The organism is Mesorhizobium sp. B2-1-3 (assembly GCF_006442495.1).
GTDB lineage: Bacteria > Pseudomonadota > Alphaproteobacteria > Rhizobiales > Rhizobiaceae > Mesorhizobium.
Genome location: NZ_VFWL01000011.1, coordinates 1 through 55,172 on the forward strand (window position 1 = coordinate 1; position 55,172 = coordinate 55,172).

Sequence of the window (55,172 nt, forward strand, 5' to 3'; positions counted from 1 at the left end):
CCCAGCCTCCATCCGCTGGCGATAAAACCGGACAACTCACGTGCTACCTAATCCGGACAACTCATCTGCTTACGACACAATGCGTCGTTGCGCTTGCGTTTGGAGCACTTCCCCTCTATATGCGCGCTCATTCCACACACGGACTTTGGTGTCTGCCCGGGAGAAATCCGGCTGAAACCTCCGGTGGCATCGAGGACTTCGTCCGAAAATGCCTGTGTCCGTGGAGGCTAACCGGAAAGGAAAATGAGAATGGCTCTGCCTGATTTCAGCATGCGCCAGCTTTTGGAAGCTGGCATTCACTTCGGCCACCAGACCCACCGCTGGAACCCGAAGATGGCGCCCTATATCTACGGCGCCCGCAACAACATCCACATCATCGACCTCAGCCAAACGGTGCCGTTGCTGCACCAGGCGCTGAAGCAGGTTTCCGACACCGTCGCCAAGGGCGGCCGCGTGCTGTTCGTCGGCACCAAGCGCCAGGCGTCCGACATCGTCGCCGATGCCGCGCAGCGTTCGGCCCAGTACTATGTCAATTCGCGTTGGCTGGGCGGCATGCTGACCAACTGGAAGACGATCTCGAACTCGATCCAGCGCCTGCGCAAGCTCGACGAGATGCTGGCCGGCGAGGCGCAAGGGTTGACCAAGAAGGAGCGTCTCAATCTCGACCGCGAGCGCGAGAAGCTCGACAAGGCTCTCGGCGGCATCAAGGACATGGGCTCGACGCCCGACCTGATGTTCGTGATCGACACCAACAAGGAAGCGATCGCCATCCTCGAGGCCAAGCGCCTTGGCATTCCGGTCGTCGCCATCATCGATTCGAACTGCGATCCGGACAAGATCGACTTCCCGATCCCCGGCAATGACGACGCCGCGCGCGCCATCCAGCTCTATTGCGACCTCATCGCGAAGGCTGCCATCGACGGCATCGCCCGCCAGCAGGGCGCGCTGGGTGTCGACATCGGCGCTTCGGTGGAAGCTCCGGTCGAGCCGGTGCTCGGCGAAACTCCGGCGGCGGAAACTCCGGAAGCGTGATAGCGAGGGCCGGTCACGGCCTTCATCTTTCTAATATTTTGACGCGTTAAACGGACGCACCGTCGAGATTCGATGGTGCGTCGGCGCATTTGAACAAAGAGGCGACAATGAGCATTTCGGCTGCACAGGTCAAAGAACTCCGCGACTTGACCGGCGCGGGCATGATGGACTGCAAGGCGGCGTTAAACGAGACCAACGGCAACATGGAAGAAGCCGTCGACTGGCTGCGCAAGAAGGGTATCTCCAAGGCCGACAAGAAGGCAGGCCGCACCGCGGCCGAGGGCCTGATCGGCGTCGATTCCGGCGTGCGCGAGGCCGCGGTCGTCGAGGTCAATTCCGAGACCGACTTCGTCGCCCGCAACGCCGCCTTCCAGGAGATCGTCGCCAACGTCGCCAAGGTGGCACTGGCCTATGGCACGAGCGAGGCCGTGGCTGCCGCGAAGTACCCGGGTTCGGACAAGTCGGTCACCGACACCATCAAGGACGCCGTCGGTACCATCGGCGAGAACATGGGCTTCCGCCGTTCGGCCAAGCTCACCGTTCCGCACGGCGCCGTCGCGACCTATGTTCACAACGCGGTTGCCGACGGCCTTGGCAAGCTCGGCGTCCTGGTCGCTATCGAGACCACGGGCAACGAGCACGCGGCCAATGCATTCGCCCGCCAGGTCGCCATGCATGTCGCCGCCACCAACCCGATGGCACTGACCACCGAGGAACTCGATCCCGCGGCAGTCGAGCGCGAGAAGGCGATCTTCGCCGACCAGGCACGCCAGTCCGGCAAGCCGGAGGCGATCATCGAGAAGATGGTCGAGGGCCGCCTGCGCAAGTTCTACGAGGAAGTCGTGCTTCTGAAGCAGGCCTTCGTGCTCAATCCCGACATCACCGTCGAGAAGGCGCTGAAGGATGCCGAGAAAGAGATCGGCGCTCCGGCCAAGATCTCGGCCTATCTGCGTTTCGCGCTCGGCGAAGGCATCGAGAAGGAAGCGACCGATTTCGCGGCGGAAGTCGCGGCGGCGGTCAAGAAATAGCCCGAAGAACAAGTAAGGCTAAACGGCTCAGGCAACTCGGCCGGGTGTCCGCATGGATGCCCGGCCGATTTCTTGTGCGGTGTCGATGAAGGCCCTCAGCTTCGGCGCCATCGATGCCCGGCGCGGAAAATAAAGGAAAAGGCCAGGCTCCTCGATTGCGGTCTTTGGCAGGATCTGGACGAGGCGTCCGGCGGCAAGATCGGCGCGCACCAGCGGCTCGAACACGTAGGCGAGCCCGACCCCTGCAAGTGCAAGATCGATCGCCGCCAGCGAATCGGTCACGACGGCCGTGCCACGCGTCTCGACCACGCCCTCCTTGCCATTGTCGTTCAGGTCCCAGCGATAGAACGCGCCAGAGCGGACAAGCCTGTAGCCTATGCAATTATGGTTCGCGAGGTCGGCCACGTCGCAGGGACGGCCGTGCTTTCCGATATAGTCCGGCGAGGCGACGAGCACGGCCTTGAAGGGCTGCGTCAGCCGTATGGCGGTCATGTCCTGCGCGATCATCTCGCCCAGCCTAATGCCGGCGTCAAAACCTTCCCCGACAATATCGACCAGGGCTTGGTCGGCGAAGACCTCGACCGTCACATCCGGATAGCGTTCGGCCATGGCCGCGATCACGGCGTCACCGCCAAAGGGATCGCGATGTTGGACGCATTGATCCTGAGCAGGCCGGAGGGCCGCCCCTTGACGCCGCGGATGCGGTCCATCCGCTCCGCGACGTCCTGGAGGGCAGGGCCCGTTGTCTCCACCAGTGCCTTGCCGGCTTCGGTCAGCGAGACGCTACGTGTCGTGCGCGCAAACAGCGGCTGGCCGATGCGCTCTTCCACCAGCCGCACAGCATGGCTGACCGCCGACGGGCTCATGCCGAGCTCGGCCGCGGCAAGCGCGAAGCCGCCGCGTCGCGCCACGGCAACGATGACGGGCAGGTGGGTGAGCAGGTCCCGGTCCATTCATGAATGATATCCCATAGTCTTTGCGAACAATGCAATCTTATCGATGGCGGAGCATTGATCCACATTGTCCTCGGTACATCGGCGGCGGGCTGACTTCCAGGAGACGAACCATGAGTGCTTTGAGACATATGACCCTCGCTGCAGGATTGGCGCTGGCGCCGATCGATGCCGGCGGAGCCGAACCGGCGGAGTGGCAGGCGCTTGCCGACGAGCGCGCGGTCATCCGCATCGCCGATGCCATCGACCGCGCCGTCGATGCACAGGACTGGAAACTTGCCCGCAGCTATTTCGCGGATCGGGTTACCGCGGATTTCAGCAGCCTGTCCGGACAGCCGGCGGCCAACATTGCCTCCGATGAGCTGATCGGCGCCTGGGCCGGCAACCTCAAGGGCAGCAAGACCAGCCTGCATCTGCGCACCAATCACCAAGTCGTTCTCGAAGCGGACACGGCGACCGTCCTGTCGAACGGCTATGCCTGGAACCGGATGGAAGGCAATGGCGAGCCGCTTTGGGAAGTATGGGGCACATATGAGCACCACCTGACCCGCTCCGGCGCGGGTTGGAAGGTCGACGGCTTCACCTTCCGCGTGACCCATGAGCGCGGCAATCCCTGGGTCAAGACGACACCCGGCCAATAACCCAACATCAAACTCGATCGGAGAATATCATGACCATGAACTACTACACGCTTGGCAACAGCGGCTTGCGCGTCAGCCGGTTGGCGCTGGGCACCATGACCTTCGGCACCGAATTGGGCTGGGGCACTGACAGGGATACAGCCCACGCAATCTTCGACGAATATGTCGAGGCGGGCGGCAATTTCTTCGACACGGCCGATCTCTATACCGGCGGCACCGCCGAGACTTGGCTCGGCGAATTCGTCGCCGAGCGCGGATTGCGCGACAAGGCGGTGATCGCCACTAAATTCACCTTCAATTCAGAACCGGGCAATCCGAACGCCGGCGGCAATGGCCGCAAGAACATAATGCGCGCCGTGGACGCCTCTCTGAAGCGGCTCGGAACCGACTATATCGACCTCTATCTCATGCATGTGTGGGACAGGCTGACGCCGGCCGAGGAGGTGCTGCGCACGCTGGACGACCTGGTGCGCGCGGGCAAGGTGCGCCACGTCGGCCTTTCCGATGTGCCGGCCTGGTATGCGGGGCGGGCGCAGGCGATCGCAGAATTGCGCTGCTATGAGCCGATCTCGGCCCTGCAGCTCGAATATTCGCTGGCCGAACGCTCGATCGAGCATGAGTTCGTGCCTTTCGCCACGCATCATGGCGCCGGCGTCATGGTTTGGAGCCCGCTGGCCAGCGGCTTGCTCAGCGGCAAATATCGCCCGACGCAAGCCGGCAATGCCGGCCGGCTCGACGGTTTCCGCAACACCACGCATCCGAGCTTCCGGAAATTCAGCGACCGCAATTGGGCGATCGTGGCCGAGCTCGAAAAGGTGGCCGCCGAACTCGGCCGCAGCATGGCCCAGGTGGCACTCAACTGGGTGGCGACGCAGCCCGGCGTCGCAACCGCCATCCTGGGCGCGACCAAGCTCGCGCAACTGCAGGACAACCTCGCGGCGCTGGATTTTTCGATTGCCCCCGAACTCCGCAAGCGGCTGGATTCGGTGAGCAGCATGCCGGCGCCGTTCCCGCATTCCTATTTCGGGCCCGAGATCCAGGTCAGGGTGGCCGGCGGTGTCGTGACCGGCGACAAGCCCTCCGGCTATTCGCCGCAGGTTCTGGTGGAAGGCGAGGCGGTCAGCATCAGCAGCAACTGATCGAAAAAGCCTGGGATTTTGCGCAAGGGCGCGGCGTGACATCGCCGCGCCCTTCGTGTATCGGGTCGAACCATCATGCCAGCGCCGCCAGGCGAAGCGGGGCAGTTTCGCCTCCTGATTTGCCGCGCCGAGATTTTCGAGGACCAGATGACGGTGAAGCCCCTCTACCGACGTGTCTTGCTGAAAGCGTCTGGTGAAGCGTTGATGGGCGAACAGCATTTCGGCATCGACGTCTCGGTCGTCGACCGCATCGCCGGCGACATCGCCGAAGCCCGCGCGCTCGGCATCGAGGTTGGCGTCGTCATCGGCGGCGGCAATATCTTTCGCGGTGTGGCGGTTGCCTCCAAGGGTGGCGACCGCGTCACCGGCGACCATATGGGTATGCTCGCCACCGTCATCAATTCGCTGGCGCTGCGCACCTCGCTGAACAAGATCGGCGTCGATGCGGTGGTTCTTTCCGCGATCGCCATGCCTGAGCTTTGCGAGAGCTTTTCGCAGCGCCAGGCAACCGCCTACATGAACCAGGGCAAGGTGGTGATCTTTGCCGGCGGCACCGGCAATCCGTTCTTCACCACTGATTCGGCCGCGGCACTTCGCGCCGCTGAAATCGGCGCCGACGCGCTGTTCAAGGGCACACAGGTCGACGGCGTCTATTCTGCCGACCCGAAGAAGGACCCGAACGCGACGCGTTTCGAGCGCATCAGCCATGCCGAAGTGATAAATCGCGGCCTTTCCATCATGGATACGGCAGCGATTGCACTTGCGCGCGAAAACAACATTCCGATAATCGTCTATTCGATCCACGAAAAAGGTGGTTTCGGCGATATTCTAAGGGGCGGCGGCCGCTGCACGGTCGTCGCGGACGATTGATCCGGGGCCTGATCGCGGAAAAAGGCGAAAACCGGTTTCGAAATCAGGCTCGAACACGGGGCCTTGCCCCGAAAGCAGTGAACCCGCGTCAGACGGGTCGAGGAGACTAAGATGAGTGGTGAGTACGACGATCTCAAGCGGCGCATGGATGGGGCAATCGCCGCGTTCAAGCATGACCTGGCTTCGCTGCGGACCGGTCGCGCTTCCAGCAACCTGCTCGACGCTATCCAGGTGCAGGCCTATGGCACCAGCATGCCGATCAACCAAGTGGCCAATGTCACGGTGCCTGAGCCGCGCATGATTTCGGTGTCGGTCTGGGACAAGTCGATGGTGGGCGCGGTCGATCGCGCCATCCGCGAATCCAATCTGGGCTTCAATCCTATCGTGGACGGCACCAATCTCAGGATTCCGCTTCCGGAACTCAACGAGCAGCGCCGCAAGGAACTCGTCAAGATCTCGCATGGCTACGCCGAGAACGCCCGTGTCGCAGCGCGCCATGTGCGCCGCGACGGCATGGACTTCCTGAAGAAGGCGGAGAAGGACGGCGTTATCAGCGAGGACGATCAGCGCAAGCGCTCCGACCAGGTCCAGAAGCTTACCGACGAAACGATCAGCACCATCGACCACCTGCTTTCCGACAAGGAAGCTGAAATCATGCAGGTTTAGGGTCTGGCCGGCGGCTGGCCCGAAAGCGAGATCATGGCAACGCCCGCGCATGTCGCGATCATCATGGATGGAAACGGACGCTGGGCCAAGGCGCGCGGCATGCCGCGGCTCGCCGGCCATCGCGCGGGCGTAGAAGCACTGCGCAAGACGGTGCGCGCCGCGCCCGATCTCGGCATTTCCTATCTGACTGTCTATGCCTTCTCTTCGGAAAACTGGTCGCGGCCGAAATCCGAAGTCAGCGACCTGATGGGTCTGTTGAAGCTGTTCATCCGCCGCGATCTCGCCGAACTGCACCGCAGCGGCGTGCGCGTGAGGATCATCGGTGACAGGGCTGGGCTGCAGCCCGATATCAGGCTCCTGCTGGACGAAGCCGAAGCGCTGACCTCGGCCAACGAGGCGCTGACGCTGATCATCGCCTTCAACTACGGCGGACGCGACGAGATCGTGCGCACGGCGCGCAAGCTTGCCTCGGCCGTCGCGCGCGGCGAGCTCGACAGCGAGGCGATCACCGCCGAATCCTTTGCCGGCTGCCTCGACACACAAGGCATTCCCGATCCCGAACTGGTCATACGCACCAGCGGTGAGCTTCGCCTTTCCAACTTTCTTCTGTGGCAGGCTGCCTATAGCGAGCTTGTTTTCCTGCCCTGCTATTGGCCCGATTTCAGCCGAGAGCATCTCGCCGAGGCCTTGCGCGAGTTCGCCGGGCGCGAACGCCGTTTTGGCGGGCTGGATCCGCAAGATATCGCTTCGCGGCCGGCCGCGGGATGAGCAATCTTCAGCTTCGCGTTCTTTCGGCGGTCGTGCTTGCCATCGCGACGCTTGGCCTGACCTGGCTCGGCGGCCTGCCGTTCCGGCTGCTTTCAGCCGCGATTTCGGCGGTGATCTTCTACGAATGGACGCGCATGTCCCGCCCCTCCGGGACGACCAGGCTGGGTTTTTTGCCGGAAGCGCTGCTGCTGGTGTTCCTCGGTGCCATGATCGCCGGCCTACCAGCCTTGTGGCTGCTGCTTCTGGTGGCTGCACTGGTCGCCGTCACGGCCATCGCCGCCCAACTGCGCGGGGCCGGGCAGTGGGATGCCTCCGGCCTTGCCTATGCAGCCGTCTCGGGTCTTTCCCTTGCGCTTCTGCGTGACGGCGACCATTCCGGCCTCGTCGCCATCCTGTTCCTGTTCGCGGTGGTCTGGGCGACCGACATCTTTGCCTATTTCGTCGGCCGGGCCGTCGGTGGCCCGAGGCTGGCGCCGTCCATCTCTCCCGGCAAGACGCGAAGTGGCGCGCTCGGCGGCGCCGTGGGCGGGGTCGTTGCGGGGCTCATCCTGGCCGTCGCCGCCGGTGCGGGCAACCTGCCAATGCTCGGTCTCGTCGCGCTCGCGCTTTCAATCGTCTCCCAGGCTGGCGACCTCCTGGAATCCTGGGTCAAGCGCCGCCACGGCCGCAAGGATTCGGGCGCGCTCATTCCGGGCCATGGCGGCGTCATGGACCGCGTCGACGGGCTTGTCGCGGCGGCTTTCGCCCTATACGTCATCGGCTGGATTTCGGCGGGCGCCGATCAGCCGGCACAGGGGCTGTTTCCCATTTGAGCGGCATCGTTCCACGATCGATGCGGGCGCGCCTTGGATTCGCCTGGATTGATGTCACAGTCGCGGCGCAACGGTGTCGCGGAAGAACTGAGGATTTGAGTTGAACGAGATTCTTCACGCGATCTTCGGCATGGAAGGCTTCCTTCTCGGCACGCTCGTGCCCTTCCTGTTCGTGCTGACCGTGGTCGTGTTCGTCCACGAGATGGGCCACTATCTCGTTGGCCGCTGGTGCGGCATCGGCGTCAGGGCCTTTTCGATCGGTTTCGGCCCGGAACTCTTCGGCTTCAACGACAGGCACGGCACGCGCTGGAAGCTCTGCGCCATACCGCTTGGCGGCTATGTCAAATTCGTCGGCGACATGAACGCCACCTCCAGCCAGCCGTCGACGGAAGAGATCGAAACGCTGACCGACGAGGAACGCAAGGTCGCCTTTCACACCCAGCCGATCTGGAAGCGGGCGGCGACGGTGGTGGCCGGGCCGCTGTTCAATTTCCTGCTGACGATCGTCGTCTTTTCGGTGCTGTTTTCAGCCTATGGCCGCTATGTCGCGGAACCCATGGTGGCCGAGGTGACCGCCGGCAGCCCGGCGGCGAAAGCCGGCATCCTGCCCGGCGACCGATTCGTCAGCGTCGACGGCAGCAAGATCGAAACCTTCGGTGACGTCCAACGCCTGGTTTCGGGCCGGGCCGGCGACAGCATCACCTTCGTCATGCTGCGCGACGGCAAGGAAGTGACCGTGACCGCCACGCCGCAGCTGATGGAGCAGCAGGACGCGCTCGGCAACAAGGTCAAGGTGGCCGTGATCGGCGTCGTCAACAACCAGGAACTCGGCCAGCCCAGGCTGATCACCTACAGCCCCGCCGGCGCGTTGGCCGCGGCGGTGGAGGAAACCGGGCACGTCATCCAGCGCACCGGCCAGTTCCTGCAGCGCTTCGTCGTTGGGCGCGAGGACAAGTGCCAGCTCGGCGGCCCTGTGAAGATCGCGGACATGGCCGGCAAGGCGGCGAAGCTCGGCTTCGAATGGCTCGTGCAGCTCGTTGCGCTTCTGTCCGTGGGCATCGGCATCCTCAATCTTTTGCCGATTCCCCCCCTCGACGGCGGCCATCTCCTGTTCTACGGCGTGGAGGCCGTCATCTGCCGGCCGGTGTCGGAACGGATGATGGAAATGGCCTATCGGGCCGGTCTGCTTCTGGTTTTGGGCTTCATGGGTTTCGTATTCTGGAACGATCTGTTTGGATGCTGAAATCATGAAGAAATTTGGCTTCGGCATGGTCGATGTTGAGACGCCGTTTACCATGCACGGGGATATGAGTGACGCGAAAGCCACGCACCAGGGTTAAGTAAATACAAATTAACCAGAAGCCTTGCGTGTAGGGAAAATCCGGTTAATACGGTACGAGAAATTACCGCACGTCCGGTTTTCTCGCCGTGGGGACTACGAGAAAAGGTTATTAAGCCCGATGAAGGCAGCATCCAAGTTTTTGAGCGCCGCTTCCGCGGCAGCCCTGTCCGCGGCTTTGGTCGTGCCAGGTGCGCTCGCAGTGCAGTTCGTTGCCACATCGGCGGCCGAAGCCGCTGTCGTCAGCAGGGTGGAGGTGAGCGGCAACCAACGTGTCGACGCCGATACCATCCGCAATTACATCACCATCAAGCCGGGCAAATCCTTCTCCAGCTCCGACATCGACAGCGCGGTCAAGGCGCTGTTCGGAACCGGGTTGTTCTCGGATGTGCAGATCAATCAGGTCGGTTCGACGTTGGTGGTCAAGGTTTCCGAGTACCAGGTCGTCAACCAGGTGCTGTTCCAGGGCAACAAGAAGCTCAAGGACAACGCGCTTGCGGCTGCCGTGCAGTTGAAGCCGCGCGGCACGTTCTCGCAGGCGGCGCTCGACGCCGATGTAGAGTCGGTCAAGGCCGCCTACAGACGTATCGGCCGTGACGATGCCGCCGTGACCACCGAGGTCATGCAGCTCGGCGACAACCGCGTGAACGTGGTCTTCCATGTCAATGAAGGTGATCGCACGCAGATCGCGGCGATCAATTTCGTCGGCAACAGCGCTTATTCGAGCCGCCGCCTGTCAGATGTGATCACGACCAAGCGCTCGTCCTGGGTTTCGTTCATCCTGCGCGACGACGTCTATGACGACGACAAGCTGCGCGCCGACCAGGAGCTGCTGCGGCGCTTCTACTACAATCACGGCTATGCCGACTTCCAGGTCGTGTCCGCCGTCGGTGAGCTCGACAACGCGACCAACAAGTACACGGTCACCATCACCGTGCAGGAAGGCGAGCGTTATACGTTCGGCGACATCAGCGTCGAAAGCACGATTCCGGAAGTCGACTCGAAGGCGCTGGAATCGGTGGTCGAGACCCACAAGGGCGACGTCTACAACGCCAAGGACGTCGAGGACACCATCATTGCCCTGACCGAGAAGGTGGCCGGCTCCGGCTACGCCTTCGCGCAGGTCACGCCGCGTGGCGACCGCAATTTCGAGAATCATACGATTTCGGTGGTCTACACCATCGACCAGGGCACCAAGGCCTATGTCGAGCGCATCGAGATCCGCGGCAATGACCGCACGCGCGACTATGTCATCCGCCGCGAGTTCGACGTCAGCGAAGGCGACGCGTTCAACCAGGTGCTGATCCAGCGCGCGAAGAAGCGGCTGGAAGATCTCAATTACTTTGACAAAGTCGAGGTTTCGACGGTCCCCGGGTCGGCGCCGGACCAGGTCGTGCTGGTGGTCGACGTGGTCGAAAAGTCGACCGGTGAGTTCTCGGTCGGCGCCGGCTATTCGACCGGTGGCGATACCGCCGGTCCGTCCGTCGAAGGATCGATCACCGAGCGCAACTTCCTCGGCCGCGGCCAGTTCATCAAGGTGTCGGCGGGTGGCGGCAAGAACTCGCGCGATTACAGCCTTTCGTTCACCGAGCCCTATTTCCTCGGGCGCCGTATCGCCGCCGGCTTCGATATCTACAAGCGGACCAGGGAATACGACGACTACGACAGCGATACGTTGGGCGCGACGGTGCGCTTCGGCCTGCCGATCACCGACAGCATCTCGACCCAGCTGGCGTATAATATTTCCCGGGAGAAGTATGAGCTGGATGACAGTTGCGACGACAACGGGGACGGTGTTCCCGACTCAGGCTGTGATGTTTCCGAGGCTATCTTGGATGGCATCGATCAAAGCCCGTGGATCAAGTCGTCGGTCAGCTTGGGACTGGTCTACAACACCATCGACGACATGAAGAACCCGCATGAGGGTATCTATGCCACCACAACCGTGGAAGTGGCAGGTCTCGGTGGCGATGCAAAGTTCGTAAAGGTGACGGGACGCGGCAGCGTCTATCAGACGCTGTCCGAGCAGTTCGATCTTGTCGGCCTCCTTTCGGGCGGTGCCGGCCATGTCGAAGGCTACGGAAACGACGGCGATCTGCGCATTTTCGATCATTTCCAGAGCACCGACCGCATGATCCGCGGTTTCGCCTATGGCGGCATCGGCCCGATTGCTTCCGGCACCAGCGGCGATCATCTCGGCGGCACCACCTATTTCAACGCCTCGGCGGAAGCGCAGTTTCCGCTGCCGGTCGTTCCGGAGAGCTTCGGCTTGCGCGGCGCGGTCTTTGCGGATGCCGCCACGCTCTACGGCAGCAAGATCGACGACCAGAGCTTGGTCGATCAATCGTCCACTGGCATGCAATGGCGCGCCTCGGTCGGTGTCGGCCTGATGTGGGCTTCGCCGTTCGGCCCGATCCGTATCGACTATGCGATCCCGGTCAAGAAAGAAGCAAGGGACGACGTGCAGGAATTCAACTTCGGCATATCGACCCGCTTCTGACCGGCGGATGACGATGCTCCCGGATCGTTGAGGTCCGGGAGAAAATGTTCCGATCTAGCTGGATATAGCTTCTGGAATGACCGATCCGGTGTTCTTCGCGCCATCACGCCGGTATACGGCGGGCGAAGTCGCGAATCTGACCGGCTCGGTGCTTGTCGATTCCGGCCAGTCCGGCGTTTTCATCGACGCGCTGGCGCCGGCCAACGAAGGCGGCGAGAATGCACTCGTTTTCGTCGATGGCAAACGCAATTCCTCGCTGATGCCGTCGCTGCGGGCGGCTGCGGTGCTGTGTCCTGCGGAGTTCGCCGGCAAGGCGCCTGCCGCCATCGCCGTCCTTGTGCATCCCCGTCCGCAACAGGCATTCGCGCTGGTCGGACGACTGCTGTTTCCGACAGCGGCGACCCCGGGGCCGATGACCGGTGAAACCGGTATCTCGCCGCATGCCCATATCGATCCGAGCGCACATGTCGAGGAAGGTGCCGTCGTCGAAGCCGGCGCGGTGATCGGTCCTGCGGTGTCCATAGGCGCCGGCACCGTCATCGCGCCTCACGCCGTCGTCGGCCGTTCCTGCCAGATCGGGCGTGACGGCTATATCGGCCCGGGCGCCAGCGTCCAGTATGCCTTGATCGGCAACCGCGTCATCATCCATGGCGGCGCCCGGATCGGCCAGGACGGCTTTGGCTTCGTTGCCGGCGCCAAGGGGCCGGAACGTGTTCCGCAGATCGGCCGCGTCATCATCCAGGACGACGTCGAGATCGGTTCCAATTCCACGGTCGACCGCGGCGCCATGTCCGACACGATCATCGGCCAGGGCACCAAGATCGACAATCTCGTGCAGATCGCGCATAACGTCCGCATCGGTCGCAACTGCATCGTGGCCGGACTTTCGGGTATCTCCGGTTCCGTCGTGGTGGGGGACAATGTCACCATGGGCGGCGGCGTCGGGCTTGCGGATCACCTGACGATCGGGTCGGGAGCGAAGCTTGCCGCGAGAAGCGGATTCATGAGCAATGTGCCCGCGGGCGAGATCTGGGGCGGCTATCCGGCACAGCCGATGGCGGAAGCCATGCGCGAGATAGCCATGCTGCGCAAGCTCGCCAGGACCCGCAAACAGGGCGAGGGGAGCAATGGCTGACATCACCGGGACGACGCTGGAAGCAGTCGACATATTGGGGCTGATGAAGCTCCTGCCGCATCGCTATCCGTTCCTGATGATCGACCGCATCGTCGACATTGATGGCGACGAATCCGCCACCGGCATCAAGAACGTGACCATAAACGAGCCGCATTTTCAGGGGCACTTCCCCGAGCAGCCGGTCATGCCGGGCGTGCTCATCGTCGAGGCGATGGCACAGACTGCCGGGGCCATCTGCATCCGCAGTCTTCGCACTGAAAAGCCGTCGCTGGTCTATTTCCTGACCATCGACAACGCCAAGTTCCGCAAACCGGTCGTTCCCGGCGATCAGTTGAAGATCCATGTCAAGAAAATCAAGAAACGCGGCAACCTGCTTAAATTCGCCTGTGAAGCCCTGGTCGACGGCAACAAGGCCGCCGAGGCCGAGATCTCAGCCATGATGGTCACCGGTGACTGACAATCGAATGCTTATGAAAATCAAGACATCCATCCATCCTTCCTCCGTCGTGGAGGAAGGCGCACAAATCGGCCAAGGCGTCCGCATAGGACCGCTCTGTTATGTCGGCGCAGATGCCGTGATTGGCGACGGCGTCGAACTGGTCAGCCATGTCTCGGTGATAGGCGCGACGACGATCGGCGCGTCGACCAAGGTCTATCCGATGGCGATACTGGGCGGGCCGCCGCAGAACACCAAGCACAAGGGCGGCCGCACCACGCTCGTCATCGGCGAGAACTGCACGATCCGCGAAGGCGTCACCATGCATGTCGGCACCGATACCAGCCGCGGCGAAACGACGGTCGGCGACAATGGCAATTTTCTCGCCTACGCCCACATCGCCCATGACTGCGTCGTCGGCAAGAACGCCACCTTCGCCAACGGCGCGACGCTGGGCGGACACTGCGAAATCGGCGACAACGTCTATATCGGCGGTCTCAGCGCCGTTCATCAATTCGTGCGGGTAGGCGACAACGCTTTTCTTGGCGGGTGCTCGGCTTTTGTGGGTGATGTCATTCCCTATGCCATGGCGGCGGGAAATCGGGCCAGCCTGCGCGGCCTCAACATCATCGGGCTCAAGCGCTCCGGTCTGCCAAGATCCGAGATCTATCTGCTGCGCAGGGTCTATAAGACAATATTCGACCGCTCGCGCACCGTTGGCGAGAACATCGAATTCGCCAAGGCGGAATTCGCCACGTCACCGACCGCCATGAAGATCATCGATTTCATCTCCAGTCGCGGCAAGCGGCACTATGCTGTGCCATCGCTCAAGGGGAGCGATGGCGATGACGGCGATGACGAAGACTGAGGCGGCGGCAGCGGATTTCGTTCTCTCGCCGGGGGCCAGGGTCGGCATCATCGCCGGTGGCGGCAGCCTGCCGGTGGAAGTCGCTCAAGGCCTGGCCGCGCATGGCTACCCGCCCTTTATCCTCTTGATGGAAGGCGAGGCCGATCGCCGGCAGGAGTTGCTGCGATACGAGCACGGCAGCCTTGCCCTCGAGCAGATCGGTTCACTGGTGGCGACGCTGAAGCGCCACGGCATCACTCATGTGATCCTTGCCGGCGAAATCAGACGCCGGCCCCGGCTGACCGACATCCGCCTGAGCCTTGGCTTGCTGGCGATCGTGCCATCGGTGATCATGGCGCTGGCGCGCGGCGATGATGGACTTTTGAAGGTGGTGACACGCGGCCTGGAGAAGCGGGGCATCAAAGTGGTCGGCGCGCATGAGGTCGTTCCCGAACTGGCCGCCGGCGAAGGCACGCTGACCGCGGCGAAACCAAAGCAATCGGACTGGCGCGACATCGAGGCGGCGAGGCTGGCCGCCAAGGCCATCGGCGCGCTTGATATCGGGCAGGCGGCGATTGCGATCGGAGGCCGGGCCATCGCGCTGGAAGGCATCGAAGGCACGAGCGGCCTGCTCGAAAGAGCGCGCGCGCTGCGCGGCCATGGCAGGCTTGCCGGAAAGACCCGCGGAGTGCTGGTCAAATGCGCCAAACCCGGCCAGGAGCTGCGGGCCGACCTGCCGTCGATAGGGCCGCAGACGGTGGAAGCAGCCCATGCGGCGGGGCTTGCCGGAATTGCCGTCGAGGCGGGGCGCTCTCTCATCCTGGAGGGGCCGGCGACGCTGTCGCGGGCGAATGCGCTCGGCCTGTTCATCGTCGGCCTGCCAGCAGGGGAGCCGGCGCATGGCTGACAAGGCGCTGAAGATCGCAATCGTGGCCGGCGAGGAATCCGGCGACCTGCTTGGCGCCGACATCGTGCGTTCGATCAAGCAGTCGACGGGCCGCGAGGTGCAGCTCGTCGGTCTCGGCGGCCGCCATCTGCAGGCGCTCGGGCTGGTCTCGCCGTTCGACGCCGGCGAGATCGCGCTCATGGGCTTCAGCGCCATTCTGCGAGACCTGCCGCGGCTGATGCGGCGGATCGGCCAACTGGCCAGGATGGTCGCGGATGAGAAACCCGACTGCCTCATCACCATCGACAGCCCCGACTTTTCGCTGCGCGTGGCCAGGAAAGTGCGCGCGGCCAACCCCACCATCCCGATCATCCACTATGTCTGTCCCAGCGTCTGGGCATGGCGGCCGGGCAGGGCGGTGGCGATGAAGCCCTATGTCGACCACATCCTCTGCATCCTGCCGTTCGAGGTGAAGGAGCTCGGCAGGCTCGGCGGACCGCCAGGGACCTATGTCGGACATCGCCTCACCCATGACGCGGGCGTGCTCTCGGCAGCCAGGACGCAGGCCCAACCGCGGGATCTTTCGCCGGATCGCCTGAAGACGCTGCTCGTCCTGCCCGGCTCGCGACGCAGCGAAGTGCGGCGGCTGCTCGAGCCATTTGGGGAGACCGTGTCGATGCTGCGGGCACGCGGGCATCGCCTGCGGCTGATGTTGCCGACCGTGCCGCATGTCGCCGATGTCGTGCGCTCGGCGGTCGCTCGCTGGGACGAGAAGCCCGAGATCATCCTCGACCCTGAGCGAAAGTGGCAGGCCTTCGGCAAGGCTGACGCGGCGCTGATCGCGTCCGGCACGGTTTCGCTTGAACTGGCGCTGTCCGATGTGCCGATGATCTCCTGCTACCGGCTTGACCCTGTTGCGCGCATCGTGGCGCCATATCTCGTTTCGGTCTGGTCGGCGCTGCTACCCAATCTGATATCGGATCGGGCGCTGATCCCGGAATTCTACAACGAGTATGTCAAGCCGAACAATCTGGCCCGCCAACTCGAAGCGCTGTTCGCCGACACAGGCATGCGCAGATGGCAGAAGGACGGGTTCGCCGAGATCGCGCGGCGCATGACAACCGCCAAGCCGTCAGGCGACATCGCCGCGCAAGTGGTGATGGGGTATATCAAGAGAGTGAGTAGTGAGTAGTGAGTAGTGAGTAGTGAGTAGTGAGTAGTGAGTAGGATTACCGCTCTTTCCCTACTGACTACTGACTACTCACTTATTCACTTCTTCCTTTTTACCGCTTCGCGATCGGCACATAGTCTCGCTCCGGCGCGCCGGTGTAGAGCTGGCGGGGGCGGCCGATCTTCTGGCGCGGATCCTCAATCATCTCCTTCCACTGCGCGATCCAGCCGACGGTGCGGGCGACGGCGAACAGCACGGTGAACATGGTGGTGGGGAAGCCCAGCGCCTTCAGCGTGATGCCGGAATAGAAGTCGACATTGGGGTAGAGCTTCTTCTCGATGAAATAGGGATCGGTGAGTGCGATCTTCTCCAGTTCCATGGCGATGTCGAGCAGCGGATCGTCCTTGATGCCGAGTTCGCCCAGCACCTCATGCGCGGTCTTCTGCATGATCTTGGCGCGCGGATCGTAGTTCTTGTAGACGCGGTGGCCAAAGCCCATCAGCCGGAACGGATCGTCCTTGTCCTTGGCGCGGGCGATGAATTCCGGAATGTGATCGACATGGCCGATCTCGCCCAGCATGTTCAGCGCCGCTTCGTTGGCGCCGCCATGCGCCGGGCCCCACAGGCAGGCGATGCCGGCGGCGATGCAGGCGAACGGATTGGCGCCAGACGAGCCGGCGAGCCGCACGGTAGAGGTCGAAGCGTTCTGCTCGTGGTCGGCGTGCAGGATGAAGATGCGCTCCATGGCGCGCGCCAGGACCGGATTGATTTTGTATTCCTCGCACGGCACGGCAAAGCACATGTGTAGGAAGTTGGCGGCGAAATTCAGTTCGTTCTTCGGGTAAATGAAGGGCTGGCCGATATGGTATTTGTAGGCCATGGCCGCGATCGTCGGCATCTTGGCGATCAACCGCATCGACGCCACCATGCGCTGGTAAGGATCCGAGATGTCGGTGGAGTCGTGATAGAAGGCCGACAGCGCGCCGACCACGCCGCACATCACCGCCATCGGATGCGCGTCGCGGCGGAAGCCGGTGAAGAAGCGCGACATCTGCTCATGCACCATGGTGTGGCGCGTCACGCGGTAGTCGAAATCGTCCTTCTGCGCCTTGGTCGGCAGTTCGCCGTAGAGCAGGAGATAGCAGACTTCGAGGAAGTCGCCATGTTCGGCCAACTGATCGATCGGATATCCGCGATGCAGGAGAATGCCGGCGTCGCCATCGATGAACGTGATCTCGGACTCGCAGCTTGCCGTCGAAGTGAAGCCGGGATCGTAGGTAAAGGCGCCGGTGGTGCTGTACAGCGTGGCGATGTCGATGACGTCAGGCCCGACCGAACCACTTCGCACCTTGAATTCGTGCGTCTTGCCGGCGAATTCCAGCTTTGCCGTGGCTTCCTGGGTCTTGCCGCCCAGTTCCCGTCTTGTCGCAGCTTCGGTCATTGCAAACTCCTTCTTGTTTCCTCATGCCGGCAAAGGCAAATTCTGCAAAGCGACACGTCGAAGTCACCGAATGCGCGTATTCGCGACCGCATTTTAGGAAGTGCGTGCCAGATTGGGCCAAGGCTCAATGTTGCACTGCGAAACGCGCCTTTCAATGCCAATCTTCTTGGGCCAGATTGCTCCTAATCGATTTGATCCGCGATGCGCGCCAGGCTCTCCTCGCGACCAAGCACGGCTAGAACGTCGAAGACGCCGGGCGAGGTGCTCTTGCCGGTCAAGGCGGCGCGCAAGGGCTGGGCGACGGCGCCGAGCTTGTAGCCGCCGGCCGTCGCATAGTCGCGGATCGCGGCTTCAGTCGAGGCCGCCGTCCAGTCGCCTGAAACCGCCTCGAGGGCGTCGTGAGCGCCACGCAGGACCTTGCGCGCATCGTCATTGAGCAGCAGGGCTGCCTTCTCGTCGATCGGCAGTGGCCGCGCGGCAAACAGGAAGGCGGCGCCATCGACAAGCTCGACCAGCGTCTTGGCGCGCTCCTTCAGCCCCGGCAACGCTGCCAGCAACTGTGCCCTGTTCCGGTCGTCGAGGCGTGCGGCCATTGCCGGGCCGCCCTCGAGATAGGGCAAGGTGGCGATGAAGATGTCGAACAGCTCGGCATCGCCCATGCGGCGCATGTGGACGCCGTTTAGCGCCTCCAGCTTGGCGAAATCGAAGCGGGCGGCGCCCTTGTTCACATCGCCGATATCGAACCAGGCGATCATGTCCTGGATCGACATGATCTCGTCGTCGCCGTGGCTCCAGCCGAGCCGAGCCAGATAGTTCAACAGCGCTTCGGGCAGGTAGCCCATGGCGCGGTAGGCCTCCACGCCCAGCGCGCCGTGCCGCTTCGACAGCTTGGCGCCGTCGGCGCCGTGGATCAGCGGTATGTGCGACATTGAAGGCACATCCCAGCCCATGGCGTTGTAGATCACGGTCTGGCGGGCGGCATTGGTCAGGTGGTCGTCGCCACGGATGATGTGGGTGACGCCCATGTCGTGGTCGTCAACGACGACGGCATGCATGTAGGTCGGATTGCCGTCCGAGCGCAGGATGATGAAGTCGTCCAGATCCTTGTTGGGAAAGCGCACGTCGCCCTGGACACGGTCATGCACCACCGTCTCGCCTTTGGTCGGCGCCTTGATGCGGATCGCGCCCTTGACGCCAGGAGGCGCCTGCGAAGGGTCGCGGTCACGCCAGCTTCCGTCATAGCGCGGCGGCAGGCCCTTGACCCGCGCCGCGTCGCGCATTGCCTCAAGCTCGGCAGGGGTCTCGTAGCTGTAGTAAGCCTTGCCCATGCGCACCAGCTCCTCGGCCACCTCGCGATGGCGCGGCGCGCGCTCGAACTGCGAGACGGCGTCGCCGTCCCAGGTGAGGCCGAGCCAAGTCAGTCCTTCGAGAATGGCTGCTGTCGCCGCATCGGTGGAGCGCTCGCGGTCGGTGTCCTCGATGCGCAGCAGCATCGTACCGCCGGTGTGCTTGGCGTAGAGCCAGTTGAAGAGCGCCGTACGCGCGCCGCCGATGTGCAGGTAGCCGGTGGGCGAGGGGGCAAAACGGGTGACAACCTTGTCGGACATACAACTCTCGGGAAACGTCTGGAGCGGGGTGCGGATCACACGCACTTTCGCGTGTCGCGCGTTCATGTAGCATAGGGTGTCGAGGGCGCAAGGGGCAGACCCGATGGCTGGAGCGGGCCGGGGCGCGGAGGAAGGCGAGGACGTCGTTGCCGGCGTCAGCGAACGCTCTCTTTTTGCCATGCCCGCGCCCGCCTCATTGCCGCTGGCGTTGCCGCCCCTACAGCAGCCGGGCAAGTCGCCGCCGGCGGATGTTTCCACGCCGCCCGGCATTCCCGCAGCCGGCGCGGCCGTGCGTCTGCGCCGTGAGTTCGGCCGTGCTTCATGGCCTCGTCTGCGCAACGGCGTGGCCAGAGCGTCCGAGCTCGAACTCGATCGGGGCATAGGCTTCCTGCTCGTCCCGGTGTTCCTGGCATGCGGATCGATTGCGTATTTTTCGTTGGCGGCGGAGCCGGGCTTTGCCAAGCCTGTCGCGGTCGCGATCCTGATGTCGCTGTGCGCGCTCGTTTCACGCTCATGGCCGAAAACGCATCTGTGCTTCATGGCGGCGCTGTTGTGCGCGCTCGGCATGCTCGCCGGCAAAGTCGAGACGTGGCGGGCGGGAACGCGGATGCTGGGCTCGGAGATCTCCACGCAAATCACCGGCCGCGTCGTTTCGGTCGACCAGATGGAGACCGGCCGCATCCGGCTGACCATCGATGTGACATCGACCGCGCGGCCGAAACTACGCTACGCGCCCGAGCGCGTTCGCCTTTCGGCACGCAAGGTGCCGGCTGAAGTGACGGCCGGTTCGCTCGTGACCGGCTATGCCAGGCTGTTGCCGCCGACCGGACCGGTGCGGCCGGACAGCTACGACTTTTCCTTCGACAGCTACTTCGCCGGCATAGGCGCCAGCGGCTTCTTTCTCGGCAACCCCAAAATCGTCTCAGCCGATGACAGGCCGCTGTGGGCCGCCCTTTCAGCCGCCATCGAGAGTGCTCGCGAAAGCATTGCCGACCATATCAGGGGCAGCATCGGCGGTGCCGAGGGCGAGATCGCCGCGGCGCTGATCGTGGGTGTGCGCGCCGGGATTCCCGACGAGATCAATGAAGCGATGCGACGCACCGGCATCTACCACATCATCTCAATTTCCGGGCTGCACATGGCGCTGGTCGCCGGCACGGTCATGGGTCTGCTGCGTGGCGGCTTCGCGCTGTTCCCGAATTTTTCCTCCCGCCGGCCGGTCAAGAAATACGCGGCCGCGGCGGCACTTTTCTCGATCGCCGCCTACCTCGTCATTTCGGGCGTCGTTGTCGCCGCCGAACGCAGCTTCATCACGCTGGCGGTGATGCTGATCGCCGTTCTGTTCGATCGGGCGGCACTCACCATGCGCAATCTGGCTATTTCGGCGATCGCCGTCATCGTGGTGTCGCCGCACGAGGTGGTAGGGCCGAGCTTCCAGATGTCGTTCGCCGCCACCGCGGCCCTGGTCGGCGCCTATGCCGGCTGGTCGGATCGCAAAGCCGACAAAGCGCGGACCCCGCCGCCGCAACGGACCTTGCCTGGCCTCCTGACGCGAAAATTGCTGCTGGCGACAGGTGGGCTGGCGATGACCTCGATTATCGCGGGAAGCGCCACGGCGCTTTTCGCCATCTGGCATTTCCAGCGCGTGTCGCCGCTCAGCCTGTTCGCCAATCTTGCCGTCATGCCGATCGTTTCGGTCGTGATGTTCCTTGCGGTTGCCAGTGCGCTGCTGATGCCGTTCGGGTTCGATGGACCATCCCTTTATCTGATGGGCAAGGGACTGACCGCGATGATCGCCATATCAGGATGGATCTCGCAACGCTCGCCGGTCGACGCGGTCGGGTTGATTTCGCAGCAATCCGTCCTTCTGGTGGCGATCGCCCTGGTCATCGCGACGATGGCCACGACATGGCTGCGGCTGGCGGCACTTCCCTTCGCGCTCGCCGGCCTGTTGACCGTCTCGGACACGCGCACGCCGGACGTGCTGATTTCGGAGGATGCCCGCCTGGTGGCACTGCCGATCGGCGGCGGTGAGCTCGCGATCAACCGGGCGCGCCCGAACGAATTCACCGTCGATAATTGGAAACGCGCGCTGAAGTCCGAAACCATCGTTGCGCCGGAACTGTTCGACAGCGGAGACCGACAGTTCGACATCTTCGATTCCGCGCAACTTCCGGCGGGAGCGCCTTTCTATTGCTTCACAGGCCTGTGCATGGCCCGGCATCCCTCGGGGGCGATCATCGCGCAGGTGGAGGATCGCAAGGACGCCTGGAGGGCCTGCTCCTATGCGGATCTGATCGTCATCAACGACCCCGCGGGCTACGATCCCTGCCACAATCCGCTGGTTCTCGTCATCACCAAGCGGCAGCTCGCTCGTAAGGGAAGTGCCGCCGTCTTCTTCGACCAGCAATCGGCGACGGCACCGGCACGGGTCAGCTTTGCCGTCGACGGGCCATATCGGCCTTGGCACGAACAGCGGAAATTCTCACGCGAGGCAAGGGGACTGCCGCCTTACCGTAAACCCGAAAAGCCCACCGCCGACCCCGCTCAGTAGCGCCTGATCAGGCCGACCAGCTTGCCTTGCACCTTGACCCTGTCCGGTCCGAAAATACGTGTTTCATAGGCCGGATTGGCAGCCTCGAGCGCAATCGAAGCACCCTTTCGGCGGAAGCGCTTCAGCGTTGCTTCCTCCTCGTCCACCAGGGCCACGATGATCTCGCCGGGACTTGCGGTGTCGGCATTGCGGATGATGACCGTGTCGCCGTCGAAAATGCCGGCCTCGATCATCGAATCGCCCTTGACCTCCAGCGCATAGTGTTCGCCGCCCATGATCATGTCAGGCGGCACTGAAATGGAATGCGTCTGATGCTGGATGGCGTCGATCGGCACACCCGCTGCGATGCGACCCATGACCGGGATCGACACCGCTGAAACCGCATCGTCGTCATTGCCGGCAGCGGGCAGACGCGAAGACGTCGCCGGCTTGATCTGCCGGCTAGGGCTGCTGCCCTGTCCGAGGCTGCCCTGGATGACGCTCGGGGAGAACTTCTTTGCCGCGTTAAGACCCGGCGCGATCGAGTCCGGCAGGCGCAGCACCTCCAGCGCGCGCGCCCGGTTGGGCAGGCGGCGAATGAAGCCGCGCTCCTCCAACGCCGTGATCAGCCGATGAATTCCCGACTTGGAGGCGAGGTCCAGCGCTTCCTTCATCTCGTCGAAGGACGGCGGAATGCCGCTTTCCTTCAGCCGTTCATGGATGAACATCAAGAGTTCATGTTGCTTGCGCGTGAGCATGGCGGCCCCCAAAGGCATTGCACGAAGGGTCTGGAACCAGAATCAGAAAACAAACCCAGAACAAACACTATCTGTTCCAGTTGTGTTCCGCAACCATTTAAAGTTTAATGAATTTGTTAAGGCGACGGAAACGAAATGCCCTCCCGCAGCCAGCATCCTGCCAGCGCGGTCCGTCGTCAATGCGCTCCCGGGCCCTTTGAAACTATTTTGGTTAATGGCCTGTGGCCCGACCGGTCTCCACTCTTGGCACAAGCCTGCAAGCTGGGTGACCGGCAGGTGCGGGGTGCGTTTGGGCGGATTAAAACCCCTGCGGCTCGTGAACGAAACGAAACCAAAATGCCAACTTCCTGCCGGAAAACGACGAGGCACCACCACTGGTCGCTATGGGCTGCGTTCGCTCGCTCCTTGCTTCCCGTTCGCTTGACGAAACCGTATAATAATGTACGGTTTTCGAAGAGGAACACCAATGATCACGCCGAAGCAGGCCGCGCGACGCGAACGGATAGAGGAGGCCGCCTATGCGGTGCTCCGGGAAACCGGCTACAAGAGCGCCTCCCTGCTTGCTATCGCCAAGCGGGCATCGGCCTCGAACGAAACCCTCTACAACTGGTACGGCAACAAGCAGACCCTGTTTCGATCCTTGATCGAAGCCAATGCGGGAGAGGCAAGGAAGCTGCTGGAGGACGCCCTTCACCAGGCGCGCGATCCGCTCGAAACCCTGAACTTGCTCGGGCCAGTCCTGCTGACCCTCGTGACGGGCGACAAGGCGGTGGCGCTCAATCGCGCCGCGGCCGGCGACGTCAACGATACAGGCACGCTTGGCCAATCGATCGCGCAATTCGGCCGCAATACCATAATGCCGCTTGTTGGCGACCTGCTTCGAACCGCAAGTCGGGCCGGCCTGATCGCCTGTGACGATCCTGCCGAAGCCGCCGACATCTACATCAGTCTTTTGATCGGCGATCTCCAGGTTCGCCGGATCGTTGGGGTGCTCGAGGAACTGCCTCGGGCGGAAATCGAGCAAAGATCGAACCGGGCGTTCACCCTGTTCTTGCGCGTCTATGCGGCCAGCCCTTGCCCGGGCGGCAAAACAGCCGGCCCGTTTCCAGGGCGCTCTTCTCACCGAGGAACATCGCGACCATGAGCAAAATTCCCGATCTCGCAGCGATCGAGGCAATGGACACCGCGGATCCGCTGCGTGCCATGCGTGACCGCTTCACCTTGCCCCAGGGGGTGATCTATCTCGACGGCAATTCGCTGGGCGCCGCTTCGCCCGCCGTGTTCGGCGAGCTGCAGAAGGCCGCCACGCAGGAGTGGGCGCAGGATCTCATCCGCGCCTGGAACACCGCCGGCTGGTTCGACATGCCGGTCGAACTCGGCGACCAACTCGGGCGCCTGATCGGGGCCGCCGCCGGCCAGACGGTGGTCTGCGATACCACCTCGATCAACATCTACAAGGTGCTGCATGCGGCACTCGGGATGCGGCCGGACAGGTCAGTCATCGTCGCCGAGGGGGACAGCTTTCCGACCGATCTCTATATGGCCGAAGGCGTTGCCTCGACGCGGCCGGGCACGGTGCTGCGGCTCGAGGGTGTCGATGCGCCGACCATAGAAGAACTGATCGACGAGCGGGTCGCGGTCATCCTGGTCAACCACGTCAACTACAAATCCGGGCAGTTGCGCGACGTGGCCGCGCTGACGCGGACGGCACATGATGCCGGCGCGCTGATTGTCTGGGATCTCTGCCATACCGCCGGCGCCTTGCCCGTCGAGCTCGACCGTTCGAATGCCGATTTCGCCGTTGGCTGCACCTACAAATATCTCAATGGCGGCCCGGGTGCCCCGGCCTTCATCTACGCGGCCGAGCGCCACCATGGCGATGTCCGCCAGCCGCTCAGCGGCTGGTGGGGCCATGCGCGGCCATTCGCCTTCGAACAGGGTTTTGCTGTCGGCACAGGCATCCGCCGGTTTCTCTGCGGCACGCAGCCTGTGCTGTCGATGCGCGCGCTCAAAGGGGCGCTCGATGTCTGGAACGACGTCGACATGGCAGAGGTGCGCAGGAAGAGCATGGCGTTGACCGATCTGTTCATCCAACTGGTCGAGGCAAAATGCGGCGCCTACGGCCTCGAACTCGAAAGCCCGCGCGATGGCAATGAGCGCGGCAGCCAGGTTTCGTTCCTCCACCCGCATGGCTATCAGGTGATGCGGGCCTTGATCGAGCGCGGCGTGATCGGCGATTTCCGCGCGCCATCCACGATTCGCTTCGGCTTTACGCCGCTTTATGTCGGCTATGTCGATGTCTGGCAGGCTGTCGAGGTGCTGGAAGACATTTTGCGCACGGACGCGTGGCAGGAGGCGCGTTTCGCCGTCAAGGCGGCGGTGACTTAAGAGCCTGTCGCTCAGAAAAGCGCAGTGGGTTCGGGATAACGATATGCAGTCGGCAAAGCTACGTCAGAGCCGGGTGCGGACCTTCCACAGCTCCGGGAACAACTCCACCTCCAGCATCTTCTTCAGGTAGGACGCGCCCGATGTGCCGCCGGTGCCGCGCTTCATACCGATGATGCGCTCGACCGTGGTGACGTGGTTGAAGCGCCAACGGCGGAAATAATCCTCGAAATCGACCAGCTTCTCGGCGAGTTCGTAGAACATCCAGTAGCGCTGCGGGTCGCGGTAGATGATCTGCCAGGCGACAAGGACCTCTTCGTTCTCGGTCCGCGTTTCGCGCCAGTCCGTACGCCTTGCGTCGGCACCGATGTCGAAGCCGTTACGGGCGAGCAGCAGCAGCGCCTCGTCGTAGAGCGACGGTTGCGCCAGGATCGCCTCCAGTTTCTCGCTGAGGTCCGGCCGGTGCTTGTGCGGTCCGAGCATTGCGAGATTGCGGTTGCCGGCCATGAACTCGATGGCACGGTACTGCCACGACTGGAAGCCCGAGGACTGGCCAAGCGCGTCGCGGAACTCGGTGTATTCGCTGGGCGTCATCGTGCGCAGCACGTCCCAGGCATTGTTGAGCTGCTCGAAGATGCGGGCGACGCGCGAAAGCATCTTGAAGCTCGGTTCGAGACGGTCGGCGCGGATGGAGCGGATTGCGGCGCCGATTTCGTGCAGCGCGAGCTTCATCCAGAGTTCCGATGTCTGGTGCTGGATGATGAACAGCATCTCGTCATGGGCTGACGAAAGCGGCTCCTGCGCCTCGAGCACCTTTTCCAGATGCAGATAGTCGCTGTAGGACATGCGCTCCTTGAACGACATTTCCGCGCCCTCGGCGGACGGGTCGTAGGGCTTGCTCAATTGATCTTCTCCGCGCGCAGCCGGAAGCGCTGGATCTTGCCGGTCTGCGTCTTGGGCAAAGCGGCGATGAATTTTACCGAGCGCGGATATTTGTAGGGCGCGATCGTGGCCTTGACGTGATCCTGCAGACGCTTGACGGTCATTGCGTCTGGCGCCACGCCTTGCACGAGCACCACATGAGCCTCGACGATCTGGCCGCGCTCGGCATCCTCGGCGCCGACCACCGCGCATTCGGCGACATCGGCATGCGCCAGCAGCGCCGCTTCGACCTCTGGGCCGGCGATGTTGTAGCCGGCACTGACGATCATGTCGTCGGAGCGCGCTGCGAAGTGGAAAAAACCGTCCTCGTCCTGCCAGAACGTGTCGCCGGTGAGGTTCCACCCGTCGCGGACATAGTCGCTCTGCCTGGCATCGGCCATGTAGCGGCAGCCGGTCGGTCCCCGCACCGCGAGCCTGCCCGCGGTGCCGCGCGGCACTTCGCGCATTTCGTCGTCGACGACGCGCGCCTGATAGCCGCCAACGGCCTTGCCGGTGGAGGCAGGCTTCATGTCATCGAAGCGGTTGGAGATGAAAATATGCAGCATTTCCGTGGCGCCGATGCCGTCAAGGATCGGCTTTCCGGTTTTCTCAGTCCATTCCTCGAACACCGGCGCCGGCAAGGTTTCGCCGGCCGAAACGGCGACGCGCAGCGACGATAAATCGGCCCCTTCGTCCATGGCCTTGAGCATTGCGCGATAGGCGGTGGGCGCGGTGAAGGAGATCGTCGCTTTGTAGGTTTCGATGATGTGGACCATGTTGGGCGGCGTTGCCTGTTCCAGCAGCGTCGCCGCGGCGCCGAAACGCAGCGGGAAGATGGCGAGCCCGCCAAGGCCAAAGGTGAAGGCCAGGGGCGGCGAGCCGACGAAGATGTCGTCAGGCGTCACCTGCAGGATCTCGCGGGCGTAGGCGTCGGCGATGATCAGGAGGTCGCGGTGAAAATGCATCGTCGCCTTCGGCACGCCTGTCGTGCCTGAGGTGAAGCCGAGCAGGGCGACGTCGTCACGCCCGGTCTGCACCGCGGTAAACGTCACGGGCTTGTCGAGGGCGGTGCGATCGAGTTCGGCGTCGTGGTTGGCGGTGCCGTCGAAGCCGATGACCTGCTTGAGGAACGCGCTGTCCTTGGCGCAGGCGGTCATCTCGTCCATCAGCCTGGTGTCGCACAGCGCTGCGGTGATTTCGGCCTTGTCGACGATCTTGGCGAGTTCGCCGGCGCGCAGCATCGGCATCGTGTTGACCACGACGGCGCCGACCTTGGTGGCGGCCAGCCAGCAGGCCACCATTGCGGGGTTGTTGGCCGAGCGGATCAGCACCCGATTGCCTGGCTTGACGCCGTAATTCTCGACCAGCGCATGCGCCAGCCTGTTCGTCCAGTCGGATAATTCCTTGTAGGTGCGGCGGCGGCCGTTGCCGATCAGCGCGGTGTGGTCGCCCAACCCTTTCTCGACCAGCCTGTCGGTCAGTTCGACGCCGGCATTGAGCCGTTCGGGATAGTCGAAGCCGTCGAGCAGGAAGTCCGGCCATTGATCCGGCGGCGGCAGGTTATCGCGCGTGAACGTGTCGATATGCGCTGATGGCCCAAGCATTTTCGGCTGCCCCTGTCTGCCTCACGCCCATCGCTGAACAAAGCACAGGATCGCACCAGTCGAAATTTGTTTCAAGCCTAAAATGTTTTGCCCCCGGAGCATTGACGTTGCCGCTGTCGATCGCCATTGCTATCGGCTGAAACGATGCCGTCCGGGGGAGGGTGCCGATGCTCGAACATCGCATTGCCGATTGGGACAATGCCTACGCCAACGGCGCCAACATCGCCGGCAGCGATCGCTGGCCAGCCGCATGGGTCGAACCGGCGCAGGCATTTCGCGATGCGCTTGCGGCAAAGGGCAGGACTCAGCTCGACATCGCCTATGGCGACAGGCCGCGCAACCGGCTCGATCTCTTCCTTCCCGCCGGGGCACCCAAGGGGCTCGTCGTGTTCATCCATGGCGGCTACTGGCTGGAGTCCGACAAGGATAGCTGGTCGCATCTCGCCAAGGGCTCGGTTGACAGCGGCTTTGCCGTGGCGATGCCGTCCTATACGCTCTGCCCCGCCATACGCATCGCCGGCATCTCCCACGAGATCGGCGCGGCGATCGGCAAGGCGGCGGCGATGGTCGGGGGACCGCTTATGCTGACCGGGCATTCGGCCGGCGGCCATCTCGCCAGCCGCATGGCGACGACATCAACGCCCCTGGCGGCCGGCGTGGCAAGGCGCGTACGCCACGTTGTTTCGATTTCGGGCCTGCATGACCTGCGTCCGCTTATGCGCACCGGCATGAACGCGGCGCTGAAAATCGATGAAGCCGAGGCGCTGACGGAAAGCCCGGCGCTGCTGCGGCCCATGGATGGCGCTCGCGTCACGTGCTGGGCCGGAGGCGGCGAGCGGTCCGAGTTCTTGCGCCAGAACGCCTTGCTGGCCAATATCTGGACAGGGCTTGGTGCCGTCACGAGCGCGGTGGTCGAGCCGGACCGACATCATTACGACATTGTCGAAGGCCTGGCTGATCCGGTCCATCCGCTGACACGAACTTTGCTTGCGGAGTAGAAAAACGGCGAAACTTCACCTCAGCATTATAACGCTGCAGGCATTTCCTACAGCCGCGGCGGACGCAGACGGTTCGCGCACGATCAGTCCGTTGGCGTCGGCCAGTATCCTCAGCATCGAGGAATCCTGGATGCTGAAAGGGGTTGCCACCAGCATGCCGGCCTCTTGCCTGACCACCGCCCGCACATAGTCCTGGCGCAGATCATTGGCCTGCATGGCGGCGCCCAGCCTTGCCTGACGAATATCTTGCCGGAAATCGCGGCCGCCGAGGCGTGCCAGGAGCGGTTTCAGGAACAGTTGCGAGCAGACGAGGCTCGCCACCGGATTGCCGGGCAGGCCGATGCACCTGATGTCGCCGAGGCGGCCGAACATCAGCGGCTTGCCGGGACGCATGGCGATCTTCCAGAAACCGAGCGTCATGCCTTCGCCGGTCAGCACGTCATGGATCAGATCGTGGTCGCCGACCGAGGCGCCGCCAAGCGTGACGATGACATCAGCGCCGGCCGCGACCGCTTTCCTGACCAGCGCCGCGATGGCTTCCTCGCGATCAGCGGCAATGCCGAGATCAAGCGCATGCGCGCCGACCGATTGCGCGGCGGCGGCGACGCCATAGGCGTTTGACGAAATGATCTGGTCGGGGCCGAGTTCGCTGCCGGGCGGCAGCAGCTCGTCGCCGGTGGCGATGATGGCAACCAGCGGCCGCTTTACGACGCCCACCCGGGGATGGTTGGCCGAGGCGACAAGCGACAGTGCTGCCGGATCGAGCACGCGGCCTTTTTCCAGCAGGATGTCGCCCTCGGAGAAATCGAGCCCGAAGCGGCGGATGTTGCGCCCCTCGGCCGTCGGTTCGACCACCTCGATGCTGCCGCCGCCGAGGTCACGAACGTTTTCCTGGATGACGATGGTGTCTGCGCCTTGCGGCAGCGGAGCACCGGTGAAGATGCGCACGGCCTGCGCCTTGCCGACGGCGCCGTCAAAGCCGCGCCCGGCCGCCGCCACGCCCATCACCGAAAGCCGGGACGGCACGGACGCGGCATCGACAGCGCGGACCGCGTATCCGTCCATGGCAGAGGCGTTGAAGGGCGGTTGGGTGCGCAACGCCACCACCGGTTCCGCGAGAACGCGATCCACGGCCTCGAGGAGCGAAACGCTTTCGCTCGCAAGCGGCGCAGCACCCTCCAGCAGGCGTTCGAGCGCTGCTGCGACCGGAAGCAGCGCCATCAGGCGACCGCCCCATCTTCGCCAGCGGCTTTGTAGTCGCCCGACTTGCCGCCGGTCTTTTCGACCAACCGGATGCCGGTGATGACCATGGCACGGTCGACCGCCTTGGCCATGTCGTAAATGGTCAGGCAGGCAACCGAAGCCGCGGTGAGCGCTTCCATCTCGACGCCGGTCTTGCCGGTGACGCGCGCCAGCGCAATGATCTTCAGTCCGGGCAGGGCAGGATCGGGCTCAATGTCGACGGAGACCTTGGTCAAGAGCAGCGGATGGCAGAGCGGGATCAGCTCATGCGTCTTCTTCGCTGCCATGATGCCGGCTATGCGCGCGGTGCCCAGCACATCGCCTTTCTTGGCATTGCCGGCCAGGATCATCTTCAGCGTCTCGGGCCGCATCGAGACGAAACCCTCGGCGACAGCGGTGCGCGTCGTTTCGTCCTTGCCGCCAACATCGACCATGTTGGCCTGGCCCTGCGGGCCGAGATGGGTGAGGGCGGCCGTCATCGTCAGACGGCCTCGGCCGCTGCCTTGCCGGTGAGCAGCGCGCGCGTTGCCGCGGTCACATCCTGCTGGCGCATCAAACTTTCGCCGACCAGGAAGGTGCCGATGTCGCTCTTCTGCAATCTGAGGCAGTCGTCATGAGAGAAGATGCCGCTTTCGCTGATCAGCAAGTAACCGCCCGGAATCATCGCCCGCAGTCGTTCCGAGGTTTCGAGACGGGTCTCGAATGTCCGCAGATTACGGTTGTTGATGCCGATTAATTGCGACGACAGCTTCAGTGCGCGCTCCGTCTCGGCCTCGTCGTGGACCTCGATCAGCGCATCCATGCCGAGTTCGAATGCCGTCGCTTCAAGCTCGCTCGCCAAATCATCATCTACGCTGGCCATGATGATCAGGATGGCGTCCGCCCCCCAGGCGCGAGCTTCATGGACCTGATAAGGATCGAACAGAAAATCCTTGCGCAGCGCGGGCAGGGTGACGGCGGCTCTTGCCTTGGTGAGAAATTCCGGCGCGCCCTGGAAAGACGGTGCGTCGGTCAGCACCGAAAGACAGGCGGCGCCGCCCTTTGCATAGGCCCGCGCGAGCGCTGGCGGATCGAAGTCGGCGCGGATCAAGCCCTTGGACGGGCTTGCCTTCTTGATCTCGGCAATCAGAGCGAAGCCGCCGGATCTGCGCTTCGCCTCAAGCGCCGTGAGAAAGCCGCGCGGCGCGTCAGTGTCTTTCGCCCGCGCCTTGATCTCGGCCAGCGGCACGCGCGCCTTGGCCGTCGCGATCTCGTCGCGCTTGTAGGCCTCGATCTTGCGCAGGATGTCCGACATCTGTCTAACCGTTCGAAATCTCGACCAGCCGGTCGAGCACCTGCAGCGCCCGGCCGCTGTCGATGGCTTGCACTGCCGTCGCCATGCCGTCGGCGAGCGTCGTCGCCTTGCCCGCCACCACCAAGCCGCCGCCGGCGTTCATCAGCACGGTGTCGCGAAAAGCGCCCACGGCGCCACCCAGCATAGCGCGCAACGCCTCGGCGTTGTAGGCAGCGTCGCCGCCGCGCAGTTCTTCCTTGGTGTGACGGGTCAGGCCAACCGCTTCGGGCGTCAAGGTGAAGGTGCGGATCTCGCCGCCGATCAGTTCGGCGACATGCGTTTCACCCGTGGTGGTGATCTCGTCGTAGCCGTCACCATGAACGACCCAGGCATGCTCGGTGCCCAGCGCCTTCAGCGTCTGGGCCACCGGTATGATCCATTCCGGCATGAATACGCCGACCATCTGCCGGCGCACGTCGGCCGGGTTGGAGAGCGGACCGAGCAAGTTGAAGATGGTCCTGGTGCCGAGCTCCACGCGGGTCGGGCCGACATGCTTCATCGCCGGGTGATGTGCCGGCGCGAACATGAAGCCGACACCAGCCTCGTGGATGCAGCGGCCGATGGCCTGCGGCGTGAGGTCGATCTTGACGCCGAGCGCGGTCAGGACGTCGGCCGCACCGGTCAGCGAAGACAACCCGCGATTGCCATGCTTGGCGACCGGAACCCCGCTGGCGGCGATGACGAAAGCGGATGCCGTCGAGATGTTGACGGAGTGCGAATTGTCGCCGCCGGTGCCAACGATGTCGATGGCGCCGACAGGTGCGTCGACGCGAAGCATCTTGGCGCGCATGGTGGCGACGGCGCCCGAAATCTCGTCCACCGTCTCGCCGCGCACACGCAACGCCATCAGGAAGCCGCCGATCTGGCCGGGCGTAGCATCGCCCGACATGATGATGTCGAAGGCCTCGCGCGCCTCGTCGAAGGACAGGGCGGTGCCGGTCGCGACCTTGGCGATATGGGTTTTCAGCGCGCTCATCTTGTCGAGGCTTGGGCAACGGCAGCCTGGTCGACGCGGACGCCGTACTGCGTCTGCAACTGCGCCACCAACTGGTCGAGCAGATCGTCCGACATGCCGGCGGTGAAGGACTTGCGCGCGTCCTCGGGCACCGAACTGGCATCGGCCCCGGCGGGTTCGAACACCTCGGCGACCTTGAACAGGATTTGCGCGTCGCTGGTGGGAGAGGGGATCAGGCCGGTGCCGCCTTCGCCGACGCCGAACATCACCGCTGCACCTTCCTTGCCGAAATCGGCGTCGTCGGCTTCGCGCTTCAGGCCACGCTTGGTCTGCTTTTCCAGCTTGAGCTCGCCGGCAATGACGTCGAGCGTTGCGCCGGCCTTGAGCCGCTTTTCCAGCTCCTGCGCCTTGGCGGTCAGCCGCTTGGCCGTCTCGGCCGCGGTCCAGTCGGCAACGACCTTCTGGCGAACTTCGTCCAGCGTGCGGTCGCGGGCCGGCGTGATCGAAGCCACTTCATAGAAAATGAAGCCGTTATCGGCCGTGGTCAGCGCCTCGTTTTCAGTATTCGGTTCGGCATCGAAGGCAGCCTTGATCAGGGCCGGCGATTCCGGCAGATCCTTGACGATGGAGCCATCGGGCCGCAGGCCACTGCGATCGATCGCGTCGACAGTGACGACCTTCAGCTTCAGCTTGGCGGCGGCGTCGGCCAGCGAACTGCCGGCGGCGCGACTGTCCTCGTAATTATCATGCACGTCCAGAAGGATGCGGTTTGCCTCGCCCAGCGCCAGGTCCTTGCGGATCTGGTCCGACACTTCGGCCAGCGGCTTCACGACTTCGGGCTTGATCTCGGTGACGCGCAGCAGCACGGGACCAAAGGCACCCTGCACGACAGGGCTGACCTCATTGACGTTGAGCGCAAAAGCAGCGTCGGCGACCGCCTTGTCGGCGATCTTGTCCTTGGCGAGCGTTCCGAGCAGCGTGTCGGCCGGGGTCTTGCCTTCCGCAGTGACGAGCTTGTCGAAGGTTGCGCCGGACTTCAACGAATCGAGCGCGGCCTTGGCCTCGTCCGGCGTCTTGAACACAAGCTGCTCTATGGTGCGCATCTCGGGAGTGGTGTAGCGCGCCTTGTTCTTGTTGTAGTCGTCGCTGACCTGGGCGTCGGTCACCGAGCTTGTATCCATGATGTCCTGCGGCTCGAGCCTGACATAGGAAAACTTGCGGTATTCGGGCGCGGCATAGGTCTTCTTGTTGACCTCGAAATAGGCCTGCAGCGCGCTGTCGCTCGGCGCCTCGATGGGTTCGACCAGCGCCTTCGGCAAGGCCAGATAGTCGACCGTACGATCCTCGCCACGGTACAGGGCCACCGCCTTGAAGAAGGTGTCAGGCGCCTTGAGGCCGTCCGAAACCGCCTCGACGATCTGCTGGCGCACCGCGACCTGGGCACGATTCTTCAAATAATCCTCCGGGCGCATGCCGACCTCACGCAGCCTGTATTCGAAGGCTCTCCGGTCGAACTGTCCGCCGGGGCCCTTGAACGCCGGATCCTCGCGGGTGAGTTCGGCCAGCCGGTCCTTGGACAGGCCAAGGCCGAGCTTGCGAGCCTGTTCGTCGAGAACCGCGCCCGAAACAAGCTGCGCCAACACCTGGTTGTCGACGCCGAGCGCCTTTGCCTGTTCGTGGGTGAGGCGCTGACCGAACTGCTGCGACATGACGGCGAGCTGGCGGTCATAGGCGAGGCGGTATTCGTTGATCGACACCTTGGTGCCGCCAGCCGTGATGACGGAATCGTGGCCGGCAAGGCCACCCATCAGCCGTCCCGATACGCCCCAGACCGCAAAACTGACCACCAGCAGCGAAAGCAGTAACTTCGCGACCCAGGTGCCCGCCGCGCTTCTCAATATACCAAGCATCGTTACTTCCGATTTATGCGCATTTTCGGATGCGCCGAGTCTGAAACAAGCGCAATAGCGCCCTTCCGGTCCACTGTCGATTGCTTTGTGGCTTGATTTTGGTAGTGAGAACGCCAGCCGAATGTCACCCGGAGAAGTAAACGATGACGCCAGGAATTCGCCCGCTCGTCGCAGGCAACTGGAAAATGAACGGTACCAGCGCCTCGCTCAACGAACTCAGGATGATCGGCAACGGTTTCATGAGCGGGCTCGACGCAGACACCGAGGCGCTGGTCTGCGTTCCCGCGACCTTGCTCGCCCATGCCGCCGAGATTCTGTCGCGTACGCCGGTTCATGCCGGCGGTGAGGATTGCCACGCCAAGGAGAGCGGCGCCTACACCGGGTGCATCTCCGCGGAGATGCTGAAGGATGCGGGCGCGACCCACGTCATCGTCGGCCATTCCGAATGCCGCGAACAGCGCGGCGAGGATGATGCCACAGTTCAGGCAAAGGCCTCCGCAGCTTGGCGCGCCGGGCTTGTAGCCATTGTCTGCATCGGCGAGACGCGGCAGGAGCGCGAAGCGGGGGCGACGCTGGACGTGTTGTCACGCCAGGTTGCCGGTTCGGTGCCGGCAAGCGCTACCGCGTCCAACACGATCATTGCCTATGAGCCGGTGTGGGCGATCGGCACCGGCCTGACGCCGACCGTCGCCGATGTAGCCGAGGCGCATGCGCATATTCGCGAAAAACTGTCGGAGAAGCTCGGCACCGCCGCGGGCAAGATGCGCATTCTCTATGGCGGTTCGGTCAAGCCGTCCAATGCAGTGGAACTGCTTGGGGTCAGGAATGTCGACGGCGCGCTGGTTGGCGGCGCCAGCCTGAAAGCGGCCGACTTCCTGGGCATCGCGGACGCCTATCGCAGCATCTCTTGATGACTTCGCGCGGCGCCGAAGCTGCCGCGGCGCACGGGAAATCGTTGTAAAGGACGCCTTGCTTCCCATATTCCGGCCACGGGCTTGGAAATGCCGTGAAAGCATTGTATTGAGCCGCCTCCAATTCCCCGGTCGTGTCCGCGGCCGGGCAGGGCATTGCCAGGATAAACTATGCAAACCGTACTGATCGTCATCCATCTCATGGTCGTTCTGGCCCTTGTCGGCGTTGTGCTGCTGCAGCGCTCCGAAGGCGGCGGCCTTGGCATTGGTGGCGGATCTGGCTTCATGACGGCGCGCGGCGCCGCCAATGCGCTGACCCGGGCGACGGCGATTCTGGCGGCCGCTTTCTTCGTGACGTCGCTGACCTTGTCGATCATTGCCCGCTACGGCGAGAAGCCGATCGACATTCTCGACCGCGTTCCCGCAACATCGGACGGCGCCGGCAAGGGCGTACTCAACCAATTGCCTGGCACGACCACCCCGACGCCGCCTTCAGGCAACGCGGCGCCGACGCCGCCTTCCGGCAACGGAGCCGCGACAACGCCGCCAGCCAATGCTCCGGCCGCGCCGCCCGCCGCCGGCTCGACGTCGCCGGCGACCAACGGCGCCAGCACCGCGCCCGCGGCCCCGCAGGTGCCGAACCAGTAATCCGGGTTCGTTCAAGGGCTATCTGACAGGGAGCGCCGGCGTGCGAACGCCGGCATTCTGCGTCGTTACAACCGAACTGCGCTCGGTTCCGGCTCTCGCTGCCGGGCCCTCGGCCCGCTCTGATCTCTTACACTCAGCCGATCTGTTGTCGTTTGACCACAGTCGCGGCAAATGCGGCGGCATCACGAAGATTCGACGGGAAGTGCAGCGGCCTCGCGCTTGAGGCGCCCGCGCTTATTCGACTATAGATTGCGCGCGGCATTTTCGGTGTCCTTGGGGGACGCCGGGCGACGCCGTGGGCAACAAATATTGAACGATCGGATCTTCGCCATGCAGCTTCGCAGCTTCATCTTCCTGGGACTTTGCGCCGCACTCGGCATGAGCTCCCCGGCTTTCGCCGGCGTGCCAGCCAATTTGGCCGCCAATCAGTCGGTCGGCAAGACCGATGCCATCAACGTCGCAGCCAAGAGCGATGCGGCGCAGTTGAGGCTTCTCAAGAAGAAGAAAAATCCGACACCGGACGATCTCGCCCAGATCAAAAAGATCGAGGCCAAGATCGTTGCCGACAAGGAAGCCGCCAAGGCCAAGGCGCTGGAAGCCAGGAAGATGGCGATGCGCGAGGCGGCGAAAGCGAAGGCCGAGGCGGAACGGCAGGCGTTCCTGGCCAAGAAAGGCAAGGCTGCCCCGGCGACCGAAGTGGCCGCGGCCAAGCCGGCCAAGAAGATCACGAAGATCATCGAGCCGTTGACGCCGATCGAGCCGATTCCTTCGGCCGAACCGGAATCGGCCGAGGTGATGAACGTTGCGCTGACCGGCAATAATGGCGAATTGCGCAGCGAGCTGCCTGGCCAGAAGCAGCGCACCGGCGGCGGCCTGTTCGCCGGACTGTTTGGCGGCCAGATAGCATCGTCCTCGATCAACTATCTGCCTGAGACCCGTGCGCTGGATTCGGCGCTCGCCAGGAAAAACGCCAAGAAGCCGTTCAAGGTAAAGCCGGAGTTCGTGCCGCAGGACGTGGAATTCACCGGTTACGAGGCCGGCACGATCGTCATCGATACCAGTGCCCGCCGGCTCTATCTGGTGGAATCATCGTCCACCGCCCGCCGCTACGCCATCGCGGTCGGCCGCGAAGGATTGCAGTTCAAGGGCACCGTGGCGGTCGGCGACAAGCAGGAGTGGCCACGCTGGATCCCGACGCTGGACATGCAGAAGCGCGAGCCCAAGCATTATGCCCAGTACAAGGACGGCATGCCCGGCGGCGGCCAGAATCCGCTCGGCGCCCGCGCCATCTACCTCTATGACGGCAAGAAGGACACGCATTTGCGCATCCACGGCACCATCGCGCCGCAGTCGATCGGAACCAGCGCTTCCAATGGCTGTTTCCGCATGATGAACGAGCACGTCATGGACCTCTACAGCCGCGTCAAGGTCGGCACCAAGGTCGTCATCATCTGACGTTTGCAGCAGCTTGCCAAAAGGGCCGGTTCAGCCGGCCCTTTTGTTTTGCCTCGCTCTTGGTCGCGTTCCAGTGGAACGGGCCAGCCCGTTCGACATGGGCCTATCCGAAAACCGGATCCCATTTTCGGATCACGGTTCGAGCGCCTTGTTGGGAAAAAGCCTTAGCGGCGGTTTTTTCTCTGGCGGAATCAATCCGGCCGCGTTAAGCGATGACTCCCATGGCGCGATATGTATTCATCACAGGCGGCGTGGTTTCCTCACTTGGAAAAGGCATTGCCGCAGCGGCCCTCGGGGCTCTCTTGCAGGCGCGGGGCTATCGCGCACGCATAAAAAAACTCGATCCCTACCTCAATGTCGATCCAGGCACGATGTCGCCGTATCAGCATGGCGAGGTGTTCGTCACAGATGACGGCGCCGAGACCGATCTCGATCTTGGCCATTACGAGCGGTTCACTGGCCGTTCCGCCAACCAGCAGGACAACATCACCACCGGCCGCATCTACAAGAACATCATCGAGCGCGAGCGGCGCGGCGACTACCTCGGCGCCACCGTGCAGGTCATCCCGCACGTCACCGACGAGATCAAGAATTTCGTCCTCGACGGCAATGACGACTATGATTTCGTGCTGTGCGAAATCGGCGGCACCGTGGGCGACATCGAGGCGATGCCGTTCCTGGAGGCAATCCGCCAGCTCGGCAACGACCTGCCGCGCAACAACGCCGTCTATGTGCATCTGACGCTGATGCCCTATATCCCGACCGCGGGCGAATTGAAGACCAAGCCGACCCAGCATTCGGTCAAGGAGCTGCGCGGTATCGGCATCGCGCCCGACATCCTGCTCGTCCGCGCCGACCGGGCCATTCCCAAGGAAGAGCGTAGAAAACTGTCGCTGTTCTGCAATGTCAGGGAAAGCGCGGTCATCCAGGCGCTCGACGTGCCGCACATCTACGACGTGCCGATGGCTTACCACAAGGAAGGGCTCGATTCGGAAGTGCTGGCCGCGTTCGGTATCGACCCTGCACCGAAGCCGCGCATGGAGCCGTGGCAGGCCGTGTCCAACCGCATCCACAATCCGGAAGGCGAGGTGACCATCGCCATCGTCGGCAAATATACCGGCCTCAAGGACGCCTACAAATCGCTGATCGAGGCGCTGTCGCATGGCGGTCTGGCCAACCACGTCAAGGTCAAGCTCGACTGGATCGAATCGGAAATCTTTGAGAAGGAGGATCCGACGCCCTGGCTGGAAAAGGTGCATGGCATCCTTGTGCCCGGCGGTTTCGGCGAGCGCGGCTCGGAAGGCAAGATCCTGGCGGCGAAGTTCGCGCGTGAGCGCAAGGTGCCGTATTTCGGCATCTGCTTCGGCATGCAGATGGCCTGTATCGAGGCGGCGCGGTCCCTGGCCGGAGTCGATGAGGCCTCCTCGACCGAGTTCGGCCCGACCCAGGAGCCGGTCGTCGGCCTGATGACGGAGTGGCTGAAGGGCAACATGCTGGAGAAGCGCCGGGCAACCGGCGATCTCGGCGGCACGATGCGGCTCGGCGCCTATCAGGCCGAGCTCGCCAAGGGTTCCAAGATCGCCGACATCTATGGTGACACGCAGATCTCCGAGCGTCACCGCCACCGCTACGAGGTCAATATCGACTATAAGCAGCGGCTGGAGGATTGCGGCCTGGTGTTTGCCGGCATGTCGCCCGACGGCGTGCTGCCCGAAACGGTCGAATACCCCGACCATCCCTGGTTCATCGGCGTGCAATACCACCCCGAGCTGAAGAGCCGGCCGCTCGACCCGCATCCGCTGTTCGCCAGCTTCATCGAGGCGGCGGTCGAACAATCGCGCCTGGTATAGGCGCGCCAGGCGGGGTTCGGCAACCGATGCAGACCTATGTCGCCCTTCTCTACAGCATCGTCCTGGGAGAAGGGCGCCGGGTCGTGATGTCCGACCTGAGGGCGATGGCGGAAGGCCTCGGGCTGAAGAATGTCCGTACGCTCGTGGCGACGGGCAATCTTGTCTTCGAGGCGCCGGCGACGGACGTCGCCGGTCTCGAGCAGCGTCTGGAAGCCGCCTTCAAAAAAGCTTTCGGCCGCCATGTCGATATCATCGTGCGCGCTGCCGAAGATTGGCTGAGGCTCGCGGCCGGCAATCCGTTTCCGGCTGAATCCGCCGAGACCGGTGACCAGGTGGCGGTCCGGATAATGCGCAAGCCCGTGCCCGATGATGCGGCGGCGGCGCTCGAGACCTATGCCGCCGCCGATGAGAAGGTGATGTCACGCGGCGGCGACATCTGGGTCGTCTTTTCGCGGGCACGACCGAGTTCACGGCTGCTCGCGGCCGCCAATCACAAACGCCTGGGCGTCGGTACGTCGCGCAACTGGAACACGGTGCGCCGATTGGCCGAGATGGTAGGAGTAGGCAGTAGGCAGTAGGGGGAAGCCGTCTGCTTTCCCTACCTTTCCTGCCTGCTGCCCCATTTCAGGCCTTCGCCGTCTTGGCGCCGGCACCCACGGCGGCGGTGCGCAGCACGTAGTAGATGATGCCGGCAATCCCGACGCCGAAGAACCAGCCATAGACGCCCCACCAGGATGGCAGCCAGTTGGTGAAGTTCGGCAGGATCGAGGAGAAGACGGCGCCAATGCCGGCAGCGATGAAGGCATTGACATGCCAGCCGCCCTGGAAGCGGAACTCGCCATCCTCGCGATAAAGCGCTTCGACGTCGACCTCGCCCTTCCGGATCAGGTAGTAGTCGACCATCATGACGCCGAAGATCGGCCCCATCGTCGCACCGATGATGTTGACGAAGGACGCAGCGCTGCCTTCCCAAGGCGCGAAGGGATAGAGCACGAGCGCGATCAGTGCCGCGATGTAGCCGCCCTTCTTGAAGTCGATCTGGCGCGGGAAGACGTTGGAGAAGTCGAAGGCCGGCGAGACGAAGTTGGCCACGACATTGATGCCGAGCGTCGCCACCGCGAAGGTCAAGGCGGCGAGCGCGGCCAGGAACCAGCTGCCGAATTTCGCCGATATCTGGTCGGGGTGCAGCAGCACCTCGTGATAGACGTCGTAAGCGGCAATGGTGGTGACGCCAGCGACCAGCGAGAACAGGATGAGATTGATCGGCAGGCCCCAGATATTGCCCTTGCGCAGCGATGCCTTGTCCGGTGCATAGCGGGCGAAATCGCAGAAGTTGAGATAGAGAGCCGAAAAATAGGTCACCCAGATCGCGGCGACGGCGAACAGCGACGTCCACGATCCCGGCGTACCTGGCACGCCCGCATCCTTGGTCTTTTCGAGCAGCACCTCCATCGGAATGTCACTGGTGAAGGCGAAGGTCCCGGCTTTGACGCAGAGATAGACGGCCAGGATCAGCATCATCACCCACACGGCTGGCCCGGCCCAATCCTGGAAGCGGCGCACCGTCTCCATGCCGTTCTGGATAATCAGCAGCTGCAGCGCCCAGATGACCACGAAGCAGATCACTTCCAGCCCGGAGTGGCCGAGGAAATGGGTGTTGGCGTTGAAATCGGCGAACCATTGCGAGCGGATCAGCAGCGCGACAATGGCGCCGGAAGCGGCCGCCGTCTGTGCGCCGTACCAGAAGCAGGCGACGATGGCGCGCACCAGCGCCGGTATGTTGGCGCCCCATATGCCGAACGAGGCGCGGGCGAGCACTGGGTAAGGCACGCCGGTCTTCACGCCGGCATAGCCGACCATGTTCATCAGCGCGTAGATGACGAGCGAGCCGATGCCGATGGCGATGATGAAGTTGACGAAACCGCCGCAGAACAGGAAAAGGCTGGCGGCGAGATAGTAACCCCAGAGGCTGTGCACGTCCGACGTCCAGACGTTGAAGATCGAGAATGGTCCCCAGTTTCGTATCTTGGCCGGTGCGAGATCTTCGTTATATAGATCCGGCGATGCGCCTTGTATCGTCATTGCAATTGTCCCCTTCTTGCAGCACGCGCCCTCACGCGTTGACCGTCAAGGTTACGCCTGACGCGAGGGAAGGGGCAATCGGCTGATTTGCCGGCTTTGGCCTTAAAGATATTCAATGGGGATCGCCATTGTCGCGCGGCATGATGCTTGCCCTCTGATCGGCGAGTCGGGTTCGCGGCGCTTTCAAGCGCCGGCGCGACGACATCGGAGCCGCGGCGGGCAAACCTGCCCTTTTTTTGCCAAGCGTACGTTTTTTATGGAACCAAGTGGATGATGGCGCGTTTGATGGGGTTCGGTCGAACACGTCGCGACCGAGCGGGAGGATATGATGGACTATTTGCATTTTTTTTCGCCCGTGCGGATTTCACGCGGGCAGGGACACCCTATCGAGGAAATCGACAGTGTTGCCGAGGCCATGATGTTTTTGCGTAAATGGCCGACCGGGCGACGTGGCCCTGTCTATCAATGCGCGCTGAACTGCTGCGCGGCCGCCCTGTCGGGGCAGATGTCGGCTGAAGAAGCCAGGAAGGCGTTCACCGGCTTCGCCCGGATCACGCGGCTTCTGGATGACGACATGGCCTTGTCGGTGGGCAGCGAGCCAGCTGGGCGCGTGTACGCGCTGCGGCGGTAACGTTCTGAACCGGCTGTAGTCGAAAATCGGCGCCGACCCCCGGCGCCGATCGACTGTTTGTCCGTTTGCCATGGCGTCGGCGAACGCCTGATGCGGCGCGGCCCAGGATGGCCACCATCTGCTTGTGGTCGGCAACTTCGGAAAGCAGCCAATCCTGGAAAGGCGGTCCCCCGTCTTGTTCGCCGCAGTTGAAAGACTATCGACCAGGTCGCAAAACGGCGTGCCGCTCTCCTGCGGTGTAGCAAGGGGTGCAAGCTTCCGATTTCTTGGAGCGATTTCGCCCAGCACTCGAAAAAACGAGAAGACAGCACTTCAGGCCATAGGATTTGGCAGGCGCAGAAGGACCGCCTTCAGACTTGCTGCTCGAGCGAGGGGCTTGCCTACTTCGCATATGTCGCCGATATGAGGATTGGTGGCCATACTGCCCGCATCAACCAACCAATTGACGCAAAAAATGTCGAGATACCAAGAGCATAAGGTGGCAATCGCCCCGATGATGGATTGGACGGACCGCCATTGCCGGTTCTTCCATCGCCAGCTGACTCGCCGTGCGTTGCTCTACACCGAGATGGTGGTGGCGGACGCGGTCATCCAGGGCGCGCGCGAGCGCCTGCTCGGTTTCGACGATGCGGAACATCCGGTCGCGCTGCAGCTCGGCGGCTCCGATCCGGGGAAGCTGGCCGAGGCGGCGCGCATCGGCCAGGCTTTCGGCTATGAGGAAATCAACCTCAATGTCGGCTGCCCGTCGGACCGCGTCCAGTCCGGTACGTTCGGCGCCTGCCTGATGAAGGTGCCTGACCTCGTCGCCGACTGTGTCGCGGCGATGAAGGCGGCGGTGACCATTCCCGTAACCGTCAAATGCCGCATCGGCGTCGACGAGCAGGATCCCGAGCCGGCGCTGGATGCGCTTGCAGACGGTGTTTTCGCGGCCGGCGCCGACGCCCTTTGGGTGCATGCGCGCAAGGCATGGCTGGAGGGGCTGAGCCCCAAGGAAAACCGCGACATCCCGCCGCTCGACTATGGCCGCGTCTATCGGTTGAAGGCGAGAAAACCGAGCGAATTCATCGGCATCAATGGCGGTATTCAATCGCTTGAAGAGGCGCAGACGCATCTCCAGCACCTCGACGGCGCCATGCTCGGCCGCGCCGCCTACCATACTCCAGGCATTCTGACCGGCGTCGATGCCATGTTTTATGGAGAGCGGACCGGTCCCTTCGATTTCGCCGCGCTGATCGATGTCATGGCCGGCTACGCCGCACGCCATGTCGAACAGGGCGGGCGGCTCGGCCACGTCACCCGCCATATGGTCGGGTTGTTCCATGGATTGCCCGGTGCGCGCCGCTACCGCCAGATCCTCTCCACGGATGCAACGCGCCCCGGCGCTGGGCCGCAGGTGCTGAAGACGGCGTTCGCTGCGGTCGACCTCAGCGGGGCGGTCGACAAGGCCGCCTGAACCGCTTTTGCCGAACGTCAATCCCGGAGGGTCATCCGGTCGCCGCGCACGTCGAAGCCGGACAGCGAACTGATGAAGTTCATGCCGAGCAGGCTCTGGCCAAGCATACCGGGTGCCGCGACCATCACCGGCATATTCTTTCGCACGATGCCGCCGATGGCCAGTTCGTTGGTTTTCACAGCCGCGGCGCGCGCCGTGCCGTTGGCGGTCGAGACCGGTATGGTGAAATCGAGAGCGGCGGGATTGATCCCGGCTGCCTGGGCGTCCTGCGACGTCAACACGGTGCTGGTCGCTCCTGTGTCGACCACCGTGCGCACTGGCGCGCCGTTGATCAGGATGCGCGCCTCGAAATGGCCATTGTCGGCCTTGTCGAGCGTCACGGTGGCATGGCCGTCCTCGATGCCCAGCGCCAGCGGGCTGCCGGGAACAAGGCCAGCGGTTACCCGGTTGGCGAAATCCTGCAATTCGTAGCGATATTGATAGCCGGCGATCAGCGCGAGCGCGATCGCCGCCCACGCGCCGAGATTGCGCGCCATGGCGCTGAGCGGGCGGCCCGACCTTAGAAGGCCGGCGCCGATGAGCGCGCCGAAGGCGCCCAGCCAGATCAACCGGCCGAAATCATCGTTTTCGACGCCGAGCGTATTGCCGGCGGAATCGTCGAACATCAGCAGCACCGCGCCGACGCCGATGACGAGCATCAGGATCCAGAACAGGCGGTTCATGTCGGCAATCCGTTCACGAGAGCGCGTCGCGTTCGCGCGCCATCCGGGTGCGGCGGGTTTCGCGGCGCGGCCGGCGCTCGACCGTCTCCAGCCTCGCCGGCAGTTGGGCCATGACGTCGCGGCGCGCCTGCGCCGTCATGTCGATCCAGGCGCCGATCTCGTCCCGGGTGCGGCCGCACCCAAAACAAAAACCGGTCTTCATATCGATCGAACAGACCAGAATGCATGGGGATTCGATGGCCGTCATGGATGTTTCCTTGGCTGACTTCCACATGGTGCAACGACATGGCCTTTGCAAGCCCTCGGGAATGCGTCGCCCGCGGCCGCTTTTACATCAAGAGCGGGAGGTTGTGCCGGCGCACGAGGGCGGCTATGCCGCTGCCCATCTGCAAGGACGAATTCCACGACATGACCAGAGCACAGCCTTTCGACGATTTCCGTAACCTGCTGGCCAATCTGCCGGCGGCCGACACGACAGCGGAGGCCCGTGTGCGAACGCTGTTCGCCAAGGCGGACAAGCCAAGGAACTCGCTTGGTCGCATCGAGGATATCGCTGCCTGGCTGGCAGCATGGAGTGGCCGTGCGCCGCCGGCAGTGACGCGGCCTCTGGTCGCGGTCTTTGCCGGCAACCATGGTGTTGTCAGGCACGGCGTCTCGCCGAGAGCCGTGGCGGCGACCGCCAACGCCGTCGAACTGTGTGCGGCCGGCGGTGCAGCGATCAACCAGGTCTGCGTCGCCAACGACCTCGGGCTGAAGGTTTTCGATCTCGCCTTGCATATTCCGACAGCCGACATCACGCAGGATGCCGCACTCGACGAGCGGGGTTGCGCCGCGACCATGGCCTTCGGCATGGAGGCGATCGCCGGCGGCGCCGACCTGCTTTGCCTCGGCGATCTGGGCGTCGGCAATTCCACCGTCGCCGCGGCCCTGTTCGCGGCCGTGTTGGGCGGCAAGGGCGCCGATTGGGTCGGCCCGGGTTCTGGCGCCGATGCGGCGATGCAGGCGCGCAAGGCGGAGGTGGTCGATGCGGCGCTGGCTTTCCACGCCGGCCATCTCGATGAGCCGTTGGAGGTGCTGCGCCGGCTCGGCGGCCGCGAGTTCGCGGCGATAGCCGGCGCCATCCTTGCGGCACGGATGCAGAGAATCCCCGTGCTGCTCGACGGAGTTGCGGCAACGGCAGCCGCAGCGGTCCTGCATGCCGCCAATCCTGCCGCGCTGGATCATTGCCTTCTCGCCGGCCTGTCGCCGGAGCCCGCGGATGCGCAGGCCGCCGAGCGCCTTGGCCTTCGCCCCTTGCTTGACCTCGGCGTCGGCCACGGCGAGGGAGTAGGCGCGGCACTTGCCGCCGGCCTAATCAAGGCAGCGGCACTGACCAGTTCGGGCATGGCCGCGGCCGTTCGCGGCTAGGCCGAGCATTCGTCGCTCATTCCACGCATGAGGCGCGTCAACGCCGACGCGCCGCGACCGCCGCGGTCGGCAGGGCCGGCAGTTCCTCCATCACCCGGCTCAGCGGGAAGATGGCAATCGCCTCTGTGCCTTCGCGCAGCTTGGAATGAAGTTGGAATTCGCCGCCATGCATGGCGAGCAGGCCCTGCACGATCGGCAGACCAAGTCCGGTGCCCTGTTCGGCGCTCTTGATGGCGATCGAACCCTGGCCGAAGGCCGAAAGCACTACCGGGATCTCGTCTTCCGGTATGCCGGGGCCGTTGTCCCTGACCGAGATGTATTGTCCGCCGCCGGCCGTCCAGCCGACGCGCACGCGGATTTCGCCGCCGGTGGCGGTGAACTTGATCGCGTTGGACAAGAGGTTGAGGGTGATCTGGCGCACCGCGCGCTCGTCGGCGAACAGGCGCGGCAAGGCATGTTCGAAATCCTGAATGACGCGGATATCCTTGTTGCGCGCCTTCAACTCCATCATGTGGCAGCAATCCTCGACAATGCCGAGCAGCATCACCGGCTCTTCATTGAGCTGGTACCGGCCGGCCTCGATGCGCGACAGGTCGAGGATCTCGTTGATGAGGTCGAGAAGATGCTGGCCGGATTCGTGCACGTCATGGGCATAGTCGCGATACGTGGGATTGCTCATCGGCCCCAGCACTTCGTTCGACATCACTTCGGAAAAACCGAGAATTGCGTTGAGCGGCGTGCGCAATTCATGGCTCATCGAGGCAAGAAAGCGCGATTTGGCCAGATTGGCATCTTCCGCGCGCCGCCGCGCCTCGTCCGACATCGATTTCGCGGTCTCGACTTCGGCGATCAGTGCGTCCTTTTCGGAGCGGAACGACAAAAGCATCAGGGAGGAGCGATTGAGGTTCCGCGCGATATAGGCAAAGAAAGGCAGCGAAAGAACGAGCAGTACGGCCATGATCGCCCCGACAGGCATCCACAGCCTTATTTCGGCGTAGGCGTAAAGCGTCACCGGAACAGCGAAAGTCGCCAGCAGCGCCCCGCGCAGGGATGAGGCCATGATAGCGGTTCCGGCCATGGCAAGCAGCAGCACCACGGCCTTGACCACCTGAAACTGGTCGACCGCGCAGGCACCGCAGCCGAGCCAGACGAACCAGCCCCAGCCGAGGCCGCACAGGAAATGTGCGAACAGGAATTCTCTCTGGGTTTGCAACGGGTTAAGCTCGGACGCTTCCACGCGTTCGACGCGGCGCGCCATGAAAGCCAACATCGTGTAGCAGGTCAGGGTGAACAGCGCCCAGAGAATGATCTCATTGCCGATGCCGGCCAGCCGGCCAAGCGCGGCGATCGCCAGGACAAGCAGCGGAATGGCAATGGCCCCGCTGGTCATCGCGCGCGCATGGAGTTTCAATAGTTCGCGATCGAAATCCGGATTGCCGGCCTGTTGCGAAAGACGGTCGCGCGTCTTGCGCACCGCGCGCGCGACATCGCTGTTGCGATGGCGTTTCCTGCGGTCCACAATGAATTTGTCCGCTGTGTTCGAGCGTTGCAAAGGCATGAAGACTTCAATTTATGCGGGCGGCATTTCAAGGTGTTAAGCTACGTTCGAATGATTAACCAACCGTTTGCCATATGAGCCGTTCCTGGTCGCAAGGACCGCGCCGGCGGTATGCTGCGCCGCGCCCGCGAAGCCCATGGCGCAAATTGCTGGACTATGGGCTGACGGTCATCGTTCTGGGGCTGCTGATCGTGCTTGCGGCGCGCCTCGATCGCGTGGAGACGCGAAAGACACAGGGCGTCGCCATCATCAATGATGGCGACTCGATCACGCTCGGGGCCGAACGCATCCGCATGCGCGGCATCGACGCGCCGGAATACACCCAGACCTGCCGCAAGAACGGCGCCGATTATTCCTGTGGCACGCTTGCGCGCCAATCTCTGGTGCGCCTGATCGCCGGCAGGCCCGTCATCTGCAGCGGCTGGCAGCGCGACCGGTACGGCCGGCTGCTCGGCGATTGCAAGGCCGGGGACACCGATCTCAACCGCGCACAGGTCGAGGCAGGCTGGGCGGTCGCTTTCGGCGATTACGAGAGCGAGGAAGCCATCGCGCGCGCGGCAAGGGCCGGCATCTGGGCAGGTACATTCGACCAGCCGCAAGATTGGCGCGACAGCCACCATGGCGAGTCCGTCGAGAGAAAACATGGCACGCTCGCCTCCATCGCCGATGCCGTGCGAGAGATTTTCCGCTTCTGGTAAGCCGGCGGAAGCTGAACCCTGCCGTCACCGGCAAGAACTGGAGGATCGAATGAAGCTCTTCGACGGCGGCCGGGCGCCCAACCCAAGGCGGGTTCGCGTTTTTCTGGCCGAGAAGGGAATCGCGGTTCCGCTGGTGTCCGTCGACATGGGCGCGCTGGAACACAGGCAACAGGCGGTCAGCTCGCGCAATCCACTGCGGCGACTGCCGGTGCTGGAGCTTGACGACGGCACCGTCATCACCGAGTCCGTCGCCATCTGCCGCTATTTCGAGGAACTCAATCCCGAGCCCGCACTGTTCGGTCGCGGGGCGCTCGGCAAGGCGCAGGTCGAGATGTGGCAAAGGCGGATGGAATTCAACCTGCTGACCTGCGTCGCGCAAGCTTTCCGCCACACCCATCCGGCCATGAAGGAATGGGAGATCCCGCAGATTCCCGAGTGGGGCGAGGCCAACAAGCCGAAGGCAATCGAATTCCTGCGACTTCTCGACGGCGAGCTGGGAACCCGCGAATTCGCCGCCGGCGACGCCTATTCGATCGCCGATATCACCGGGATGATCGCCATCGATTTTATGAAACCGGCGCGCATCAAGGTGCCGGACGAGTGCAGCAATGTGTTGCGCTGGTATCGGATGGTTTCGAGCCGGCCGAGTGCCGCGGCCTGAGGATGACTGCGGAACTCGAAAGCTTCGCCGCGACGGTTCGCGCCTGCCGCATCTGCGTCGACAATCCGATCGGCCGGCCACTGCCGCACGAACCGCGCCCGGTGCTGCGACCCTCGTCGAATGCCCGCATCCTGATTGCCAGCCAGGCGCCGGGAACCAAGGTGCATCTGTCGGGCATGCCGTTCACCGATGCTTCGGGCGACCGGCTGCGAGACTGGCTCGGCGTCACCAGCGAGGAGTTCTACGACACCGAGAAGTTCGCTATCGTGCCGATGGGCTTCTGTTTCCCCGGCCAGGACGCCAAGGGCAGCGACTTGCCGCCAAGGCGTGAATGCGCGCCGGCCTGGCGCGCGCCGTTGATGGGGCTCATGCCGCAGATCGACTTGGTGCTGACGATCGGCATCTACGCGCAGTCCTGGCACATGGGTGCCGCGCGGCGCCCGTCCCTGACGGAAACGGTGAGGGACTGGCGCTCCATCTGGGAGAAATCCGCTGGCCAGAAGGTGCTGCCGCTGCCGCATCCGTCCTGGCGCAACACCGGCTGGCTGAAGCGGAATCCCTGGTTTGAAATGGATTTGCTGCCTTTCCTCAGGTCGGAAATCCGCTATCGCCTCGGTTAGACATTCAGCAAGAAACCACCGGCTTTTCCGCCAATCAGCAGAATTTTTTTCTTGTGGAAGCCTATAATAACGCCGATTATGGCCAATCCATTCCTTCAGGAGCTTTCAATGGACCGCCTTGACCGAAAAATTCTCCGCCTCCTGCAGGAGGACGCGACGCTCGCGGTCGCAGATGTCGCCAAGAAAGTGGGACTGTCGACGACCCCTTGCTGGCGGCGCATCCAGAAGCTCGAGGAAGAGGGCGTCATCAAGCGGCGTGTCGCCATTCTCGATCATGAAAAGGTCAATGTGCGGGTCACCGTCTTCGTCTCGATCCGCACCAATTCGCACAGCCATGAATGGCTGCGGCGTTTTTCCGAAGTCATCCAGGAATTCCCCGAGGTGGTCGAGTTCTACCGCATGAGCGGCGATGTCGACTACCTCCTGCGTGTCGTGGTGCCCGACATTGCAGCCTATGATGCCTTCTATAAGCGGCTGATCGCCAAGATCGAGATTCGCGACGTCTCGTCCTCCTTCGCCATGGAGCAGATCAAGTACACGACCGAAATCCCGCTCGATTACATGGTGCTGGACAAGGAATCGGGCGCGAACGCGGCCTGAGCGCGCGTGGCCTTGGTGCATGCAAGGTCACGCAAGCTCGCCTTGCTTAGTTCTTCTTTTTGTTGAGGAAAGTCCAAGGCGAGTTGACCGGTAGGGTTATTGTGTCCGGCACGGTGTCGACGCCGGTCACGTCTGCCTTGCGCACGGTATAGCCCGACTGGATGACCGAGACGCCGTCCAGGATGAAAAGCTGGCTCTTCTCCATGCCTGGTTTCAGCGCGCCGGTTACGGAAACCGGCTGGTAGGCCCGCGATATTTTGTAGGGCTGAGCCGGGGTGACCAGGACGATCTGGTTGGGTGGTGGTGTCGGCATGTGGCTGCAGGCGCCGGTCCACGGCACCAGTAGGAATTGATAGACAAGATCGCCTTCGCGATCGACCGGCAACGCATAGCCGGCTATTTGTATGGTCTTGTCCTGCAGGCCGAGGGATAACGTCTCGCCGCGATCGGGCAATTTTGCCGCGATCATCGGCAGGCCAGCTTCTTCGGCAACCGCCTGGGTCGCCGGGCGCAAATCCTTCCAGAATATGTGTGTGGTCTCGGCCGAAGCGAGGGCGGCTGTAAAAGCCGACATCGCGCCCGCGAACGCTGCCATGGCTATCAGACGTTTGGTCATCGGACGTTTTCCTTTGCGTTCGAGTAAAGACACCGCCACCGGCGACGTCAACGCTCGAGCCGCATTACATGCCGGCGAGAACCGGTCATGCCGGCGTCGTGAAAGCCGCGCGCCGCAAACATGTCGCGAAACCCCATGAAACGGTAGCTCGGCGATGCCTCGCCCACCGGATAGGCCTCAATGATATGCGCCCCCTTGGCGAACGCGTGGTCAATGGCCGCATCGAGCAATGCGGAAGCAAAACCGCGGCCGCGCAAAGCCCTTGGCACATAAAAGCAGACGATTGACCATACCCCCGTCTCGCTGTCGTCCTGCTGCTTTGAAAGCCTTCGGTAGGTTTCGCGCGGCGCGACCGAACACCAGGCAACGGTCTTGCCGTCGATCTGGGCGAGGATGCCGACCGGCCTGCCGGCATCGATAAGTGCCATCATCTGGCGCTTTTTCTCATCATTCGGGATGTGCTCGCGGACGGACTGCCGCCACGCCATGCACCAGCAATATCTTGGCGCACCCGGCTGCTCGAACAATATCTCGAAGTCGCCGCGTGTTGCCGGCGTCACCTCCGTGAACCGGATATCGGCAAGATCAGCTTTTTCTGGAGGTGAGCCGTTCCAGCCTTTTGGCATCCGTTAACTCCTTCACGGCGTCCCGGCCGATCCAGCTAACTCCTTCACGGCGTCCCGGCCGATCCAGCGCGCCGTCTTGTCGGATGATCCGGCCAACTTTTGCGCGAGCGCAAGGGCAGGGGCATGCAGCGCCGCCGAGCGTTTGCCGATCTGCCGCAGCGCCCAGCTGACCGCCTTCCTGACGAAATTGCGCGGATCGCCGGCATGCGCCTCGATCAACGGCAGATAGGCGAGAAACGTCGCGTCCGGCTCCTGCTTCAGATGCACTGCGCTCCACGCCACCATGGCAAAGCCGGCGCGGCGCACGAACTCGCGTTCGTCGGCAGCAAACTCCTCGATCAACTCACGCCGGAACGGCGTTTCAGCAAAGAGATCCGAAACGCTGTCTACGATCTCCCATGAATCGAAATCGCCGGCCCAGCGGCGGCACTGCTCGGCCGTGATCCTTTTCTGCTCCCCGGTGAACGCCGCCACCAGCCGCGCCTCGCGAACACCGCTGTCCCACAGGGCAAGCGCCCGCTCGTGATTGCGCTTCAGCTTGCGCGCCAGCGGCCGCAAATCCGAATTGCCTACACCAAGCGCCGTCGCGGTGTTGATGCCGAACCGGGCCATGCCGGCGCGGTTTTCCTGCGTGCCGATCGAGCGCAGGTGAGCGACGACGTCGTCCGCGCTCCAGCTCGGGCAGGGCAGGGACATCTGCGTTCTACTTTTCCAGCCTCGCCAGCAGTGAGGATGTGTCCCAGCGCCTGCCGCCCATCGCCTGGACGTCCTTATAGAACTGGTCGACGAGCGCCGTCACGGGCAGTCTGGCCCCGTTGCGGTCGGCTTCATCAAGGCAGATGCCGAGATCCTTGCGCATCCAGTCGACCGCGAAGCCGAAGTCGTATTTGCCTGCATTCATCGTCTTGTGCCGGTTCTCCATCTGCCACGAGCCCGCTGCGCCCTTGGAGATCACATCGATGACCTTCTCGATGTCGAGCCCGGCTTTCCTGCCGAAATGGATGCCTTCGGACAGTCCCTGCACCAGCCCGGCGATGCAGATTTGGTTGATCATCTTGGTGAGCTGGCCGGCGCCTGCCGGTCCCATAAGCCCTACCATCCGGGCATAGGCGTCGATGACGGGCCTGGCTTTGTCGAAGGCTGCCTGATCGCCGCCGACCATGACGGTCAGAATGCCGTTTTCGGCGCCGGCCTGGCCGCCGGAGACCGGCGCGTCGAGGAACGAGAAGCCGCGCTCCTGTGCGGTCTCGGCCAATTCGCGCGCGACCTCGGCCGATGCCGTGGTGTTGTCGATGTAGACGGCGCCCTTTTTCATGGCCTGAAAGGCACCGTCCTTTGCCGTCGTCACCGAACGCAGATCGTCGTCATTGCCCACGCACGAGAAAACAAAGTCCTTGCCTTCGGCAGCCTGCGCCGGCGTCAGGGCGAGAGCGCCGCCGTGCTGGGCGACCCATTGCTCCGCCTTTGCCCCGGTGCGGTTGTAGACGGTGACGTCATGGCCGCCCTTGTTCTTCAGATGCGCGGCCATGGGGTAGCCCATGACGCCAAGACCGAGAAATGCCACCGATGCCATGGCTTGTTCCTTCCGACGGGAGCAAAGATTGCAGTTGCGGAAGGTCTAGGCCATGCGGCGGATTCGTCAAGGCGCGCGCCGCGCCATCGACTGGCACAGATCAGGTAGGCTTACCGTTTCAGGTGAATGGTAATCCGGCGCTCGATCCATTCGACCCCGTGGCGCAGGATCTCGACCATCACCAGATAGACGATTGCCACCCAGACATAGGCCTGGAAGTCGAAGGACTTGGCGTAGGCGAGTTTCGCATTGCCCATCAGGTCGTAGACGGTGATGATGGCGACGATCGCGGAGGCCTTGATCATCAGAACGAGTTCATTGCCGTAGGGTCGCAAGGCCACGATGATCGCCTGGGGCAGTATGACCTTGCGCAGCGTCTGCAACTTGTGCAGGCCGAGCGAAGCGGCGCCTTCCCACTGGCCCCTTGGAACGCTCTCTATGGCGCCGCGCAAGATTTCGGCCTGATAGGCGGCCGTGTTGAGCGCAAAGGCGAACACGCCGCAGTTGAAGGCGTCGCGGAAGAACCACCATAGCCCAACCGATTCGAGCTGCACGCGGAAAGAACCGACCCCGTAATAGACCAGATAGACCTGGACCAGCAGCGGCGTGCCGCGGAAGAAATAGACGTAGCAATAGGCGGGCCACGACAGCAACCGGTTGTTCGACATGCGGCCATAGGTGACGGGCAGCGACAGGATGGCGCCGGCCACCATCGACACAGCCACCAGCGACAGGGTGGTTCCAAGTCCCTGCAGATAGGCCGGCGCATATCGTGCGAAGAACTCGCCGTTCCACGCGGAGACCAGATAGGCCAGTATGCCGAAGCCGAAGAGGATCCAGAGGCCGACGAGTGCGTATCCCACGATACGGGCACGCGGCCAGCCGCGCGCCGGCGGCGGCGGCCGATCGACGGCAATGGTGTCGGTGACGCTCATCGCGCTTCCTTCTGCCCGAGCGACCGCAAGATGAAGCCGGTGGCGATCGAAGACAGGATTGCCAGGATGAGAAAGACCAGCGCCGCGACGCTGTAGAACAGGAACGAATGTTTGGTGACGCGCGCCGCGACGCCCGCATTGCGCAAGGTCTCGGCGAGGTTGACGACCGAGACCAGGGCTGTGTCCTTGAGCAGGCTGAGCCAGCAATTCTCGAGACCGGGGAAGGCGATGCGCAGCAATTGAGGCAGGATCACCTTGCGCATGGTCAGCCACTTCGACAGACCGATCGCATAGCCGCCCTCATACTGGCCCTTCGGAATGGCGCGAAAGGCCGAAAGGAATACCTCGCTGGCATAGGAAGAGAAGATCAGCGAGAGCACGATCATGCCGGCGATGAAGCTGTCGACATCGATCGTCGCCTCGGGCCTGAAGAAGCGGATGATGTATTGCAGCAGGATGGGCATGCCGAAGAAGAACAGGAAGAGCGTCACCAGCTCCGGAAGGCCCCGAAACATGGTGGTGTAAATGTTCGCGGCCAGCCGCAGCGAAGGCTCTTCGGATTGCTTTGCCCAGGCAATGAAAAAGCCGATCGTCAGGCCGATCGGAAGCGTGGCGAGCGCCAGCGCGATGGTGACCACCGCGCCATAGGCGATATCGTCAAGCCAGCCATTGGGTCCCCAACTGAGAAGTGTCCATATGCTTTGGGCTGGCATCGAGTGGTGTTATCTCCAGAGCTCCCAGATCGGGTAAGGCGGCAGGGAGACCCTGCCGCCCTTGGAGGTGATTATCAGGACTCGGCGCCGTAGACGTCGAACTTGAAGTACTTGTCGTTGATTTCCTTGTATTTTCCGTTGGCCCTGATGGCGTCGATGGCGGAATTCAGCTTGTTGACCAGATCGGTCTCGCCCTTGCGCACGGCAATGCCGGCGCCAGGTCCGAAAATCTCGACCGGCTGCGGCGAGGGCTGGCCGAGGATCTTGCAGCAGGCACCGTCAGGCGAATCCAGCCACTGCTGCAGCACCACGATATCATCCTCGATGGCGTCGAGGCGGCCGTTGGCCAGATCCGCCTGTTCCTCGGGGCTGCTCGGATAACCCTTGATCGTGCTGTCGGTGTAGGTCTTCGAGGCATAGTTGAAATGCGTCGTCGTGGTGGCCACGCCGATACTCTTGCCGGCGAGGTCCTCCTTGGTCACGCCCTTCAGCGTCGAATCCTTCGGGACGGCGAGCGCCGAGGGCGTGTTGTAGTATTTGTGAGTGAAGTCGACCTTCTCGGCACGCTCCGGTGTGATCGACATCGAGGCCACGATGGCGTCGAACTTGCCCGCCTGCAGCGCCGGGATGATGCCGTCCCAATCCTGGGCGACAAAGGTGCATTTGACCTTCATCTCGTCGCAGAGCGCCTGGGCGATGTCGATGTCGAAACCGACGAGCTTGCCATCGGAAGTCAGGTTGTTGAAGGGCGGGTAGGCGCCCTCGGTGCCGATCCTCAGGGTCTTTTCCTGGGCCTGGGCTACGCCGAGCGTCAGCAGCGCGGCCGAAGCGGCGAGCGCGATACGCAGTGCAATACGCATAATGATCCTCTCTTTATGGTCCCGGCCGTCGTTCCGAAACGGCTCTGTGGGGGCGGTGCTTTTGACCGCCCGCTGGCCCGATACTCCCACTCTTTCCAAGAAAAAAGCAACTGCAAAACCACGAAAATCGGCAATGTCCTTCTGCCGTTACGTTACTTCTCAAGCAACGAGGCCGGTCGCGCGCTCGACGAAGTCGGCTATCGATTTCACGTCGTCGAGATCGAACACCGGCAGGCTTTTGTCCTCGATGACGAAGTCGGCCGCAATGGCAACGATCCCGGGGTCACCCGCCGAAAGCGGCGTCCGGTCCTTCGCCTCCAGGCGCCGGGTTTCGATCTTGCGGTGGGCTTCGCGCTTGTAGCCTTCGACCAGCACGATGTCGGACGGCGCAAGCCGCGACAGGATGGCTTCCAGCGCCGGCTCATCCTCGCCGCGCAATTCGTGCATCAGCGCCCAGCGATTGGCGGAGACGATGGCGACTTCCATGGCTCCTGCCTGCCGGTGGCGAAAGCTGTCCGCGCCCGGCTTGTCGATGTCGAAATCATGATGGGCGTGCTTTACGGTCGAAACCCTCCAGCCGCGCCCAACGAGTTCCGCGACCAGTTTCTCAGTCAGGGTCGTCTTGCCGGAGTTCTTCCAGCCG

At 63.3% G+C, this 55,172-nt stretch carries 53 protein-coding genes and 1 pseudogene (1 of these 54 running past the window's edge); 31 read left to right on the forward strand and 23 right to left on the reverse strand.

Annotated elements, in window-relative coordinates; genetic code table 11:
- The first annotated feature begins 249 nt into the window (after nucleotides 1-249).
- Both rpsB and tsf read left to right on the forward strand, forming a co-directional pair.
- Nucleotides 250-1,032: a 30S ribosomal protein S2 gene (gene rpsB / locus FJ973_RS18730; RefSeq protein WP_140498708.1), complete on the forward strand. Its 783-nt coding sequence runs from the start codon at nucleotides 250-252 to the stop codon at nucleotides 1,030-1,032.
- Between the two features lie 107 nt (nucleotides 1,033-1,139).
- Nucleotides 1,140-2,060, forward strand: coding sequence for a translation elongation factor Ts (gene tsf, locus FJ973_RS18735; protein ID WP_140498706.1), 921 nt, complete (start codon nucleotides 1,140-1,142; stop codon nucleotides 2,058-2,060).
- A 27-nt stretch (nucleotides 2,061-2,087) separates the two neighbouring features.
- On the opposite strand, the pseudogene FJ973_RS18740 reads toward tsf, so the two are convergent.
- Nucleotides 2,088-3,013 (reverse strand): annotated as a pseudogene (locus FJ973_RS18740) (LysR family transcriptional regulator).
- Nucleotides 3,014-3,126: 113 nt separating this feature from the next.
- On the opposite strand from FJ973_RS18740, the gene FJ973_RS18745 reads away from it, so the two are divergent.
- The 13 genes from FJ973_RS18745 (at nucleotide 3,127) to lpxB (ending at nucleotide 16,244) form a co-directional block, all read left to right on the forward strand.
- Nucleotides 3,127-3,654 (forward strand): nuclear transport factor 2 family protein, encoded by a 528-nt coding sequence (locus FJ973_RS18745; protein WP_140557144.1) that lies wholly within the window; start codon nucleotides 3,127-3,129, stop codon nucleotides 3,652-3,654.
- Between the two features lie 29 nt (nucleotides 3,655-3,683).
- Nucleotides 3,684-4,793 (forward strand): aldo/keto reductase, encoded by a 1,110-nt coding sequence (locus tag FJ973_RS18750; RefSeq protein WP_140557146.1) that lies wholly within the window; start codon nucleotides 3,684-3,686, stop codon nucleotides 4,791-4,793.
- Between the two features lie 147 nt (nucleotides 4,794-4,940).
- Nucleotides 4,941-5,663, forward strand: coding sequence for a UMP kinase (gene pyrH / locus FJ973_RS18755; RefSeq protein ID WP_140498986.1), 723 nt, complete (start codon nucleotides 4,941-4,943; stop codon nucleotides 5,661-5,663).
- Nucleotides 5,664-5,774: 111 nt separating this feature from the next.
- On the forward strand, nucleotides 5,775-6,329 hold the full coding sequence (gene frr / locus FJ973_RS18760; protein WP_140498698.1) for a ribosome recycling factor: 555 nt from the start codon (nucleotides 5,775-5,777) through the stop codon (nucleotides 6,327-6,329).
- Nucleotides 6,330-6,362: 33 nt separating this feature from the next.
- Nucleotides 6,363-7,097: an isoprenyl transferase gene (locus FJ973_RS18765; protein ID WP_140557148.1), complete on the forward strand. Its 735-nt coding sequence runs from the start codon at nucleotides 6,363-6,365 to the stop codon at nucleotides 7,095-7,097.
- Complete coding sequence (locus FJ973_RS18770; protein WP_140557150.1) at nucleotides 7,094-7,909, forward strand: phosphatidate cytidylyltransferase; 816 nt, start codon at nucleotides 7,094-7,096, stop codon at nucleotides 7,907-7,909. The genes FJ973_RS18765 and FJ973_RS18770 overlap by 4 nt, the downstream gene beginning before the upstream one ends.
- 100 nt (nucleotides 7,910-8,009) lie before the next feature.
- The gene (rseP, locus tag FJ973_RS18775; protein WP_140557152.1) at nucleotides 8,010-9,152 is read left to right on the forward strand and encodes an RIP metalloprotease RseP; all 1,143 of its coding nucleotides are present in this window, start codon (nucleotides 8,010-8,012) and stop codon (nucleotides 9,150-9,152) included.
- Nucleotides 9,153-9,369: 217 nt separating this feature from the next.
- Nucleotides 9,370-11,748 (forward strand): outer membrane protein assembly factor BamA, encoded by a 2,379-nt coding sequence (gene bamA, locus FJ973_RS18780; protein ID WP_140557154.1) that lies wholly within the window; start codon nucleotides 9,370-9,372, stop codon nucleotides 11,746-11,748.
- A gap of 76 nt (nucleotides 11,749-11,824) precedes the next feature.
- Entirely contained in the window at nucleotides 11,825-12,883 is a 1,059-nt protein-coding gene (lpxD, locus tag FJ973_RS18785) for a UDP-3-O-(3-hydroxymyristoyl)glucosamine N-acyltransferase (RefSeq protein WP_140525234.1), read from the forward strand.
- Nucleotides 12,876-13,340, forward strand: coding sequence for a 3-hydroxyacyl-ACP dehydratase FabZ (gene fabZ, locus FJ973_RS18790; protein ID WP_140498686.1), 465 nt, complete (start codon nucleotides 12,876-12,878; stop codon nucleotides 13,338-13,340). The genes lpxD and fabZ overlap by 8 nt, the downstream gene beginning before the upstream one ends.
- Nucleotides 13,341-13,353: 13 nt before the next feature.
- A complete protein-coding gene (gene lpxA, locus FJ973_RS18795) occupies nucleotides 13,354-14,187 on the forward strand; it encodes an acyl-ACP--UDP-N-acetylglucosamine O-acyltransferase (protein WP_140498684.1) in 834 nt (277 codons plus the stop codon).
- Nucleotides 14,159-15,073: an LpxI family protein gene (locus tag FJ973_RS18800; RefSeq protein ID WP_140557156.1), complete on the forward strand. Its 915-nt coding sequence runs from the start codon at nucleotides 14,159-14,161 to the stop codon at nucleotides 15,071-15,073. The genes lpxA and FJ973_RS18800 overlap by 29 nt, the downstream gene beginning before the upstream one ends.
- The gene (gene lpxB, locus FJ973_RS18805) at nucleotides 15,066-16,244 is read left to right on the forward strand and encodes a lipid-A-disaccharide synthase (protein ID WP_140557157.1); all 1,179 of its coding nucleotides are present in this window, start codon (nucleotides 15,066-15,068) and stop codon (nucleotides 16,242-16,244) included. The genes FJ973_RS18800 and lpxB overlap by 8 nt, the downstream gene beginning before the upstream one ends.
- Nucleotides 16,245-16,335: 91 nt before the next feature.
- Here lpxB and gltA read toward each other — a convergent pair whose 3' ends face one another.
- On the reverse strand, nucleotides 16,336-17,664 hold the full coding sequence (gene gltA / locus FJ973_RS18810) for a citrate synthase (protein WP_140498678.1): 1,329 nt from the start codon (nucleotides 17,662-17,664) through the stop codon (nucleotides 16,336-16,338).
- 182 nt (nucleotides 17,665-17,846) lie between these two features.
- Nucleotides 17,847-19,271, reverse strand: a complete 1,425-nt coding sequence (gltX, locus tag FJ973_RS18815; RefSeq protein WP_140557159.1) for a glutamate--tRNA ligase — start codon at nucleotides 19,269-19,271, stop codon at nucleotides 17,847-17,849.
- Between the two features lie 103 nt (nucleotides 19,272-19,374).
- Between gltX and FJ973_RS18820 the strand changes: the two genes are divergently transcribed.
- Nucleotides 19,375-21,825, forward strand: a complete 2,451-nt coding sequence (locus FJ973_RS18820; protein WP_140557161.1) for a ComEC/Rec2 family competence protein — start codon at nucleotides 19,375-19,377, stop codon at nucleotides 21,823-21,825.
- Here the strand turns inward: FJ973_RS18820 and lexA are convergent.
- Nucleotides 21,819-22,562 (reverse strand): transcriptional repressor LexA, encoded by a 744-nt coding sequence (gene lexA / locus FJ973_RS18825; protein ID WP_140498674.1) that lies wholly within the window; start codon nucleotides 22,560-22,562, stop codon nucleotides 21,819-21,821. The two genes, FJ973_RS18820 and lexA, sit on opposite strands and share 7 nt — an antisense overlap.
- A gap of 466 nt (nucleotides 22,563-23,028) precedes the next feature.
- On the opposite strand from lexA, the gene FJ973_RS18830 reads away from it, so the two are divergent.
- Both FJ973_RS18830 and kynU read left to right on the forward strand, forming a co-directional pair.
- Complete coding sequence (locus FJ973_RS18830; protein ID WP_181168419.1) at nucleotides 23,029-23,706, forward strand: TetR/AcrR family transcriptional regulator C-terminal domain-containing protein; 678 nt, start codon at nucleotides 23,029-23,031, stop codon at nucleotides 23,704-23,706.
- Nucleotides 23,703-24,950, forward strand: coding sequence for a kynureninase (gene kynU, locus FJ973_RS18835; protein ID WP_140498670.1), 1,248 nt, complete (start codon nucleotides 23,703-23,705; stop codon nucleotides 24,948-24,950). The genes FJ973_RS18830 and kynU overlap by 4 nt, the downstream gene beginning before the upstream one ends.
- Nucleotides 24,951-25,013: 63 nt before the next feature.
- On the opposite strand, the gene kynA is transcribed toward kynU, so the two are convergent.
- Together kynA and FJ973_RS18845 are read right to left on the reverse strand one after the other, a co-directional pair.
- Nucleotides 25,014-25,850: a tryptophan 2,3-dioxygenase gene (gene kynA / locus FJ973_RS18840; RefSeq protein WP_140498668.1), complete on the reverse strand. Its 837-nt coding sequence runs from the start codon at nucleotides 25,848-25,850 to the stop codon at nucleotides 25,014-25,016.
- A complete protein-coding gene (locus FJ973_RS18845) occupies nucleotides 25,847-27,472 on the reverse strand; it encodes an AMP-binding protein (RefSeq protein ID WP_140557164.1) in 1,626 nt (541 codons plus the stop codon). The genes kynA and FJ973_RS18845 overlap by 4 nt, the downstream gene beginning before the upstream one ends.
- Nucleotides 27,473-27,639: 167 nt before the next feature.
- Here FJ973_RS18845 and FJ973_RS18850 point away from each other — a divergent pair, with 167 nt between their 5' ends.
- On the forward strand, nucleotides 27,640-28,470 hold the full coding sequence (locus tag FJ973_RS18850; RefSeq protein WP_140557166.1) for an alpha/beta hydrolase: 831 nt from the start codon (nucleotides 27,640-27,642) through the stop codon (nucleotides 28,468-28,470).
- Nucleotides 28,471-28,485: 15 nt separating this feature from the next.
- On the opposite strand, the gene glp is transcribed toward FJ973_RS18850, so the two are convergent.
- Genes glp through FJ973_RS18875 form a run of 5 tightly spaced genes read right to left on the reverse strand, consistent with a single transcriptional unit; the run spans nucleotide 28,486 to nucleotide 33,910 of the window.
- Nucleotides 28,486-29,691 carry a gephyrin-like molybdotransferase Glp gene (gene glp / locus FJ973_RS18855; RefSeq protein ID WP_140557167.1) on the reverse strand — a complete coding sequence of 402 codons (1,206 nt, stop codon included), beginning with the start codon at nucleotides 29,689-29,691 and terminating at the stop codon, nucleotides 28,486-28,488.
- Nucleotides 29,691-30,191 carry a cyclic pyranopterin monophosphate synthase MoaC gene (moaC, locus tag FJ973_RS18860; RefSeq protein ID WP_140557169.1) on the reverse strand — a complete coding sequence of 167 codons (501 nt, stop codon included), beginning with the start codon at nucleotides 30,189-30,191 and terminating at the stop codon, nucleotides 29,691-29,693. The genes glp and moaC overlap by 1 nt, the downstream gene beginning before the upstream one ends.
- Nucleotides 30,192-30,193: 2 nt before the next feature.
- The gene (gene trpC, locus FJ973_RS18865) at nucleotides 30,194-31,006 is read right to left on the reverse strand and encodes an indole-3-glycerol phosphate synthase TrpC (protein WP_140557170.1); all 813 of its coding nucleotides are present in this window, start codon (nucleotides 31,004-31,006) and stop codon (nucleotides 30,194-30,196) included.
- 4 nt (nucleotides 31,007-31,010) lie between these two features.
- Nucleotides 31,011-32,021: an anthranilate phosphoribosyltransferase gene (trpD, locus tag FJ973_RS18870; protein WP_140515367.1), complete on the reverse strand. Its 1,011-nt coding sequence runs from the start codon at nucleotides 32,019-32,021 to the stop codon at nucleotides 31,011-31,013.
- Nucleotides 32,018-33,910, reverse strand: a complete 1,893-nt coding sequence (locus FJ973_RS18875; protein WP_140557172.1) for a SurA N-terminal domain-containing protein — start codon at nucleotides 33,908-33,910, stop codon at nucleotides 32,018-32,020. The genes trpD and FJ973_RS18875 overlap by 4 nt, the downstream gene beginning before the upstream one ends.
- 143 nt (nucleotides 33,911-34,053) lie before the next feature.
- On the opposite strand from FJ973_RS18875, the gene tpiA reads away from it, so the two are divergent.
- The 5 genes from tpiA (at nucleotide 34,054) to FJ973_RS18900 (ending at nucleotide 39,352) form a co-directional block, all read left to right on the forward strand.
- The gene (tpiA, locus tag FJ973_RS18880) at nucleotides 34,054-34,821 is read left to right on the forward strand and encodes a triose-phosphate isomerase (protein ID WP_140557173.1); all 768 of its coding nucleotides are present in this window, start codon (nucleotides 34,054-34,056) and stop codon (nucleotides 34,819-34,821) included.
- 171 nt (nucleotides 34,822-34,992) lie between these two features.
- On the forward strand, nucleotides 34,993-35,469 hold the full coding sequence (gene secG, locus FJ973_RS18885) for a preprotein translocase subunit SecG (protein WP_140525224.1): 477 nt from the start codon (nucleotides 34,993-34,995) through the stop codon (nucleotides 35,467-35,469).
- A 330-nt stretch (nucleotides 35,470-35,799) separates the two neighbouring features.
- A complete protein-coding gene (locus tag FJ973_RS18890) occupies nucleotides 35,800-36,924 on the forward strand; it encodes a L,D-transpeptidase (RefSeq protein WP_140557175.1) in 1,125 nt (374 codons plus the stop codon).
- A gap of 212 nt (nucleotides 36,925-37,136) precedes the next feature.
- Nucleotides 37,137-38,774: a CTP synthase gene (locus FJ973_RS18895; protein WP_140525222.1), complete on the forward strand. Its 1,638-nt coding sequence runs from the start codon at nucleotides 37,137-37,139 to the stop codon at nucleotides 38,772-38,774.
- A 26-nt stretch (nucleotides 38,775-38,800) separates the two neighbouring features.
- On the forward strand, nucleotides 38,801-39,352 hold the full coding sequence (locus FJ973_RS18900) for a DUF1697 domain-containing protein (protein WP_140557176.1): 552 nt from the start codon (nucleotides 38,801-38,803) through the stop codon (nucleotides 39,350-39,352).
- A 46-nt stretch (nucleotides 39,353-39,398) separates the two neighbouring features.
- On the opposite strand, the gene FJ973_RS18905 is transcribed toward FJ973_RS18900, so the two are convergent.
- A complete protein-coding gene (locus FJ973_RS18905; RefSeq protein WP_140498646.1) occupies nucleotides 39,399-40,856 on the reverse strand; it encodes an NCS1 family nucleobase:cation symporter-1 in 1,458 nt (485 codons plus the stop codon).
- A 328-nt stretch (nucleotides 40,857-41,184) separates the two neighbouring features.
- Here FJ973_RS18905 and FJ973_RS18910 point away from each other — a divergent pair, with 328 nt between their 5' ends.
- Nucleotides 41,185-41,487 (forward strand): DUF982 domain-containing protein, encoded by a 303-nt coding sequence (locus FJ973_RS18910; protein WP_140498645.1) that lies wholly within the window; start codon nucleotides 41,185-41,187, stop codon nucleotides 41,485-41,487.
- Nucleotides 41,488-41,941: 454 nt separating this feature from the next.
- A complete protein-coding gene (dusA, locus tag FJ973_RS18915; RefSeq protein WP_140557178.1) occupies nucleotides 41,942-42,940 on the forward strand; it encodes a tRNA dihydrouridine(20/20a) synthase DusA in 999 nt (332 codons plus the stop codon).
- Nucleotides 42,941-42,957: 17 nt separating this feature from the next.
- On the opposite strand, the gene FJ973_RS18920 is transcribed toward dusA, so the two are convergent.
- Together FJ973_RS18920 and FJ973_RS18925 are read right to left on the reverse strand one after the other, a co-directional pair.
- On the reverse strand, nucleotides 42,958-43,662 hold the full coding sequence (locus FJ973_RS18920; protein ID WP_140557180.1) for a TIGR02281 family clan AA aspartic protease: 705 nt from the start codon (nucleotides 43,660-43,662) through the stop codon (nucleotides 42,958-42,960).
- A gap of 13 nt (nucleotides 43,663-43,675) precedes the next feature.
- Nucleotides 43,676-43,909 (reverse strand): DUF1289 domain-containing protein, encoded by a 234-nt coding sequence (locus FJ973_RS18925; RefSeq protein ID WP_140515375.1) that lies wholly within the window; start codon nucleotides 43,907-43,909, stop codon nucleotides 43,676-43,678.
- Between the two features lie 161 nt (nucleotides 43,910-44,070).
- Between FJ973_RS18925 and FJ973_RS18930 the strand changes: the two genes are divergently transcribed.
- Nucleotides 44,071-45,069, forward strand: coding sequence for a nicotinate-nucleotide--dimethylbenzimidazole phosphoribosyltransferase (locus FJ973_RS18930; RefSeq protein WP_140557282.1), 999 nt, complete (start codon nucleotides 44,071-44,073; stop codon nucleotides 45,067-45,069).
- A 37-nt stretch (nucleotides 45,070-45,106) separates the two neighbouring features.
- On the opposite strand, the gene FJ973_RS18935 is transcribed toward FJ973_RS18930, so the two are convergent.
- A complete protein-coding gene (locus FJ973_RS18935; RefSeq protein WP_140515376.1) occupies nucleotides 45,107-46,627 on the reverse strand; it encodes a HAMP domain-containing sensor histidine kinase in 1,521 nt (506 codons plus the stop codon).
- A 74-nt stretch (nucleotides 46,628-46,701) separates the two neighbouring features.
- On the opposite strand from FJ973_RS18935, the gene FJ973_RS18940 reads away from it, so the two are divergent.
- The 4 genes from FJ973_RS18940 to FJ973_RS18955 all read left to right on the forward strand — a co-directional run bounded on the left by FJ973_RS18940 (nucleotide 46,702) and on the right by FJ973_RS18955 (nucleotide 49,206).
- Nucleotides 46,702-47,325, forward strand: coding sequence for a thermonuclease family protein (locus FJ973_RS18940; protein WP_140557181.1), 624 nt, complete (start codon nucleotides 46,702-46,704; stop codon nucleotides 47,323-47,325).
- A 49-nt stretch (nucleotides 47,326-47,374) separates the two neighbouring features.
- Nucleotides 47,375-47,986 (forward strand): glutathione S-transferase, encoded by a 612-nt coding sequence (locus FJ973_RS18945; protein WP_140498639.1) that lies wholly within the window; start codon nucleotides 47,375-47,377, stop codon nucleotides 47,984-47,986.
- A gap of 2 nt (nucleotides 47,987-47,988) precedes the next feature.
- On the forward strand, nucleotides 47,989-48,606 hold the full coding sequence (locus tag FJ973_RS18950; protein ID WP_224518976.1) for a uracil-DNA glycosylase family protein: 618 nt from the start codon (nucleotides 47,989-47,991) through the stop codon (nucleotides 48,604-48,606).
- A gap of 108 nt (nucleotides 48,607-48,714) precedes the next feature.
- Entirely contained in the window at nucleotides 48,715-49,206 is a 492-nt protein-coding gene (locus FJ973_RS18955) for an Lrp/AsnC family transcriptional regulator (RefSeq protein ID WP_006205209.1), read from the forward strand.
- A gap of 46 nt (nucleotides 49,207-49,252) precedes the next feature.
- Here FJ973_RS18955 and FJ973_RS18960 read toward each other — a convergent pair whose 3' ends face one another.
- The 8 genes from FJ973_RS18960 to mobB all read right to left on the reverse strand — a co-directional run.
- The gene (locus tag FJ973_RS18960; RefSeq protein WP_140498637.1) at nucleotides 49,253-49,822 is read right to left on the reverse strand and encodes a DUF3299 domain-containing protein; all 570 of its coding nucleotides are present in this window, start codon (nucleotides 49,820-49,822) and stop codon (nucleotides 49,253-49,255) included.
- Nucleotides 49,823-49,869: 47 nt separating this feature from the next.
- A complete protein-coding gene (locus tag FJ973_RS18965; protein WP_140498636.1) occupies nucleotides 49,870-50,448 on the reverse strand; it encodes a GNAT family N-acetyltransferase in 579 nt (192 codons plus the stop codon).
- A gap of 12 nt (nucleotides 50,449-50,460) precedes the next feature.
- Nucleotides 50,461-51,144, reverse strand: coding sequence for a DNA alkylation repair protein (locus tag FJ973_RS18970; RefSeq protein ID WP_140557183.1), 684 nt, complete (start codon nucleotides 51,142-51,144; stop codon nucleotides 50,461-50,463).
- A 7-nt stretch (nucleotides 51,145-51,151) separates the two neighbouring features.
- Complete coding sequence (locus FJ973_RS18975; RefSeq protein ID WP_140498634.1) at nucleotides 51,152-52,021, reverse strand: NAD(P)-dependent oxidoreductase; 870 nt, start codon at nucleotides 52,019-52,021, stop codon at nucleotides 51,152-51,154.
- A gap of 110 nt (nucleotides 52,022-52,131) precedes the next feature.
- Nucleotides 52,132-52,956, reverse strand: a complete 825-nt coding sequence (locus FJ973_RS18980; RefSeq protein ID WP_140498633.1) for an ABC transporter permease — start codon at nucleotides 52,954-52,956, stop codon at nucleotides 52,132-52,134.
- Nucleotides 52,953-53,669: an ABC transporter permease gene (locus FJ973_RS18985; protein ID WP_140498632.1), complete on the reverse strand. Its 717-nt coding sequence runs from the start codon at nucleotides 53,667-53,669 to the stop codon at nucleotides 52,953-52,955. Before FJ973_RS18985 ends, FJ973_RS18980 begins: the two co-directional genes overlap by 4 nt.
- A gap of 74 nt (nucleotides 53,670-53,743) precedes the next feature.
- Nucleotides 53,744-54,529 carry an ABC transporter substrate-binding protein gene (locus FJ973_RS18990; RefSeq protein ID WP_140498631.1) on the reverse strand — a complete coding sequence of 262 codons (786 nt, stop codon included), beginning with the start codon at nucleotides 54,527-54,529 and terminating at the stop codon, nucleotides 53,744-53,746.
- A gap of 159 nt (nucleotides 54,530-54,688) precedes the next feature.
- Nucleotides 54,689-55,172, reverse strand: partial view of a molybdopterin-guanine dinucleotide biosynthesis protein B gene (mobB, locus tag FJ973_RS18995; protein WP_140557185.1) — the 3' portion only. Its footprint extends 26 nt past the window's final position; the window shows 484 of its 510 coding nt (coding positions 27-510); the start codon falls outside the window, past its right edge — the gene reads right to left on this strand; it ends in the stop codon at nucleotides 54,689-54,691.

Excerpts from the sequence above, each read along its gene's own strand:
- FJ973_RS18990 (WP_140498631.1), bottom strand. The coding sequence starts at position 54,529 with ATGCGTATTGCACTGCGTATCGCGCTCGCCGCTTCGGCCGCGCTGCTG.
- trpC (WP_140557170.1), bottom strand. The coding sequence starts at position 31,006 with ATGTCGGACATCCTGCGCAAGATCGAGGCCTACAAGCGCGACGAGATC.
- gltX (WP_140557159.1), bottom strand. The coding sequence starts at position 19,271 with ATGTCCGACAAGGTTGTCACCCGTTTTGCCCCCTCGCCCACCGGCTAC.
- FJ973_RS18970 (WP_140557183.1), bottom strand. The coding sequence starts at position 51,144 with ATGTCCCTGCCCTGCCCGAGCTGGAGCGCGGACGACGTCGTCGCTCAC.
- secG (WP_140525224.1), top strand. The coding sequence starts at position 34,993 with ATGCAAACCGTACTGATCGTCATCCATCTCATGGTCGTTCTGGCCCTT.
- lpxB (WP_140557157.1), top strand. The coding sequence starts at position 15,066 with ATGGCTGACAAGGCGCTGAAGATCGCAATCGTGGCCGGCGAGGAATCC.
- FJ973_RS18800 (WP_140557156.1), top strand. The coding sequence starts at position 14,159 with ATGGCGATGACGGCGATGACGAAGACTGAGGCGGCGGCAGCGGATTTC.
- lpxD (WP_140525234.1), top strand. The coding sequence starts at position 11,825 with ATGACCGATCCGGTGTTCTTCGCGCCATCACGCCGGTATACGGCGGGC.
- FJ973_RS18960 (WP_140498637.1), bottom strand. The coding sequence starts at position 49,822 with ATGACCAAACGTCTGATAGCCATGGCAGCGTTCGCGGGCGCGATGTCG.
- pyrH (WP_140498986.1), top strand. The coding sequence starts at position 4,941 with ATGACGGTGAAGCCCCTCTACCGACGTGTCTTGCTGAAAGCGTCTGGT.
- FJ973_RS18910 (WP_140498645.1), top strand. The coding sequence starts at position 41,185 with ATGGACTATTTGCATTTTTTTTCGCCCGTGCGGATTTCACGCGGGCAG.
- rpsB (WP_140498708.1), top strand. The coding sequence starts at position 250 with ATGGCTCTGCCTGATTTCAGCATGCGCCAGCTTTTGGAAGCTGGCATT.
- FJ973_RS18905 (WP_140498646.1), bottom strand. The coding sequence starts at position 40,856 with ATGACGATACAAGGCGCATCGCCGGATCTATATAACGAAGATCTCGCA.
- FJ973_RS18830 (WP_181168419.1), top strand. The coding sequence starts at position 23,029 with ATGATCACGCCGAAGCAGGCCGCGCGACGCGAACGGATAGAGGAGGCC.
- FJ973_RS18930 (WP_140557282.1), top strand. The coding sequence starts at position 44,071 with ATGACCAGAGCACAGCCTTTCGACGATTTCCGTAACCTGCTGGCCAAT.
- lexA (WP_140498674.1), bottom strand. The coding sequence starts at position 22,562 with ATGCTCACGCGCAAGCAACATGAACTCTTGATGTTCATCCATGAACGG.
- bamA (WP_140557154.1), top strand. The coding sequence starts at position 9,370 with ATGAAGGCAGCATCCAAGTTTTTGAGCGCCGCTTCCGCGGCAGCCCTG.
- FJ973_RS18890 (WP_140557175.1), top strand. The coding sequence starts at position 35,800 with ATGCAGCTTCGCAGCTTCATCTTCCTGGGACTTTGCGCCGCACTCGGC.
- trpD (WP_140515367.1), bottom strand. The coding sequence starts at position 32,021 with ATGAGCGCGCTGAAAACCCATATCGCCAAGGTCGCGACCGGCACCGCC.
- FJ973_RS18845 (WP_140557164.1), bottom strand. The coding sequence starts at position 27,472 with ATGCTTGGGCCATCAGCGCATATCGACACGTTCACGCGCGATAACCTG.
- FJ973_RS18745 (WP_140557144.1), top strand. The coding sequence starts at position 3,127 with ATGAGTGCTTTGAGACATATGACCCTCGCTGCAGGATTGGCGCTGGCG.
- frr (WP_140498698.1), top strand. The coding sequence starts at position 5,775 with ATGAGTGGTGAGTACGACGATCTCAAGCGGCGCATGGATGGGGCAATC.
- FJ973_RS18975 (WP_140498634.1), bottom strand. The coding sequence starts at position 52,021 with ATGGCATCGGTGGCATTTCTCGGTCTTGGCGTCATGGGCTACCCCATG.
- FJ973_RS18985 (WP_140498632.1), bottom strand. The coding sequence starts at position 53,669 with ATGCCAGCCCAAAGCATATGGACACTTCTCAGTTGGGGACCCAATGGC.
- FJ973_RS18980 (WP_140498633.1), bottom strand. The coding sequence starts at position 52,956 with ATGAGCGTCACCGACACCATTGCCGTCGATCGGCCGCCGCCGCCGGCG.
- kynU (WP_140498670.1), top strand. The coding sequence starts at position 23,703 with ATGAGCAAAATTCCCGATCTCGCAGCGATCGAGGCAATGGACACCGCG.
- glp (WP_140557167.1), bottom strand. The coding sequence starts at position 29,691 with ATGGCGCTGCTTCCGGTCGCAGCAGCGCTCGAACGCCTGCTGGAGGGT.
- FJ973_RS18965 (WP_140498636.1), bottom strand. The coding sequence starts at position 50,448 with ATGCCAAAAGGCTGGAACGGCTCACCTCCAGAAAAAGCTGATCTTGCC.
- FJ973_RS18920 (WP_140557180.1), bottom strand. The coding sequence starts at position 43,662 with ATGAACCGCCTGTTCTGGATCCTGATGCTCGTCATCGGCGTCGGCGCG.
- lpxA (WP_140498684.1), top strand. The coding sequence starts at position 13,354 with ATGAAAATCAAGACATCCATCCATCCTTCCTCCGTCGTGGAGGAAGGC.
- FJ973_RS18820 (WP_140557161.1), top strand. The coding sequence starts at position 19,375 with ATGGCTGGAGCGGGCCGGGGCGCGGAGGAAGGCGAGGACGTCGTTGCC.
- moaC (WP_140557169.1), bottom strand. The coding sequence starts at position 30,191 with ATGACGGCCGCCCTCACCCATCTCGGCCCGCAGGGCCAGGCCAACATG.
- tsf (WP_140498706.1), top strand. The coding sequence starts at position 1,140 with ATGAGCATTTCGGCTGCACAGGTCAAAGAACTCCGCGACTTGACCGGC.
- FJ973_RS18850 (WP_140557166.1), top strand. The coding sequence starts at position 27,640 with ATGCTCGAACATCGCATTGCCGATTGGGACAATGCCTACGCCAACGGC.
- FJ973_RS18900 (WP_140557176.1), top strand. The coding sequence starts at position 38,801 with ATGCAGACCTATGTCGCCCTTCTCTACAGCATCGTCCTGGGAGAAGGG.
- FJ973_RS18925 (WP_140515375.1), bottom strand. The coding sequence starts at position 43,909 with ATGACGGCCATCGAATCCCCATGCATTCTGGTCTGTTCGATCGATATG.
- FJ973_RS18770 (WP_140557150.1), top strand. The coding sequence starts at position 7,094 with ATGAGCAATCTTCAGCTTCGCGTTCTTTCGGCGGTCGTGCTTGCCATC.
- dusA (WP_140557178.1), top strand. The coding sequence starts at position 41,942 with ATGTCGAGATACCAAGAGCATAAGGTGGCAATCGCCCCGATGATGGAT.
- FJ973_RS18955 (WP_006205209.1), top strand. The coding sequence starts at position 48,715 with ATGGACCGCCTTGACCGAAAAATTCTCCGCCTCCTGCAGGAGGACGCG.
- gltA (WP_140498678.1), bottom strand. The coding sequence starts at position 17,664 with ATGACCGAAGCTGCGACAAGACGGGAACTGGGCGGCAAGACCCAGGAA.
- FJ973_RS18750 (WP_140557146.1), top strand. The coding sequence starts at position 3,684 with ATGACCATGAACTACTACACGCTTGGCAACAGCGGCTTGCGCGTCAGC.
- FJ973_RS18895 (WP_140525222.1), top strand. The coding sequence starts at position 37,137 with ATGACTCCCATGGCGCGATATGTATTCATCACAGGCGGCGTGGTTTCC.
- FJ973_RS18935 (WP_140515376.1), bottom strand. The coding sequence starts at position 46,627 with ATGCCTTTGCAACGCTCGAACACAGCGGACAAATTCATTGTGGACCGC.
- FJ973_RS18940 (WP_140557181.1), top strand. The coding sequence starts at position 46,702 with ATGAGCCGTTCCTGGTCGCAAGGACCGCGCCGGCGGTATGCTGCGCCG.
- FJ973_RS18950 (WP_224518976.1), top strand. The coding sequence starts at position 47,989 with ATGACTGCGGAACTCGAAAGCTTCGCCGCGACGGTTCGCGCCTGCCGC.
- FJ973_RS18765 (WP_140557148.1), top strand. The coding sequence starts at position 6,363 with ATGGCAACGCCCGCGCATGTCGCGATCATCATGGATGGAAACGGACGC.
- FJ973_RS18875 (WP_140557172.1), bottom strand. The coding sequence starts at position 33,910 with ATGCTTGGTATATTGAGAAGCGCGGCGGGCACCTGGGTCGCGAAGTTA.
- fabZ (WP_140498686.1), top strand. The coding sequence starts at position 12,876 with ATGGCTGACATCACCGGGACGACGCTGGAAGCAGTCGACATATTGGGG.
- tpiA (WP_140557173.1), top strand. The coding sequence starts at position 34,054 with ATGACGCCAGGAATTCGCCCGCTCGTCGCAGGCAACTGGAAAATGAAC.
- FJ973_RS18945 (WP_140498639.1), top strand. The coding sequence starts at position 47,375 with ATGAAGCTCTTCGACGGCGGCCGGGCGCCCAACCCAAGGCGGGTTCGC.